This window comes from Niveispirillum irakense DSM 11586 (assembly GCF_000429645.1).
Lineage (GTDB): Bacteria > Pseudomonadota > Alphaproteobacteria > Azospirillales > Azospirillaceae > Niveispirillum > Niveispirillum irakense.
In genome coordinates this window covers 902,733-960,403 of record NZ_KE386933.1, presented here as the reverse complement: position 1 = coordinate 960,403, position 57,671 = coordinate 902,733, and the positions used below count along the sequence as shown (strand labels likewise).

General features: G+C 61.1%; 48 protein-coding genes and 1 other RNA gene (2 of these 49 cut by a window edge). 20 read left to right on the top strand and 29 right to left on the bottom strand.

Features of this window, described 5'->3' with window-relative positions:
• From lipA to tpiA, 12 genes are all read right to left on the bottom strand, one after another.
• Positions 1 to 645, bottom strand: the 5' portion of a protein-coding gene (lipA, locus tag G473_RS27740; protein WP_035707702.1) for a lipoyl synthase. 351 nt of this gene lie to the left of the window's left edge; the window shows 645 of its 996 coding nt (coding positions 1-645); the start codon lies at positions 643 to 645; its stop codon lies beyond the left edge, outside the window.
• Positions 646 to 684: 39 nt separating this feature from the next.
• On the bottom strand, positions 685 to 1,692 hold the full coding sequence (locus G473_RS0118510) for an endonuclease/exonuclease/phosphatase family protein (protein WP_029014328.1): 1,008 nt from the start codon (positions 1,690 to 1,692) through the stop codon (positions 685 to 687).
• A 381-nt stretch (positions 1,693 to 2,073) separates the two neighbouring features.
• On the bottom strand, positions 2,074 to 3,474 hold the full coding sequence (gene lpdA, locus G473_RS0118505; protein WP_029014327.1) for a dihydrolipoyl dehydrogenase: 1,401 nt from the start codon (positions 3,472 to 3,474) through the stop codon (positions 2,074 to 2,076).
• A 239-nt stretch (positions 3,475 to 3,713) separates the two neighbouring features.
• Complete coding sequence (locus tag G473_RS0118500) at positions 3,714 to 5,021, bottom strand: pyruvate dehydrogenase complex dihydrolipoamide acetyltransferase (RefSeq protein WP_029014326.1); 1,308 nt, start codon at positions 5,019 to 5,021, stop codon at positions 3,714 to 3,716.
• Positions 5,022 to 5,039: 18 nt separating this feature from the next.
• Positions 5,040 to 6,413, bottom strand: a complete 1,374-nt coding sequence (locus G473_RS0118495; protein ID WP_029014325.1) for a pyruvate dehydrogenase complex E1 component subunit beta — start codon at positions 6,411 to 6,413, stop codon at positions 5,040 to 5,042.
• A 26-nt stretch (positions 6,414 to 6,439) separates the two neighbouring features.
• Positions 6,440 to 7,456, bottom strand: coding sequence for a pyruvate dehydrogenase (acetyl-transferring) E1 component subunit alpha (gene pdhA, locus G473_RS0118490; RefSeq protein WP_029014324.1), 1,017 nt, complete (start codon positions 7,454 to 7,456; stop codon positions 6,440 to 6,442).
• 202 nt (positions 7,457 to 7,658) lie between these two features.
• A complete protein-coding gene (locus G473_RS30000; protein ID WP_210163346.1) occupies positions 7,659 to 8,000 on the bottom strand; it encodes an FtsB family cell division protein in 342 nt (113 codons plus the stop codon).
• 163 nt (positions 8,001 to 8,163) lie between these two features.
• Positions 8,164 to 9,444 carry a phosphopyruvate hydratase gene (gene eno / locus G473_RS0118480; protein WP_029014322.1) on the bottom strand — a complete coding sequence of 427 codons (1,281 nt, stop codon included), beginning with the start codon at positions 9,442 to 9,444 and terminating at the stop codon, positions 8,164 to 8,166.
• Between the two features lie 260 nt (positions 9,445 to 9,704).
• Positions 9,705 to 10,541 (bottom strand): 3-deoxy-8-phosphooctulonate synthase, encoded by an 837-nt coding sequence (kdsA, locus tag G473_RS0118475; RefSeq protein ID WP_029014321.1) that lies wholly within the window; start codon positions 10,539 to 10,541, stop codon positions 9,705 to 9,707.
• A gap of 105 nt (positions 10,542 to 10,646) precedes the next feature.
• Positions 10,647 to 12,275: a CTP synthase gene (locus G473_RS0118470; protein ID WP_029014320.1), complete on the bottom strand. Its 1,629-nt coding sequence runs from the start codon at positions 12,273 to 12,275 to the stop codon at positions 10,647 to 10,649.
• Between the two features lie 225 nt (positions 12,276 to 12,500).
• On the bottom strand, positions 12,501 to 12,833 hold the full coding sequence (gene secG / locus G473_RS0118465; protein WP_029014319.1) for a preprotein translocase subunit SecG: 333 nt from the start codon (positions 12,831 to 12,833) through the stop codon (positions 12,501 to 12,503).
• 153 nt (positions 12,834 to 12,986) lie between these two features.
• A complete protein-coding gene (tpiA, locus tag G473_RS0118460) occupies positions 12,987 to 13,742 on the bottom strand; it encodes a triose-phosphate isomerase (RefSeq protein ID WP_029014318.1) in 756 nt (251 codons plus the stop codon).
• A gap of 240 nt (positions 13,743 to 13,982) precedes the next feature.
• Here tpiA and G473_RS0118455 point away from each other — a divergent pair, with 240 nt between their 5' ends.
• On the top strand, positions 13,983 to 15,869 hold the full coding sequence (locus G473_RS0118455) for a SurA N-terminal domain-containing protein (protein ID WP_029014317.1): 1,887 nt from the start codon (positions 13,983 to 13,985) through the stop codon (positions 15,867 to 15,869).
• 7 nt (positions 15,870 to 15,876) lie between these two features.
• The gene (gene trpE / locus G473_RS0118450; protein WP_029014316.1) at positions 15,877 to 17,388 is read left to right on the top strand and encodes an anthranilate synthase component I; all 1,512 of its coding nucleotides are present in this window, start codon (positions 15,877 to 15,879) and stop codon (positions 17,386 to 17,388) included.
• A gap of 69 nt (positions 17,389 to 17,457) precedes the next feature.
• Here trpE and G473_RS0118445 read toward each other — a convergent pair whose 3' ends face one another.
• The 5 genes from G473_RS0118445 to G473_RS0118430 all read right to left on the bottom strand — a co-directional run bounded on the left by G473_RS0118445 (position 17,458) and on the right by G473_RS0118430 (position 19,841).
• The gene (locus G473_RS0118445) at positions 17,458 to 18,303 is read right to left on the bottom strand and encodes a TIGR00282 family metallophosphoesterase (RefSeq protein ID WP_029014315.1); all 846 of its coding nucleotides are present in this window, start codon (positions 18,301 to 18,303) and stop codon (positions 17,458 to 17,460) included.
• Between the two features lie 19 nt (positions 18,304 to 18,322).
• On the bottom strand, positions 18,323 to 18,961 hold the full coding sequence (locus G473_RS0118440) for a 5-formyltetrahydrofolate cyclo-ligase (RefSeq protein WP_245580123.1): 639 nt from the start codon (positions 18,959 to 18,961) through the stop codon (positions 18,323 to 18,325).
• Between the two features lie 91 nt (positions 18,962 to 19,052).
• Positions 19,053 to 19,212: non-coding RNA, 6S RNA (gene ssrS, locus G473_RS29995), on the bottom strand.
• 13 nt (positions 19,213 to 19,225) lie between these two features.
• A complete protein-coding gene (locus tag G473_RS0118435; protein ID WP_029014313.1) occupies positions 19,226 to 19,558 on the bottom strand; it encodes a cell division protein ZapA in 333 nt (110 codons plus the stop codon).
• A gap of 1 nt (position 19,559) precedes the next feature.
• Positions 19,560 to 19,841 (bottom strand): DUF4164 family protein, encoded by a 282-nt coding sequence (locus G473_RS0118430; RefSeq protein WP_029014312.1) that lies wholly within the window; start codon positions 19,839 to 19,841, stop codon positions 19,560 to 19,562.
• A 338-nt stretch (positions 19,842 to 20,179) separates the two neighbouring features.
• Here G473_RS0118430 and tkt point away from each other — a divergent pair, with 338 nt between their 5' ends.
• The 5 genes from tkt (at position 20,180) to G473_RS0118405 (ending at position 24,743) form a co-directional block, all read left to right on the top strand.
• Positions 20,180 to 22,168 (top strand): transketolase, encoded by a 1,989-nt coding sequence (gene tkt / locus G473_RS0118425; RefSeq protein ID WP_154667461.1) that lies wholly within the window; start codon positions 20,180 to 20,182, stop codon positions 22,166 to 22,168.
• Between the two features lie 500 nt (positions 22,169 to 22,668).
• Entirely contained in the window at positions 22,669 to 22,791 is a 123-nt protein-coding gene (locus G473_RS31110; RefSeq protein WP_281169936.1) for a hypothetical protein, read from the top strand.
• A complete protein-coding gene (locus G473_RS0118415; protein WP_029014310.1) occupies positions 22,788 to 23,087 on the top strand; it encodes a type II toxin-antitoxin system RelE/ParE family toxin in 300 nt (99 codons plus the stop codon). The genes G473_RS31110 and G473_RS0118415 overlap by 4 nt, the downstream gene beginning before the upstream one ends.
• 300 nt (positions 23,088 to 23,387) lie before the next feature.
• Positions 23,388 to 24,395 (top strand): type I glyceraldehyde-3-phosphate dehydrogenase, encoded by a 1,008-nt coding sequence (gene gap, locus G473_RS0118410; RefSeq protein WP_029014309.1) that lies wholly within the window; start codon positions 23,388 to 23,390, stop codon positions 24,393 to 24,395.
• 117 nt (positions 24,396 to 24,512) lie between these two features.
• On the top strand, positions 24,513 to 24,743 hold the full coding sequence (locus G473_RS0118405) for a DUF3126 family protein (protein WP_029014308.1): 231 nt from the start codon (positions 24,513 to 24,515) through the stop codon (positions 24,741 to 24,743).
• A 74-nt stretch (positions 24,744 to 24,817) separates the two neighbouring features.
• On the opposite strand, the gene G473_RS0118400 is transcribed toward G473_RS0118405, so the two are convergent.
• Both G473_RS0118400 and G473_RS29530 read right to left on the bottom strand, forming a co-directional pair.
• On the bottom strand, positions 24,818 to 26,191 hold the full coding sequence (locus G473_RS0118400) for an aspartate aminotransferase family protein (protein WP_029014307.1): 1,374 nt from the start codon (positions 26,189 to 26,191) through the stop codon (positions 24,818 to 24,820).
• A 165-nt stretch (positions 26,192 to 26,356) separates the two neighbouring features.
• Complete coding sequence (locus tag G473_RS29530) at positions 26,357 to 26,989, bottom strand: lysozyme family protein (RefSeq protein ID WP_051330427.1); 633 nt, start codon at positions 26,987 to 26,989, stop codon at positions 26,357 to 26,359.
• A gap of 115 nt (positions 26,990 to 27,104) precedes the next feature.
• On the opposite strand from G473_RS29530, the gene dprA reads away from it, so the two are divergent.
• From dprA to G473_RS0118380, 3 genes are all read left to right on the top strand, one after another.
• A complete protein-coding gene (dprA, locus tag G473_RS0118390) occupies positions 27,105 to 28,220 on the top strand; it encodes a DNA-processing protein DprA (RefSeq protein WP_035707690.1) in 1,116 nt (371 codons plus the stop codon).
• A 45-nt stretch (positions 28,221 to 28,265) separates the two neighbouring features.
• Positions 28,266 to 30,992, top strand: coding sequence for a type I DNA topoisomerase (gene topA / locus G473_RS0118385; RefSeq protein ID WP_029014305.1), 2,727 nt, complete (start codon positions 28,266 to 28,268; stop codon positions 30,990 to 30,992).
• A gap of 225 nt (positions 30,993 to 31,217) precedes the next feature.
• On the top strand, positions 31,218 to 31,814 hold the full coding sequence (locus G473_RS0118380) for a hypothetical protein (protein ID WP_029014304.1): 597 nt from the start codon (positions 31,218 to 31,220) through the stop codon (positions 31,812 to 31,814).
• Between the two features lie 15 nt (positions 31,815 to 31,829).
• On the opposite strand, the gene G473_RS0118375 is transcribed toward G473_RS0118380, so the two are convergent.
• Positions 31,830 to 33,398: a response regulator gene (locus G473_RS0118375; RefSeq protein WP_029014303.1), complete on the bottom strand. Its 1,569-nt coding sequence runs from the start codon at positions 33,396 to 33,398 to the stop codon at positions 31,830 to 31,832.
• Positions 33,399 to 33,627: 229 nt separating this feature from the next.
• Here G473_RS0118375 and G473_RS0118370 point away from each other — a divergent pair, with 229 nt between their 5' ends.
• The 4 genes from G473_RS0118370 to accC all read left to right on the top strand — a co-directional run bounded on the left by G473_RS0118370 (position 33,628) and on the right by accC (position 36,877).
• On the top strand, positions 33,628 to 34,401 hold the full coding sequence (locus tag G473_RS0118370; protein ID WP_084438297.1) for a DsbA family protein: 774 nt from the start codon (positions 33,628 to 33,630) through the stop codon (positions 34,399 to 34,401).
• Positions 34,402 to 34,537: 136 nt separating this feature from the next.
• Complete coding sequence (gene aroQ, locus G473_RS0118365) at positions 34,538 to 34,996, top strand: type II 3-dehydroquinate dehydratase (RefSeq protein ID WP_029014301.1); 459 nt, start codon at positions 34,538 to 34,540, stop codon at positions 34,994 to 34,996.
• 38 nt (positions 34,997 to 35,034) lie between these two features.
• On the top strand, positions 35,035 to 35,496 hold the full coding sequence (gene accB / locus G473_RS0118360) for an acetyl-CoA carboxylase biotin carboxyl carrier protein (RefSeq protein WP_029014300.1): 462 nt from the start codon (positions 35,035 to 35,037) through the stop codon (positions 35,494 to 35,496).
• Between the two features lie 31 nt (positions 35,497 to 35,527).
• Positions 35,528 to 36,877, top strand: coding sequence for an acetyl-CoA carboxylase biotin carboxylase subunit (accC, locus tag G473_RS0118355; RefSeq protein ID WP_029014299.1), 1,350 nt, complete (start codon positions 35,528 to 35,530; stop codon positions 36,875 to 36,877).
• Positions 36,878 to 36,915: 38 nt separating this feature from the next.
• Here the strand turns inward: accC and G473_RS0118350 are convergent, their stop codons facing one another.
• On the bottom strand, positions 36,916 to 38,778 hold the full coding sequence (locus G473_RS0118350; RefSeq protein WP_029014298.1) for a tetratricopeptide repeat protein: 1,863 nt from the start codon (positions 38,776 to 38,778) through the stop codon (positions 36,916 to 36,918).
• 400 nt (positions 38,779 to 39,178) lie between these two features.
• On the opposite strand from G473_RS0118350, the gene G473_RS0118345 reads away from it, so the two are divergent.
• Positions 39,179 to 42,079 carry a TonB-dependent receptor domain-containing protein gene (locus tag G473_RS0118345; protein WP_029014297.1) on the top strand — a complete coding sequence of 967 codons (2,901 nt, stop codon included), beginning with the start codon at positions 39,179 to 39,181 and terminating at the stop codon, positions 42,077 to 42,079.
• A gap of 231 nt (positions 42,080 to 42,310) precedes the next feature.
• On the top strand, positions 42,311 to 43,822 hold the full coding sequence (locus G473_RS0118340) for an AMP nucleosidase (RefSeq protein WP_029014296.1): 1,512 nt from the start codon (positions 42,311 to 42,313) through the stop codon (positions 43,820 to 43,822).
• A 104-nt stretch (positions 43,823 to 43,926) separates the two neighbouring features.
• On the opposite strand, the gene rpoD is transcribed toward G473_RS0118340, so the two are convergent.
• The 4 genes from rpoD to G473_RS0118320 form a co-directional block, all read right to left on the bottom strand.
• Positions 43,927 to 45,885, bottom strand: coding sequence for an RNA polymerase sigma factor RpoD (gene rpoD, locus G473_RS0118335; RefSeq protein WP_029014295.1), 1,959 nt, complete (start codon positions 45,883 to 45,885; stop codon positions 43,927 to 43,929).
• 189 nt (positions 45,886 to 46,074) lie between these two features.
• Positions 46,075 to 47,940 carry a DNA primase gene (gene dnaG, locus G473_RS0118330; RefSeq protein ID WP_029014294.1) on the bottom strand — a complete coding sequence of 622 codons (1,866 nt, stop codon included), beginning with the start codon at positions 47,938 to 47,940 and terminating at the stop codon, positions 46,075 to 46,077.
• 142 nt (positions 47,941 to 48,082) lie between these two features.
• The gene (locus G473_RS29525; protein ID WP_051330423.1) at positions 48,083 to 48,940 is read right to left on the bottom strand and encodes a GNAT family N-acetyltransferase; all 858 of its coding nucleotides are present in this window, start codon (positions 48,938 to 48,940) and stop codon (positions 48,083 to 48,085) included.
• A gap of 42 nt (positions 48,941 to 48,982) precedes the next feature.
• Positions 48,983 to 49,441 (bottom strand): GatB/YqeY domain-containing protein, encoded by a 459-nt coding sequence (locus G473_RS0118320; RefSeq protein ID WP_029014293.1) that lies wholly within the window; start codon positions 49,439 to 49,441, stop codon positions 48,983 to 48,985.
• 428 nt (positions 49,442 to 49,869) lie between these two features.
• Here G473_RS0118320 and carA point away from each other — a divergent pair, with 428 nt between their 5' ends.
• Complete coding sequence (gene carA / locus G473_RS0118310; protein ID WP_084438295.1) at positions 49,870 to 51,054, top strand: glutamine-hydrolyzing carbamoyl-phosphate synthase small subunit; 1,185 nt, start codon at positions 49,870 to 49,872, stop codon at positions 51,052 to 51,054.
• Positions 51,055 to 52,068 (top strand): hypothetical protein, encoded by a 1,014-nt coding sequence (locus G473_RS0118305; RefSeq protein ID WP_029014290.1) that lies wholly within the window; start codon positions 51,055 to 51,057, stop codon positions 52,066 to 52,068.
• Here the strand turns inward: G473_RS0118305 and G473_RS0118300 are convergent.
• Both G473_RS0118300 and G473_RS30440 read right to left on the bottom strand, forming a co-directional pair.
• The gene (locus G473_RS0118300; RefSeq protein ID WP_210163345.1) at positions 52,037 to 53,032 is read right to left on the bottom strand and encodes a glycerophosphodiester phosphodiesterase; all 996 of its coding nucleotides are present in this window, start codon (positions 53,030 to 53,032) and stop codon (positions 52,037 to 52,039) included. The genes G473_RS0118305 and G473_RS0118300 overlap by 32 nt on opposite strands.
• A gap of 57 nt (positions 53,033 to 53,089) precedes the next feature.
• A complete protein-coding gene (locus G473_RS30440) occupies positions 53,090 to 53,476 on the bottom strand; it encodes a PDC sensor domain-containing protein (RefSeq protein WP_154667460.1) in 387 nt (128 codons plus the stop codon).
• Positions 53,477 to 53,497: 21 nt separating this feature from the next.
• On the opposite strand from G473_RS30440, the gene G473_RS30435 reads away from it, so the two are divergent.
• Positions 53,498 to 53,740, top strand: a complete 243-nt coding sequence (locus G473_RS30435) for a hypothetical protein (protein WP_154667459.1) — start codon at positions 53,498 to 53,500, stop codon at positions 53,738 to 53,740.
• A gap of 111 nt (positions 53,741 to 53,851) precedes the next feature.
• Here the strand turns inward: G473_RS30435 and G473_RS0118290 are convergent, their stop codons facing one another.
• Positions 53,852 to 55,564, bottom strand: a complete 1,713-nt coding sequence (locus G473_RS0118290) for a methyl-accepting chemotaxis protein (RefSeq protein WP_029014288.1) — start codon at positions 55,562 to 55,564, stop codon at positions 53,852 to 53,854.
• Between the two features lie 422 nt (positions 55,565 to 55,986).
• Here G473_RS0118290 and G473_RS27715 point away from each other — a divergent pair, with 422 nt between their 5' ends.
• Entirely contained in the window at positions 55,987 to 56,301 is a 315-nt protein-coding gene (locus tag G473_RS27715; protein ID WP_035707682.1) for a hypothetical protein, read from the top strand.
• Positions 56,302 to 56,403: 102 nt separating this feature from the next.
• Here G473_RS27715 and G473_RS0118280 read toward each other — a convergent pair whose 3' ends face one another.
• Positions 56,404 to 57,671, bottom strand: the 3' portion of a protein-coding gene (locus G473_RS0118280; protein WP_084438293.1) for a serine hydrolase domain-containing protein. The gene runs 67 nt beyond the window's last position; only the last 1,268 of its 1,335 coding nucleotides appear in the window; its start codon lies beyond the right edge, outside the window — the gene reads right to left on this strand; its stop codon occupies positions 56,404 to 56,406.

Here is a 57,671-nt window from a genome sequence, read left to right as displayed (position 1 = left end):
GGTGAAGATCGACGGATCAACGTCTTTCACCCGCTGCAACAGGGCCAGCGACGTGAAATAGCGGGCACCCGGCCGGATGGACGGGTAAAGGCGCGGCACGGTTTCCAGATTGTGGTTGAACACGTCCGGACGGGCTTCTGCCACCGTCTCCACGGCACCGGGCTTGCGCATGAAGTCCGGCGTCAGGATTTCGATCGTGGTGTTGGGGGCCGTCTTGCGGATGGCGCGGATGGTACGGGCGAAATGGTCGGCCCCACCATCATCCAGATCGTCACGGTCCACCGAGGTGATGACGACATGTTCCAGATCCAGGCCGCCCACGGCCTCTGCCACCTTCTCCGGCTCATGCGGATCAAGGGCCAGCGGCTTGCCGGTGGCAACATTGCAGAAGGCGCAGGCGCGGGTGCAGATCGCGCCCAGAATCATGAAGGTCGCGTGCTTCTTTTTCCAGCACTCCCCGATATTCGGGCAGGCGGCCTCCTCGCACACGGTATGCAGCTTCAACCCGCGCATCAAATCGCGGGTTTCGGCATATTCGCGGCTGGTGGGCGCCTTGACGCGCAACCATTCCGGCTTGCGCTGGATCGGGTTGTCCGGGCGCTTGGCCTTTTCCGGATGGCGGATACGGGGCTCTTCAATAGACATCACGCACGACCTTGAATTGGTTACGTGAAAGATAAGGCCTCAGGGCGTGGGAACCAAGCGCGGCGTGTCGCCACCCTCCCCCGCAAGGGGCGCAGGGCCAGCCGGGGCTGGGCTCAGTTCAATCTCCGCTTTCAGTGCCAGATGATCAGAACCGAAGGGAGCCAGACGGCGAACTGAAGACGCCGCCACCCCCGGTCCGCCGAATATATGGTCAATCGGGATGCCCACGTAAGTGAGCGGGCCCGACGGCCAGGTTGGGCCGGTATGGGCGATGCGGCTGATACCGGCATCCCGCTCCAGCTCGCGGATGAGAGGAGACCAAGGTGCTGAATTAAAATCCCCTGTTAGCACAATTGGTTGTGGAAGATTTTTAAGATACTGCGCCAACCACTTGGCTTCCTCCATCTGAAGCACCGGGGCGAAAGGCTGCTTCAGATGGGCGGCCACAAGAGTAAAATCGCCTTGCGGATGATGGACCCGCACGGCCAACATGGCCGGAAAGGACACACCGTCCCGCCAGGGGCTCCTCTCCCCAATCAGGGTGATCGGCCAACGGGACAGGATCATATTGGCGCAGGCACTATCACCGCACAGGGCACGATAAGGCCAATTCCCCTTCACACTGGGCAGCCAACCACCCTGAAAATATTCGAAAGTTTCGAGCAGCACCGCGATATCCGGTGCTTCCCGATTAATCATGTCCGCTGTCTGGCTGGGAGTCGCATTGTCGTACCAGATATTGGCATGCAGCAGGCTGAAATGGACCGGCCCGCCCGCGCTGCGCGATCCACCGCTAAGGGTGGGAACCACAAACCAAAGATTAAGCGCCGTAATAATCCCAACAAAGACGCCCAGCGACAATGAGCGTACAACAAGGCATAGGGTCAGCAATACAGCGGCCACAAAAAGATAGCCGATACGCAAATGCTCCAGCGGTGCCAGAAGGGAGATTGAGGACTCCCCCCACAGGGGCAGACTGGTGAAGAAAAGGGCCGCCGCTATAAACCATGCAACCGTAAGCAAAAGGGAACGTAAAGAGAATTTCATGGCAGCCCGATCACAATAAGGCACAAACAAGTGGAAACCTCATAGCAGATCCCAAAGCGCCCCTCATCCCGGTCGGCACAGCTCGTAAGCCAGTGCGTGGGAAGTGATAGGGCGAACCAAGTGAAGCGCGTAAGGCACAAGAAAGGTGGAGAAAAATGCGGCTATTCTACGTACTTGCTCTTGCTGGATTAATGGTATTGCCATTATCCGCCTGTAGCGTTGTCGGCACAGCCGCCTCTGTGGTGGGAACGACCGTCGATGTGGCCGCCACGGCGGTCAGCACAACGGCCGATGTCGTAACCAGCCCAATCCGGGATTAAGCCAGGAAACAAAAAGGGCGGCCATGTGGCCGCCCTTTCAGCACTGCTAATAACGCGCTGATCAGTAATGGATGGCGCGACCGTAAGCGGCCAGCACCGCCTCGTGCATCATTTCCGAGAGCGTCGGGTGCGGGAACACGGTGTGCATGAACTCCGCTTCCGTCAGTTCCGCCGTCTTGCCGATGGTGTAGCCCTGGATCAACTCGGTCACTTCGGCGCCGATCATGTGGGCCCCCAGCAGCTCGCCGGTCTTGGCGTCGAACACGGTCTTGACCAGACCTTCCGGCTCGCCCAGCGCGATGGCCTTGCCATTGCCGATGAACGGGAACCGACCGACCTTCACCTCATGCCCGGCGGCCTTGGCCTTGGCTTCCGTCAGGCCAACGGACGCCACCTGCGGGAAGGAATAGGTGCAGCCGGGGATGTTGGTCTTGTCCATCGTGTGGACATGCGGCAGGCCGGCAATCTTCTCCACGCAGATGATGCCTTCATGGCTGGCCTTGTGCGCCAGCCAGGGGGCGCCAGCCACGTCACCGATGGCATAAACACCCGGCTCATCCGTGCGACCATAGCCGTCATTGACGATGTGGCCACGGTCCAGCTTGACCTTGGTATTTTCCAGGCCCAGCCCTTCGGTATTGGCGACGATGCCAACGGCGGAGATGATGCGGTCAACCGTGACCGTTTCCACCTTACCGGCGACATCGATATGGGCCGTCACGCTGTCGGCGTGGCGGTCCAGCTTCACCACCTTGGCGCCGGTCTTGATCTTCAGGCCCTGCTTGGTGAAGGCCTTGGCGGCGAAGGCGCTGATTTCCTCGTCTTCCACCGGCAGGATGCGGTCAAGCACCTCAACCAGGGTCACGTCAACGCCCATCGCCTTGTAGAAGCAGGCAAATTCCACACCGATGGCACCGGTGCCGATAACCAGCATGCTCTTCGGCGTGGCCGTCGGCACCATGGCTTCCTTATAGGTCCAGACCAGCTTGCCGTCGGGCTCCAGGCCCGGCAGCACGCGGGCGCGGGCACCGGTGGCGATGATGATGTGCTTGGCCTCGGCCTCCGTCACCTTGCCATCCTTGGCCGTGACGGCGATCTTGCCCTTGCCCAGCAGCTTGGCCGAGCCGTCCAGGACGGCGACCTTGTTCTTCTTCAGCAGGCCCTTGACGCCGGCGGAAAGCTGGTTGGCCACGCCGCGGGAGCGCTTGACGATGGCGTCCACATCCAGCGTCACCTTGCCTTCGACCTTGATGCCGTAGGCCTGGGAATGCTGGATGTAATGCGCGATCTCCGCGGAGCGCAGCAGCGCCTTGGTCGGGATGCAGCCCCAGTTCAGGCAGATGCCGCCCAGATGCTCACGCTCCACCACGGCGGTCTTCATGCCCAACTGGGCGGCGCGGATGGCGGCGACATAGCCGCCGGGGCCGGCACCGATGACGATGAGGTCGAAATTCTCGGCCATGATCTTGGTCCTTCGTGTCAGGGCACAGGAGATCGGCAATGGGAGGCCATTTGCCTCAACCAACACCCACCCCACCTCCGTCATCCCGGCGATAAGCCGGGATCCAGGGGCCACAAGCCCAACGTTTCAGCAGCTTTGATCGGAAAACCCTACCGTAGTGCCTTTGGCCCCTGGATCCCGGCTTGTCGCCGGGATGACGGTAGGAACGGTGGGAGCCCAACAGGGGCTCCCACTCCACATCACAGCATCAGGGTGATCGGGTCTTCGATCAGGCCCTTCAGCAGCTTCAGGAACTCCGCACCCACGGCACCATCGACTGAACGGTGGTCAACGGTGAGCGTCAGGGACATGACGGTGGCAATGGCCAGCGCGTCGCCCTTGACCACCGGGCGCTTCTCACCCGCACCGACCGACAGAATGCAGCTCTGCGGCGGGTTGATGATGGAGGTGAAGCTCTTGATGCCGAACATGCCCAGGTTGGACACGGAGAACGTGCCGCCCTGGAATTCCTCCGGCTTCAGCTTGCCTTCCTTGGCCTTCTTCGCCAGTTCCTTGACCTCGGCGGAGATGGTGGCCAGGCCCTTGCGGTCGGCGTTCTTCACGATGGGGGTGATCAGACCGCCATCGGTGGAAACGGCGACGGAGACGTCCACATTCTCGTACTGGAGAATGCCATCCTCGTGCCAGGATACGTTGGCCGCCGGGAAGCGGGCCAGCGCAATGGCCACCGCCTTGACCACGAAATCGTTGACGGAGATCTTCTCCCCCGACTTCGCGTTCAGTTCGGCGCGCAGCTTCAGCAGGTTGTCGATCTCGCAATCGACGGCCAGACCAAAGTGCGGGATGGTCTGCCAGGCTTCGGTCAGGCGCTTGGCGATGGTCTTGCGCATGCCGCTGTTGGGCAGAACCTTGTACTTCATGCCCAGCTTGTCAGCCAACGCCTTGGCATCAATGCCCTTGGGTGCCGCTGCGGCGGCGACAGGGGCCGGGGCGGCTGCCTGCGGGGCAGCGGCGGCGGGTGCCGCGGCGGCCTTGGGCGCACCACCCTTCAGGGCCGCTTCCACATCGGCCTTGACGATACGGCCATTCGGGCCGGTACCGGCAACAGCCTTCAGGTCCAGACCACCCTGGGAGGCCAAGCGGCGGGCCAGCGGGCTGGCGAACACGCGGTCACCCGTGGCCGCAGAAGCCGGCTTGGCTGCCGGGGCCGGGGCGGCGGTGGGTGCCGCAGCCTCTGCCTTCGGGGCGGGGGCTGCTTCAGCCTTGGGGGCCGCCTTGGGCGCACCGATGGCAGAGGCGTCCTCGCCCTCCTCCAGGATGACGGCGATGGGGGTATTCACCGCCACACCCTCAGTCCCTTCGGCAACCAGGATCTTGCCCAGCGTGCCTTCGTCCACGGCTTCCACTTCCATGGTCGCCTTATCGGTTTCGATCTCAGCGAGAACATCGCCGGACTTCACCGCGTCGCCTTCCTTCTTCACCCACTTGGCCAGCTTGCCTTCCGTCATGGTCGGCGACAGGGCCGGCATCAGGATTTCGATCGGCATATCTTGATCCCCTCTGCCTTATTTCTTGTAGGTGACGGACTTGACCGCATCCACAATGTCATGCGGCTGCGGCAGGGCCAGCTTTTCCAGGTTGGCCGCGTAGGGCAGCGGCACATCCTTGGCGGTGACGCGGACGACCGGCGCATCCAGATAATCGAACGCATGTTCCATCGCCAGCGCGGCCAGTTCGGAACCGATGCCGGCAAAGGCCCAGCCTTCTTCCACCGCGACCAGACGGTTGGTCTTCTTCACGCTGGCCATCACGGTTTCCACATCCAGCGGGCGGATGGTGCGCAGGTCGATCACCTCGGCGCTGATGCCCTGTTCGGCCAGCGTCTCGGCGGCGGCCAGTGCATGGGCCACGCAGATGGAATAGGTGACGATGGTGACATCCGTACCGGCGCGCACCACCTTGGCCTTGCCGATCGGAACAATGAAGTCCGGATCAGTCGGGACCGGGAAGCTGTGGCCGTAAACGATCTCGTTCTCCAGGAACACCACCGGGTTCGGATCACGGATCGCCGCCTTCATCAGGCCCTTGGCATCGGCGGCGCTGTAGGGGGCGACCACCTTCAAGCCCGGCACATGGCCGTACCAGGAAGCGTAATCCTGGCTGTGCTGCGCGCCCACGCGGGCGGCGGCACCGTTGGGGCCGCGGAACACGATGGGGCAGCCCATCTGACCGCCGGACATGTACAGCGTCTTGGCAGCGGAATTGATGATGTGGTCGATGGCCTGCATCGAGAAGTTCATGGTCATGAACTCCACGATCGGGCGCAGACCGCCGAAAGCCGCACCCACAGCCAGACCGGCAAAACCATGCTCGGTGATCGGCGTATCGATCACACGATCGGCACCGAATTCCTGCAGCATGCCCTGGGAAATCTTATAGGCGCCCTGATATTCGGCCACTTCCTCGCCCATCAGGAAGACGGTCGGATCGCGGCGCATTTCCTCGGCCATGGCGTCGCGCAGGGCTTCACGCACGGTCTGGGTCTTGACGTCCTTGAAGTACTTATCCTCGTCGCTCTCCGGTGCCTTGGCCTGGGGCGGAACCGGGGCCGGGGTGGAAGGCGTGGAAACCGTGGCTTCCTGCTTCACCTCGGTCGGCTTGGCCGCGGCCGCGGCGGGAGCCGTCTCCGCGCTTTCACCCTCTTCGCCAATGCTGGCGATGGGGGTGTTCACGGCGACATTCTCGGTACCTTCCGGCACCAGGATCTTCAGCAGCGTGCCTTCATCGACGGCTTCCACTTCCATGGTCGCCTTGTCGGTTTCGATCTCGGCCAGGACGTCACCGCTCTTCACGGTGTCGCCTTCCTTCTTCAACCACTTGGCCAGCTTGCCTTCCGTCATGGTCGGCGACAGGGCCGGCATCAGGACCTGTACGGGCATATTCTATCCTCCGGTGACGGCAGACTTCAGGCTTCCACGAGAACATCCGTCCACAGTTCGGACGGATCGGGCTCGGGGCTGGTGGTGGCGAAATCGGCCGCCTCGGTGACGATATCCTTCACCTCGCGATCGACGACCTTCAGGCTTTCCTCGTCAGCATAACCCTGTTCAAGCAGCAGCTTCTTGAGGTTGTCGATCGGGTCGCTTTCCGACCGCATCTTGTTGACCTCTTCCTTCGTCCGATACTTTGCCGGATCGGACATGGAATGGCCGCGATAGCGGTAGGTCTGCATTTCCAGGATCACCGGGCCGTTGCCGGCGCGGATATATTCAATCGCCTCATGGGCGGCGGCGCGGACTTCCAAAACGTCCATGCCGTTGACCTGTTTGCCGGGAATGCCATAGGCGCTGCCGCGCTGGAACAACTCACCGGCCGAGGCGCGGGCCTGGGCGGTGCCCATGGCGTACTTGTTGTTCTCGATCACGAACAGGGTCGGCAGCTTCCACAGGGCGGCCATGTTGAAGGTCTCATAGACCTGGCCCTGGTTGATGGCGCCGTCGCCCATATAGCAGGCGTTGAAGCCGCCATCCTTGTTGTACTTGTGGGCAAAGCCCAGGCCGGCGCCGATCGGCACCTGTGCGGCAACGATGCCATGGCCGCCGTAGAATTTCTTCTCACGGCTGAACATGTGCATGGAGCCACCCTTGCCCTTGGAGTAGCCACCGGCACGGCCGGTCAGCTCCGCCATCACGCCCTTGCTCTCCATGCCACAGGCCAGCATATGGCCATGGTCACGGTAGCTGGTGATGACGCTGTCGGCTTCTGTCATGCAGGACTGGATGCCGACGACAACAGCTTCCTGGCCGATATAGAGATGGCAAAAACCACCGATCAGACCCATGCCGTAGAGCTGGCCCGCCTTCTCTTCGAAACGGCGGATGAGCAGCATCTCACGGTAATACCGGATCAGCTCTTCTTTGCTCGGCAGGGTCGGGGCGGCGGGGGCCGCGGACCGAGTGGTGCGGCGCTTCGTGACTGCCACTGGCTCCTCCCAGATAAACGGGTGTGCAATGCGCCATTGCATCGCATCTGCGAAGCCTAGACCTAACCCCACCTGCACCCAATGGCAAGGGTGAGTGCAGTGCAATATACTGTTTTATATGAGAAAATTCCGGTTATCCAAATTCAGGTTAATCGCTACTATTTCATGGACTTACCCGACCTTGGTCGGGGGTGAACTGCACTCAGTGCGTAGCAGGCCGGCGTGGAAGCAAAATAATTAATTCATCAGGATGCGAATAGTTCAGTACAGCACGCGCCCGTTCTTCCAAAAGATCGGGGTCCAGATGGTCTGGGCGCAGCAGGTTGGCACGACGCTCCAGCTCTTCCCGCTCCCCCCGAACCTGGGTGAGCGTCGCCTGGGCCTCGGCCACTTCGTTCTGCAGGTGGGTCAGCGCCACAAGGCCCCGATCACCATGAACTGTGTGATAGGCGAAATACCCCACGACGCAGACACCGATCAGGGGACCGACTGTCTGACGCAGGGCACGGAGAAGGGCGGAGCGGAGATGACGTATCGTAGACATGACCGAATGGAATCATGGGGCAGGTAGAATGGTCAACGGGATTTTTAATCCGGTTGCATGACCTTATCTTGTCATCATCAAACAAGGGCAAAATAAAACGGGCGGCCCATTTGGGCCGCCCGAATGACATAGCAAGACCACCCCGAAAGGAGTGGAAATCGCCTTACCCGCGCTTCAGCGCCGCGCGACCGGGATAAGCAGCCGCGCCGCCCAGACCTTCCTCAATGCGAATCAGCTGGTTGTACTTGGCAATCCGGTCAGAACGCGACAGGGAACCGGTCTTGATCTGACCGCAATTGGTCGCCACCGCCAGATCGGCGATGGTCGCATCTTCCGTCTCACCCGAACGGTGCGACAGAACGGCGGTGTAACCGGCATTCTGGGCAATACGGACGGCTTCCAGCGTTTCCGTCAGGGTGCCGATCTGGTTGACCTTCACCAGGATGGAGTTGCCAACGCCCTTGGCAATGCCGTCAGACAGACGGGCCGGGTTGGTGACGAAAAGATCGTCGCCCACCAACTGCACCTTGGAACCGATGGTGTCGGTCAGCAGCTTCCAGCCTTCCCAGTCATCTTCGGCCATACCGTCTTCGATGGAGACGATCGGGTACTTGGAAACCAGATCGGCCCAATAAGCGACCATCTCGGCCGGGGTCAGGCTCTTGCCCTCACCTTCCAGCTCGTACTTGCCGCCCTTGAAGAACTCGGTGGAAGCGGCATCCAGCGCCAGCAGCACATCCTCACCAGCCTTGTAACCAGCATCGCCGATGGCAGCGATGATGAAGTCCAGCGCCTCGGTAGCAGAGGACAGGTTCGGGGCGAAGCCACCTTCATCACCCACGGCCGTGTTGTGGCCGGCGGCCTTCAGCTTCTTCTTCAGGGCATGGAAGATTTCAGCGCCAACGCGGATGGCATCGGCACAGGTCTCCGCGCCCACCGGCATGACCATGAATTCCTGGATGTCGATCGGGTTGTCGGCATGGGCGCCGCCATTGATGATATTCATCATCGGCACGGGCAGGATGCGGGCATTCGCGCCACCGACATAGCGGTAAAGCGGCAGGTCCAGCTCATCGGCAGATGCCTTGGCAATGGCCAGGGACACACCCAGGATGGCATTGGCACCCAGGCGGGCCTTGTTCGGCGTGCCGTCCAGATCGATCATGGCCTGGTCGATGGCGACCTGATCGGTGGATTCCAGACCGGCCAGCGTGTCGAAAATCTCACCATTGACGGCCTCAACCGCCTTCAGCACGCCCTTGCCCAGGTAACGGGACGTGTCGCCATCGCGCAGCTCAACGGCTTCATGCGCGCCGGTGGACGCGCCCGACGGAACGGCAGCGCGGCCGAAAGCACCGGATTCAAGCCGAACCTCAACCTCAACGGTCGGATTGCCGCGGCTATCCAGGATCTCACGCGCGTGAATGTCGATAATGGCGGACATGGGAGGCCCTCTTCCTTTTCGGATCGCATCAACCATTTCTGGTGCGTGGGAAGGGGATAACGTCCAGCGTCGTTCAGGGCAAGGGGGCGGTTGGGGGATAGCCATCGCCATTCGCCCTCGTCCTTGCGCAACAGCCATGAAAGCAACAGGCTTGCGCCGGCAATAAAGAATTGAATGCCGGGCAGTCCACGACATGGACAATACCCGCCATTATTAAATCCCAAATTGCGAGATTTTGTTTCGATTATTGGGATTAAAAATCAGAGAACAACAGGATTGGCTTTTGCGATCCGATCCAGAGCCACCAGCGTGGAAAGGACGCCTTCCATCTGGTCCAGCGGCACCATGTTGGGGCCGTCGCTGGGGGCGCAATCCGGGTTCTCGTGCGTTTCCATGAACACGGCTGCAACACCGATGGCAATGGCGGCACGGGCCAGAACCGGCACGAATTCCCGCTGGCCACCGCTGCTGGTGCCCTGCCCGCCCGGCTGCTGCACGGAATGGGTGGCATCATACACAACGGGATATCCCGTCTGCGCCATGATGGGCAGGGAGCGCATGTCGCTGACCAGGGTGTTATAGCCGAAGCTGGCCCCGCGCTCGCACAGCAGCACATTATGGTTGCCGGTCGACGCGATCTTGGCGGCGACATTCTTCATGTCCCACGGCGCCAGGAATTGGCCTTTCTTCACATTGATCGGCTTGCCCGTTTCACCGGCGGCCAGCAGCAGGTCGGTCTGGCGGCAGAGGAAGGCCGGGATCTGCAGCACATCCACCGCTTCCGCCACCGGCGCGCACTGATCGGCGCTGTGAATATCGGTCAGCACCGGGCAGCCGAATTTCTCCCGGATTTCCACCAGGATCGGCAGGGACTTATCCATGCCCAGACCGCGCTGCGCAGAAACGGAGGTGCGGTTGGCCTTGTCGAAGCTGGTCTTATAGATCAACCCGATCCCCAGCTTGGCCGTCAACTCCGCCAGGGCCGCTGCCATGGTCATGGCATGGTCACGCGATTCAAGCTGGCAGGGGCCGGCGATCAGCGTGAACGGCTTGTCATTGGCGATGGAAAGCGGGCCGACTTTAACGGTGCGGTTCATGGAAACTCTCTCCTTTGAACCCGGATATGGGAAAGCGAAGGGCTGAAAACCAGACGGCCGGAGAAAGGTTTCCCCCTCCCCGGCCGTGATCTGAATATTCTGGCTTTATACCAGCCGGCTCTGCGCGATGGCCGCGGCGATGAAGCTGGTGAACAGCGGATGCGGATCAAACGGCTTGGACTTCAGTTCGGGGTGGAACTGCACGCCGATATACCAGGGGTGGTTCGGCAACTCCACGATCTCCGGCAGGATGCCATCCGGCGAAAGGCCGGAGAAATTCAGCCCCGACTTTTCAAGCTGTTCGCGGAAATTGATGTTCACTTCATAGCGGTGACGGTGGCGTTCAACGATATCGTCAGCACCATAGATTTCCCGCACCTTGGACCCAGCGGTCAGGTGGCAGTTATAGCTGCCCAGGCGCATGGTGCCGCCCAGATCGCCACCTTCCTGGCGCTTGACCAGTTGGTTGCCCTGCACCCATTCCGTCATCAGGCCGACAACGGCCGGGTCCGGCTTGCCGAATTCGGTGGAACCGGCATGGGGCAGACCGGCCATATGGCGTGCAGCCTCAATCACAGCCATCTGCATGCCGAAGCAGATGCCGAAATAGGGAATATTGTGCTCACGGGCGAACTGGGCCGCACGGATCTTACCTTCCGTGCCACGCTCCCCGAAGCCGCCCGGCACCAGGATGCCATGCACGCCTTCCAGGCGCTGGATCGCTTCACCGCTCTCGAAGATTTCGGCATCGATCCAGTCCAGCTTGACCTTCACATGATTGGCGATGCCGCCATGGGTCAGCGCCTCGCCCAAGGACTTATAGGCATCCAGCAGGCTGGTATATTTGCCCACCACGGCGATGGTCACGGTGCCTTCCGGATTGCGCACCCGGCGGACGATCTCTTCCCAGCGCGACAGGTCCGGCGCGCCCTCGGCGGGCATGCCGAAATATTTCAGCACTTCATTATCGAAGCCCTGCTCGTGATAGGAGATCGGCACCTGATAGATATTGTCCACATCCAGGGCGGCAATGACGCGTTCCTTCTGGATGTTGCAGAACTGGGCGATCTTGCGCCGCTCATTCTCCGGAATGTCGCGGTCGGCACGGCACAGCAGCATCTGCGGCTGGATACCCACAGAAAGCAGTTCCTTCACGGAGTGCTGGGTCGGCTTGGTCTTCAGCTCACCCGCCGCCGGGATGTAGGGAACCAGGGTGACGTGGCAGAACAGCACCTTGTCCTGGCCGTAATCATTGCCAAACTGGCGGATGGCTTCCAGGAAGGGCAGTGATTCGATATCGCCAACGGTACCGCCCACCTCACACAGCACGAAATCCTCACCATCCAGATCGGCGGCGATGAATTCCTTGATGGCGTCGGTAATGTGCGGGATCACCTGCACGGTGGCGCCCAGATAGTCGCCCCGGCGTTCCTTGGCCAGCACGTTGGAATAGATACGGCCCGTGGTGATGTTGTCGGACTTGGTGGCGTGAACGCCGGTGAAACGCTCGTAATGGCCCAGATCCAGGTCGGTTTCCGCCCCATCATCGGTCACGAACACTTCGCCGTGCTGATAGGGGCTCATCGTGCCCGGATCGACATTCAGATACGGGTCCAGCTTGCGTAGGCGGACCTTGTAGCCGCGCGCCTGCAGCAACGCCCCCAGGGCTGCGGAGGCCAAGCCCTTGCCGAGGGACGAAACCACACCGCCGGTGATGAAGATGAAGCGCGTCATGGAACCCTAACCTTGCGTCCGTGCCAATGGTCTTGGGCCGTTGGCCCAATCTCTACTCGCGGCGAGCCGGGATGATCACAACCCCGCCCCACCTGTTCTCCGGGATAAGGGGCCAAGCCCCCAGTCCATCATATCCATGCCCTAACGGAAAGAGGCGGCATGTCTGCCGCCTCTTTTGCCTGCCGCACCGGTGCCAGGGCACCGACCGGAACGGGGCCCGCGGCGTTACTGGCCGACCGGAACCGACGGCTGCGCCGGGGTAGCCGGCTGCTCAGCAGGCTGTTCAACAGCGGCCGGTGCCGGCACGCGGTCGAAAATGCTGTCCCCACCACCCTTGGTTCCGGCCATGATGGCCAGAATCATGCTGGTGCAGAAGAAGATGGCCGCCAGGATGGCGGTCACGCGGGTCAGGAGGTTGGCGCTGCCGCGTGCGGTCATGAAACCGCCCATCGTGCCACCACCGATGCCCAGGCCGCCGCCTTCCGACTTCTGCACCAGCACCACGCCGATCAGCGCCAGCGTGATCAGCAGGTGCACAACCAGGACTACCTCTTGCATCCCAACACTTCCTTGAATACCGATGCGGAACGGCAGGCGATGTTCACACATGAACATACCAGCCGCTCCCTGGCGGGAGCAGCCGGCCACCTGCTCGTCATAAGCTCGGCGGTCTGTTTACAAGCTAAGCGCCGACGATGCCATAGCGAAGTGCTAACGGCAGGCTTGCGCAATGGCCCAGAATGACCCTGCATCCAGGCTGGCACCGCCGACCAGGGCACCATCGACATCGTCAATTGCCAGGATTTCAGCCGCATTTGAGGCTTTAACAGAACCGCCATAAAGGATTCGTACCGCCTCGGGCGAAGCCACCAGCCCCCGCAGCTTTTCCCGGATCATGCTGTGCATGGCTGCAATGTCGGCAATGGTCGGTGTCAACCCGGTGCCGATTGCCCAAACCGGCTCATAGGCCAGCACACAATTATCGGCAGTGGCACCTTCCGGCACCGACCCCGCCACTTGCGCTGCCACAATCTCCGCCGCCTGTCCGGCGTCACGCTGCTCACGGGTTTCACCGACACAGACAATGGCTTTCAGCCCAGCCCGCAGGGCGGCGGCGGCCTTACCCTTCACCTGCGCGCTGGTTTCCGCGTGATTCTGCCGCCGCTCAGAATGGCCAACAATCACATAGCCGGCCCCGGCGTCGGCCAGCATTTCCGCCGCAATATCGCCTGTATGCGCCCCTTGCGGGGCGGCATGACAATCCTGTCCGCCCGTCAGCAGCGCGGTTTTCTCCCCAACCGCGCTCACGGCGGATAGAATCGTGGCGGGCGGGCAGACCAGTATCTCGAATCGCGGGTCACCATTTGGGCCCAGCTTTTCAGCCAGCGCCTGGGCAAGCGCCGTCCCATCCTGCAACCGGCCATGCATCTTCCAGTTGCCGGCGATCAGATAACGTCTTCCGGTCATTTTCAATATCCTCATTATATTGTTCTGGCCGTTTATCGGCCTTGCGGCTTTTCACCGGGTTGTAAGGCTGGTGTAACAGCCAATGTTCCAAATTGAAATCTGACGCCGGGACAAGCCCCCCGCCCGCCCCCCGGACTTGCCCCACCCCGATGCCTTCCCTATGATGCCCCGCCTTTCAGCATCGGCTGTGAGGCCAAGCGCGCTCCCGCGCCCCGCAATACGGAACCTTAGCGTCACCCCATGCTTCAGATCATCCGCAGCACTGCTGGCTCCTGGGTCGTCAAGATCCTGTTCGTCGCCCTGATCATCAGCTTCGCTGTCTGGGGTATTGGTGATATCACGCGCGGGGTTCAAGGCGGCGTCGCCAAGGTGGGCGATACCAGCATCAGCCCGCAGGAGCTGGACCGCGAATTCCGCGCCCAGTTCAACAATATGCGCCAGGTGCTGGGGCCGGACTTCAACGAAACCCAGGCCCGTCAGTTCGGTCTGGTCGACCGGGCCCTGGAACAGTTGATCCAGCGCGCGCTGCTGGACAAGGCAGCCGACGATGCCGGCATCCGGGTCGCCGATGAGACGGTGGCCGAGATGGTTCGCAAGGTGCCGGCCTTCCAGGGCGGCCTGGGCCAGTTCGATGTGAACCTGATGCGCGCCCTGCTGCAGCAGAACGGTTACACCGAACAGCAGTTCGTCGAGCAGGTGCGCGCCGATATCGCCCAGGGCGACATGGCCGGCGCCATCACTGCCGGTGCCACGGTGCCGCGCACGCTGGCCGAAGCGCTTTTCCGGCACCGGGAAGAACAGCGCCGTTTCGATCTGGTGACCATCCCCAATACCGCGATGCCCGATGCCCCGGCACCGGATGAGGCTGTGCTGACGCAGTTCCATCAGGAAAAGGCGGCCCGCTACACCGCGCCGGAATATCGCACCTTGAATATCGCCCTGCTGGAAGCGGCGGCGCTGGCCAAGGATATCGAGGTGAGCGATGAAGAGGCGCAGGAATATTACGATACCCACGCCAATGAATATATTACCCAGGAACGCCGCTCCCTGACCCAGGTCGTGGTGGCCGACAAGGCCGCCGCCGACAGCGTTCTGGCGGCCGTGAATGGTGGCAAGACCATCCAGCAGGCCGCTGCCGCTGCCAAGACCGAAGCTGTCGATCTGGCCGATGTGCAGAAGGCCGATCTGCCGCCCGAACTGGCCGATCCGGTCTTCGCCGCAGAAAAGGGCAAGGCCGGTGGCCCGGTTGAAAGCGCCTTCGGTCTCCATGTCTTCGTGGTGTCCGACATCAAGGGCGGCGGCACCCGCGCGCTGGCAGATGTGCGCACTGAGGTGGAAGCCAAGGTCCGCCAGGAAAAGTCGATCGACCGTCTGTATGAATTGTCCACCAAGCTGGAGGACGAACTGGCAGGCGGCACGCCTTTGGCCGAAGCGGTAAAGGCCGTGGGTGGCCGGATTGTGACCCTGTCCAGTATCGACAATCAGGGCCGTGATATGGATGGCAATGTGCAAGGTGCCGACCTGCCGGCCGTCGAGACCATCCTGACTAATGCCTTTTCGCTTCCCGCCGGGCAGACCGGCAGTGTGGCGGAAGCCGGCAGCAATGCCTTCTTCGCCGTACAGGTAGAAAATGTGATCCCGTCCGCCCTGCGTCCACTGGCTGATGTCCGTGGCCGCGTGCTGGCCGATTGGCAGGCCGAGCAGAAGGCCGCCACCGCCGCCAAGCGGGCTGAAGAAGTGGCCGAGAAGCTGCGCAACGGCGCAACGGCGCAGGAAGCCGCCGCCGGCATCACCGGTGCCCTGGTTCAACGTACCGAGCCGACGCGCCGTGCCGGTGGCACGACCGCCATCCCGGCTTCGGTGCTGGAAACCCTGTTCGCCGCCAAGCCGGATACGGTTGCTACCGGCGCCAGCCAGACCGGCCAGGTTGTTGCCAAACTGGTTGAAGTGATCCCGGCTGATCCGGCCACGGCCCAGGCCGCGACCGCCATTGCCATGCTGTCCAGCAACCAGAATCAGGCTCTGGCCTCCGATCTGCTGGCCGAGTATATGGCGGGCCTGCGCGCCAAATACGGTGTGGTGATCAACCGCAGCCTCGTCGATTCCCTATATCGCCCGCAGGAGTAAGGCGTCCGTGCGCACCTTCCCGACTGAAAGCGCCTTTACCAGCCTTTACGAAGCCGGCACCCCACAAGTCGTCTGGACACGGCTGGTCAGCGATCTCGATACGCCCGTCTCCGCCATGCTGAAGCTGGTGCGCGGGCGTCCCAACTCTTTCCTGCTGGAATCGGTCACGGGCGGTTCCGTGCGGGGCCGCTACTCCCTGATCGGGTTGAAGCCGGACCTGATCTGGCATTGCCGGGGCACGCATTCCGCCATCAACCGGGATGCGGCCAACCCGGATAGCAGCTTCACCCCCTGCGATGGTGATCCGCTCAAGGTTCTGGCCGACCTGCTGGAGGAATCGCGGATCGACCTGCCAGCGGAACTGCCGCCGATGTCGGCCGGGCTGTTCGGCTATCTGGGTTACGACATGGTCCGGCTGATGGAAAAGCTGCCGGACACCAACCCGGATGAGCTGGATATTGATGACAGCATCATGATCCGGCCAACCGTGATGGCCATTTTCGACGGGATCGAAAATGTCGTCACGGTGGTTACCCCGGTGCGGCCCCTGCCCGGCCGCAGCGCTGCCGATGCCTATCAGGCAGCCCTGACGCTGCTGGCGGAAACCGTGGCCGATCTGGAAGGCCCGGTGCCGATGGCGCATGAAACGGTGATGGAGGTGGAGGAACTGCCGCCGCCCAGCTCCAACACCGCGCTTCAGGAATATTATAGCATCGTGGAGAAGGCGAAGGAGTATATCCGCGCCGGCGACATCTTCCAGGTCGTGCCCAGCCAGCGTTTCTCCGTTCCCTTCGCCCTGCCCCCCTTCGCGCTCTATCGCGCGCTGCGGCGGCTGAACCCTTCCCCTTTCATGTTCTTCCTGGATTTCGGCAAACTGTCCGTTGTCGGCTCCAGCCCGGAAATCCTGGTGCGGCTGCGTGACGATACCGTCACCATCCGCCCCATCGCCGGCACGCGCAAGCGCGGCCGGAACGCGGCGGAAGATAAGGAACTGGCGGCAGACCTGCTGTCCGACCCCAAGGAACTGGCAGAACATCTGATGCTGCTGGACCTGGGCCGCAACGATGTGGGCCGTGTCTCGCAGACCGGCACGGTGACGGTGACCGAGAAGTTCACCATCGAATATTACTCACACGTCATGCACATCGTTTCTAACGTCGAAGGCAAGCTGAACCCGAAATTCACGCCGATTGAGGCGCTGGTGGCGGGCTTCCCGGCGGGCACGGTTTCTGGCGCGCCGAAAGTGCGGGCAATGGAGATCATCGACGAATTGGAGAAGACGCGGCGCGGCATCTATGGCGGCTGCATCGGCTATTTCGCCGCCAATGGCACCATGGATACCTGTATCGCGCTGCGCACCGCCGTACTGAAGGACGGGGTGATGCATGTGCAGGCTGGCGGCGGCGTTGTTGCCGACAGCGACCCGGAAGCCGAGTATCAGGAGACGGTGAACAAGGCCAAGGCCCTGTTCAAAGCGGCTGAAGAAGCCGTGCGTTTCGCCCAGGAACGGCAGGGCTAACCAGCGCCCCATAGCCGTTTAAAGATAACCGGGAGGTCCAAAGCCTCCCGGTTTTTTTGTGTCGATGGCTCAGGCCAGCGTGGGGATAGACTGGCCCAACCGGCCACCGATACGGATCGGTTCTGCCCGCTTGGCATGGCCGGTCCGGTCATCCGTCTCTACAAACACACCGCAAACCGTGACGGTCGCGTCATTCTCACCCGGTGAATAGCGTTCGCCCGGAATCTTGCGCAGCATCTTATGGATGGCTGCTTCCTTCTTCATGCCAATCACGGTGTCATAATCACCGCACATGCCAGCATCGGTCTGGTAGGCCGTGCCGCCGTTCAGGATCTGCAGATCCGCCGTCGGTACATGGCAATGGGTGCCCACCACCAAGCTGGCGCGGCCATCCAGAATATGGCCCATGATCATCTTTTCTGAGCTGGCCTCACCATGGAAATCCATGATCACGGCGTCCACCCCCGCCGGCCCCATGCGGGCACCGCCAAGCTGATGGATACGCAATACCTTCTCCACCGGCGGGAACGGATCATCCAGCGGGTCCATGAAGACACGGCCCATGGCATTGATGACCAGAACTTTGTGCCGGCCGTTCTTGGCCGGCAGCACGGTATATCCCCGCCCCGGCGTGCCGTCGGGGAAGTTGATCGGTCGCACCAGTTGGGGCATGCGGTCGATCTGCGACAGCAATTCCTTCTGGTCCCAGGCGTGATTGCCCAGGGTGACGCAATCCACCCCGGCAGCAAACAGTTCCTGCGCGATCTTCTCGGTAATGCCGAAGCCGCCAGCCGCGTTCTCACCATTGACCACGATGAAGTCCGGCTTCAGCCGGTCGCGCAACATGGGCAAGTGGCGAAGCACACCTTCCCGCCCGCTCCGACCAACGATGTCTCCAAGAAAAATCAAACGCATAAAAACATTCCTTAATTTTTTATCTCAAGAACTGGGTGACACCCTGCTCCGTCACAAGCCAGTCGAGCTTCTGGTCATAAACATCGCGCGGCACGCTGGGCACAGCCTGCCCGGCATAGGCGACGCCGACCGCGATGACCGGCGCCTCTTCCCGCAGCACAGTCAGTGTTCGGTCGTAAAAGCCACCGCCATACCCCAGGCGCCAGCCATCAGCATCAAAGGCCAGCAAGGGCACCAGCACGATGGAAGGCTGAGCCAGCGGGGCCTCGGCCATCGGCTCCATGATCCGGAATGCGCCGGGCACCAGCGGGTGTCCCGGCCGCCAGAGGCGAAAAAGCAGTGGCCACGCCACCCCGGACACAACCGGCAGACAGGTTTCGTACCCAGCCCCCGACAGGTCGGCCAGGGCCGGACGCAGGTCCAGTTCGTCGCCCTTCGGCCAGTAACCGCCAATGGTGGCTGTCCCAGCGTAAATCTGTGGCAACAAGGTCATAAGATGCGAGGCCACGGCCTTGCCCGCCGCTTCCCCCGCCATTTCATGACAAGCAGCGCGACGTGCGCGTGCTTCCCGCCGCGCCTCCCGTTTAAGGGCGGCTACTGCCTCCACCTCCTCTGCCAACAGGGCGGCGTCGGGGCTTGCGGCAGTTTCGGGCGTCATGGCGCGCGCTTCATCCTGCTTTGGGAAGGGCCGGTGCTCTAACCAGCCAAGAAAGACCAGCCAGATCAGGCTGGTCTGGAAAACTGAGCGGAAGAAGGCCGCCTTGGCCGTTGGCGTGTGCTATCCCTCGTGACCTGCACAAGCAGGTGGGAGCCATATGCCGGCACCACGGCGCCGGTAGGGACAGCCCCCTCGAGGAAATGATTATCGGCCCCGGGGATAAAGCGACCTGACGCACCAGGCAGCCTACTTCCTGATATCTATTTAGGCGCGTTCGAGCCGCGCTGCAATGTCTTCTATACGTTTTGCCAAACCATCGACGGCAGCAACCACGACTGTATCGTCGCGCGCTGTGTCCGCCGGAACAGCGCGGACCGGACCACGGCCAGCCAGTTCTGCCTTGGCTTCCATCAGCTCATCGGCCAGGACCATGCAGGTGACCAGCAGGTTCTGCACGTCGTTGCCGCCACCGCCACCGGTGATTTCGGTCAGCCGCCGGTCGATATAGGACGCCAGTTCGGCAACGCGCTTCTCCTGCCCCGGCTCGCAATTCAGTGAATGGCTGCGTCCATTAAGGGTGAAATCAACCCGCCGCATGTCAATTTTCCTCCAACACGCCTTGCAGGCGTGTGATTGCGGCGTCCAGTCGGGCCTTGACCGCACGGGTCTGGTCCTGGGCCTGCCGCTCGCCCATCCGGGCCTTTTCCAACTCCGCCGTCAGGCGGGCATTCTCCGTCTCCAGCCGTTCCCGCTCGGCCAGAAGGGCCGGATCGGCGGCAGGGCCGGCGCTGTCGAGTTTTTCCAACCGACTGGTCAGGGCCCGGTCCAGATGGCCGATGGCCGTATCCAGACGCTGCAAGGCTGTGGTCAGGCGGTCCACGTTCCAAACTTTCTTTGCGGGCAAGGGTACTGGTGGCCTCAGCCAACCGGACATCGACGCTGACAGTATGAGGGCGGTTGCGTGCCGTCAATAACGGCCAACGCCATACGGCCATGAGGGGTGGGGAACCCAGTTCTATCCGGCTCCCGGATGGGCACAGCCGCCATGCTTGCCTGTCCCTTGACCAGACGGGGCGCCTGACGCAATTTCCCGCCGTTGATAAGGGCGCTTGCATGCCGGACCGGGGCTGCGGGTGCCTGGTGTTGTGGTTGCGACTTCAAAAAATGGTGCCTGGCCCACGGATTAAGGCCCCGCACCCAGGAAAGGCCCCTCGCGCAATGTCGTCCGATCTGACCGCCGGCGTGTCCCACGCCGATCTCGCCAACGCCATCCGCGCCCTGTCCATGGACGCGGTGGAAGCCGCCAAGTCGGGGCATCCCGGCATGCCGATGGGTATGGCCGATGTGGCGACGGTGCTGTTCACCCAGTTCCTGAAGTTCGACCCCAAGCGGCCCGACTGGGCCGACCGCGACCGGTTCATCCTGTCTGCCGGTCATGGCTCCATGCTCCAGTACAGCCTGATGTACCTGACGGGCTATGACGACATCACGCTGGATGAGATCAAGCGCTTCCGTCAGATGGGCAGCAAGACCGCCGGCCACCCGGAATATGGTGTCGCCCGCGGGATTGAGATGACGACCGGCCCGCTGGGCCAGGGCATCTCCACCGCCGTCGGCTTTGCCATGGCAGAGCGCATCCTGAATGCCCGCTTCGGCGACGATCTGGTCGACCACAATACCTATGTCATCGCGTCCGACGGTGACCTGCAGGAAGGCATCAGCCACGAGGCCTGCTCGCTGGCCGGCCATCTGGGCCTGTCGAAGCTGATCGTTCTGTGGGACGACAACAAGATCAGCATCGATGGTTCCACCGACCTGTCCTTCACCGAAGATGTCCAGGCCCGCTTCCGCGCCTATAATTGGGATGTGTCGGCCGTTGACGGTCATGACCCGGTTGCCATCGCCAAGGCCATCGAGGCGGCCAAGACGACCGACAAGCCGTCGCTGATCGCCTGCCGCACCACCATCGGCTATGGCGCGCCGACCAAGGCGAACACCGCCGGCAGCCATGGCAGCCCGCTGGGCGCTGCCGAGATCGAAGGCGCCCGCAAGGCGCTGAACTGGCCGCATGCGCCTTTCGTGATCCCCGACGCCATCCTGGCCGCCTGGCGCGCCGCTGGTGAGCGTGGCCATCCGACGGTCGATGCCTGGGTGAAGCGCCTCGCCCGCTCCGAAAACCGTCTGGCTTTCAAGGCCGCCATCGCCGGCGACATCCCGGCGGAGGCGCGTGCCGCCCTGCACGCCCATAAGAAGGCCGTGTCGGAAACCAAGCCGAAGATTGCCACCCGCCAGTCTTCCGGCAATGCGCTGGACGTCATCGTCCCGCTGGTGCCGGAAATGATGGGCGGCTCCGCCGACCTGACCGGGTCCAACAATACCCGCGTCAAGGCGCTGGCGAAGGCCGTGCAGAAAAATGACTGGAACGGTCGTTACGTCCATTACGGCGTGCGCGAGCACGGCATGGCCGCCATCATGAACGGCATGGCCCTGCATGGCGGCGTCATCCCCTATTCCGGCACCTTCCTGGCCTTCTCTGACTATAACCGTCCGGCCATCCGCCTGGGCGCGCTGATGAAGCAGCGGGTCATCCATGTCATGACCCATGACAGCATCGGCCTGGGCGAAGACGGCCCGACCCATCAGCCGGTGGAACATGTCCCGGCCCTGCGTGCCATCCCCAACCTGCTGGTGCTGCGCCCGGCCGATGCGGTGGAAGCGGCTGAAGCCTGGGAAGTGGCCCTGGATGCCAAGACCCGCCCCTCGGTGATGGCGCTGACCCGCCAGAACCTGATCACCATGCGTGTCGACCATACGGACGAGAACCTGACCGCCAAGGGCGCCTATGTCCTGCGGGAAGCCAGCGGCCCCCGCAAGGTGACCCTGCTTGCCACCGGCTCGGAAGTGGAAATCGCCTATCACGCCCGGGAAAAGCTGGAAGCTGAAGGCATCCCGACGGCCCTGGTGTCCATGCCGTCCTGGGAACTGTTCGCCGAACAGTCCGAGGCCTATCAGAAGGCCGTGCTGGGCGATGGCCTGCGCATCGGTGTGGAAGCGATGGTGCGGTTCGGTTGGGATCGCTGGATCGGCGAGAAGGGCGTGTTCATCGGCATGCCCGGCTTCGGTGAATCGGCCCCCTATCAGGAACTGTACGAGCATTTCGGCATCACCGCCGACGCCATCGTGAAGGCGGCGAAGGAACGGCTGTAAGAAGCACATCCCCTATCGGGGGTGACGGAAACGGCGCCATGGGCAACCATGGCGCCGTTTCGCGTTTTCAGTCGCGATCAAGCATGCAAGAGGGAGCAGCGGCTGATAATACGAAGTGCCTATAGGGTGATCTTCGGGCGGTTTGGAGGCCGGCGACTGCCGGCCCGGCGTTCATGCGCCGTGTGCCAAGGGCGCGGATGCGCCCACCCGGCGAGTGAGGGAACGCGAAACCTTTCTCTATCGGTCACGATCAAGAGAGGTTGGTACAAGCCATTATCCTCAAGCCGGATCCTGGCGGACACCGGAGGCGACACGGTGTATGATAGGGCCATGTAGGATTTTGACGGTGGAATAGCCAGATGGGTGCCACGCGCAGAGTGATCCTGGAATTGCCTGAAGAGGACGCGGCCCTCCTGGATAAGTTGGTGACATCTGGGGCCTACCCATCACAGGCCCGCGCTGTAAGCGAGGCCCTGCGCCTTTATCAGGATGGGGATTTTATGCTGGAAACATGGCTGCGTGACCGGGTCGGCCCCATTGTCGATGCAGCAAGGGCCAATCCAACTGCCGCCCTGTCGGGTGAACAGGTTTTGGACCATCTCAAGGCCCTGCATAGCAGATGAATCACACCGTCCGCTTCATGCCCCAAGCTTTGGACGCATTGGCGCGGATTTACCTTTATATCGAAGAACGCTCCGGTCGAGATCGTGCAATGGATTTTACAATGGCGATCCATGCCCATTGCATGAGGCTGCAAATCTTCCCCCTGCGTGGCGTTCGGCGCGACGATATCCGCCCGAACCTGCGGATTTCAATATTTCGACGGAAGGTCACCATCGCCTATCACCTTGATGACGAAGTGGTCTTTATCGACGATGTGCTGTATGGCGGTCGGGATATTAACCTTTTATCGGATTAGATGGGGGGATAGGCGATATTCGTCATGAAACTGAGGAAATATCGGCCAACCCAACCAGCACCCGTCACCCCGCACAAAGCCTGCTCCGAAAGAGTCATTCATGTAACGCTGTTACCTGAATTGCGGCGGGTTCATAAAAAAACTAAGCTATAACCAGTGCACTTCACGCATGGCGGAAGGGACGGTTGCGCCCTTGTACCCGTGCGGATCAAAGGTTAATTCGGCTTTGGAGCATGGGCCATCTGCGCTCATCGGCGTTCCGTCATAGCCGGCGGTCACGCTGTTCAATCGGAGGAAAACATGGCTGTTAAAGTTGCGATCAACGGGTTCGGGCGTATCGGCCGCCTGGTGCTGCGCGCCCTGTATGAAAGCGGCCGGACCGATATCGAGGTCGTCGCCATCAATGATCTGGCCGATGCCAAGTCCAATGCCCACCTGTTGAAGTATGACAGCGTCCATGGCCGTTTCCCCGGCACGGTGGAAGTGGTTGACGGCAATCTGGTCGTCAATGGCCACACCATCCGTTCCGTGCAGCAGCGCGACCCGGCCCAGCTTCCCTGGGGTGAACTGGGCGTCGATATCGCCCTGGAATGCTCCGGCATCTTCACCTCGCGCGAGGCTGCTTCCAAGCACCTGACCGCTGGCGCCAAGAAGGTGCTGATCTCCGCCCCCGCCACCGACGAAGACCTGACGGTTGTCTATGGCGTGAACCATGACAAGCTGACGGCCGAACACAAGATCGTGTCGAACGCGTCCTGCACCACCAACTGCCTGGCCCCGGTGGCCCATGTGCTGAACCAGGGTGTCGGTATCGCCCATGGTTTCATGACCACCATCCACAGCTATACCGGTGACCAGAACACCGTGGACACGTTCCACAAGGATCTGCACCGCGCCCGCGCCGCGGCGCTGAACATCATCCCGACCAGCACCGGTGCCGCCAAGGCCGTGGGCAAGGTGCTGCCGGAACTGAAGGGCAAGCTGGACGGCACCTCTCTGCGCGTGCCGACCCCGAACGTCTCCGTGGTCGATTTCAAGTTCGTCGCCAAGCGCAACACCAGCGTGGAAGAGATCAACAAGCTGATCGTCGACGCCTCCAATGGCCCGCTGAAGGGCATTCTGGGCGCCTACGCCGAGCCGCTGGTTTCCACCGACTTCAACCATGACAGCCACAGCTCGATCTTCGCGCTGAATGAAACCAAGGTCATGGAAGGTAACTTCGTGCGTATCCTGACCTGGTACGACAATGAATGGGGCTTCTCCAACCGCATGGGCGATACCGTCATCGCCATGGCCAAGGCTGGCTGAAAAAACCTTTGACCCGGATGGTGCAAGGCACCATCCCGCCAATATGGGGGCGCCGTCCGTTGACCGGACGGCGCCCTTGGTGTTTCAAGAGAACACGCAAAACCGAAAGGCAAAAAGATGACCCCCAACGAGATCGCCCGCCTGCAGGCCTATCTGCGCCGCAATTTCAGCAATGACCGTATCACCGTCGCGCCGCCGGCCAAGAAGGGCCAGCCGGTTGAGGTGATGATCGGCGAAGAGTTCATCGGCACGCTGTATCGTGACGAAGATGATGGCGATGTGTCCTACGCCTTCAACATGACCATCCTGTCGGAAGACCTGCCGAATATCGCGCCGGCGAAGAAGTAATCAGGCAGGCGGGTTATCCGCCCGCCCTTCCCTGTCTGCCCCTTGCAGAAGGGGCCATACAGGCCGGGCGCCTTTTACAAGGCGCCCAAATCCCGCGCCGTCAGGTCAAGCGCCTGCTTGGCCCGGCGCGCCAGTTCGTCCGCTTCATCGTGCGTCAGGGTGAAAGCCGGGGCGAAAACCAGGCTCTCCCGCACTCCGCGCATGATCAGATCATTCTGGAAGCAATGGTCCCGGGCGATCAGCGCCGCCTTGCCGTTGCCGGAGAATCGTTCCCGCGTGCGCCGATCCTTCACGATCTCGATAGCACCGATCATGCCCTCCCCCCGGATTTCTCCCACAATGGGGTGATCAGCCAGCAGGGTGCGTAGGCGGGACAAGAGATAGGGGCCGATATCATCCCGCACGCGGGCGACCAGCCCTTCCCGCTCGATCAATTCCAGATTGGCCAGCGCCACGGCACAGGCCACCGGATGGCCGGAATAGGTGAAGCCGTGATAGAATTCCCCGCCTTCTTCGATCAGGGTTTCCGCCACCCGGTCGCCGACCATCACCGCTGATAGCGGCACGTAACCCGACGTGATGCCCTTGGCCAGGGTCATGAAATCCGGCGTGATGCCGTATCGGTGGCTGCCGAACCAGTGACCCAGCCGGCCAAAACCGCAAATCACCTCATCTGCGATCAGCAGAATGTCATGCTCGCGGCAGATACGGTTGATCTCCGGCCAATAGCTTTCTGGCGGGATAATCACCCCGCCCGCCCCCTGGATCGGTTCCCCGATAAAGGCAGCGACATTTTCCGGACCCAGTTCCAGGATTTTTTCTTCCACCGCGCGGGCCGCCAGCCGGCCGAACGCTTCGGCACTCATCTCGCCCTGGCCCTCGAACGGATAAGGGGTCATGACATGGGCGAATCCAGGCAGCGGCAGGCCGCCCTGCTCATGCATCACCTTCATTCCGTTCAGGGAAATGGCGGCCATGGTGCTGCCATGATAGCCATGCTCCCGCCCGATGATGAAACGTTTGCCGGGCTTGCCTTTCAGCGCCCAGTAATGGCGGGCCATGCGGATGATGGTGTCATTCGCCTCTGACCCGGAATTGGCGAAAAAGGCGCGGGACAGGCCTGGCGGTGTCAGTTCCGCCAGCTTGGACGCCAGCCGCACCGTCGGCTCCGTCGTGGTCTTGAAGAAGCCGTGATAGAAGCTGAGATCGTTCAACTGGCTGAAAGCCGCCTCCGCCAGTTCCCGTCTTCCATAGCCGACATTGACGCACCAGAGGCCGGACATGGCATCCAAGATGCGGTGGCCGGCACTGTCGGTCAGCCACACACCCTCGGCATGGGTGATGATGCGGGGGCCACCCAGGGCCGCCAGTTCCTTATGATCGGTGAACGGGTGCCAGTGATGGGCGCCGGACAGGCGTTTCAGTTCAGCGGTATCGGGGCCGGACATGAGAAAGGCTCCAGAGAAAGTGAGATGTGCAAGCGCGGCAACGGCGGCAACAGCCAGGGATCACGCCGGCGGGTTGAACCCAATCCGGGCGCAGCGCAACAACATCTCTTCCTTCCGGGTGAGGCCTTGAGAAATCATGGGAACATCATAACGCGCACGGTGTCGTCAGGCGATACCCATCGCGTCCAGCCCCTGCTGGAACATGTCGGCTTCCGCCTGTCGGCGCTTCTGCAGATCGGGCACAGTGGGCCAGAGCCTGGTCATGGCGCGGAACTGATCTGGCACACCGGCGGGGGTCCCAGCCTGGATCAAATTATGGATGGTCGCCATTTCCGTCCGCGAGGGACCGGCCAGCGACGTGCCCCGGTTATAAACCAAGCTGACCATGGCCCCGATGCAGAGCCCGTTTAGCCCCGACAGGCCGGGAAATGTGGCAAGCGTCATCGCCTCATAATGCGGCAGAGTGCTGACCGCGAAAATATCGTTGGCAGCGGCCCAGGGAATGCTGATTCCAGAAAGCTGGTGGACAAGCTGCTGAAGCTGCGTATCCGCCGCCGCAGAGCCACCCTTGATACCGATGGCTGGTGTCAAGGCCGTGATATCAGCGGCTGGCAGCGCTCCGCCCCAAGCCTGCTGAAAAGCCTGCAGGCTATTTTCGCCAAGATCATAGCCCACGCCAATGGTGATGCCAGAGATACCACCCGGCCAGACGGGATGACAGGCAACGGCATTGTAATAGCCCTCCCCGCCCGTCTCCTCATTGATGATGAAGTCGATGCTCTGCTGCGGGATCGCCATGGCGGGCCATATGTCTGATGCTTCACTTTATCTTGTAGCACAAATAGCAAGTCATCATCAACCGAAGCGGGCATTACCATTGACACCAGCCACGGGATTGCAGAACCATACCAACATGCAATCAAAAAACCTCTCCTCCGCCGAACGTCTGGACAGGTTGCGCCTGATCCGTTCCGACAATGTCGGCCCCATCACCTTCGCCCGTCTGATCGAGCGGTTCGGCAATGCCACCGCCGCCCTGGCAGCCCTGCCGGACCTGGCCCGACGTGGCGGCCGCCAGCAGCCCCTGCGTATTCCCGGCAAGGCGGAGGCGGAACGGGAACTGGCCGCCCTTGATCGGGCGGGCGGGCGCCTGATCTGCCGGGGCGAGGCGGATTATCCCTTAGCCCTGGCTGCCATCGATGATGCGCCCCCCGTTCTGTCTGTGCTGGGCTTTCCTGCCCTGCTGTCGCGCCCCTGTGTCGGTATGGTCGGCGCGCGCAACGCCTCCATCGCCGGACGCAAGATGGCGGAACGGCTGGCCCATGATCTGGCCGATGCCGGTTTCACCGTCGTGTCGGGCCTGGCGCGTGGAATCGACACGGCGGCGCATCAGGGCGCCATCGCCAAGGCCACAGCCGCCGTGGTGGCCGGCGGGATCGACATTATCTATCCACCGGAAAATGCCGGCCTGTACCATGATCTGGCCCAGCGGGGCGTTATCCTGGCCGAATCACCATTCGGCACAGAACCGCAGGCCCGTCACTTCCCCCGGCGCAATCGGTTGATTTCCGGCCTCTCCCTTGGGGTTGTGGTGGTGGAAGCGGCGCTGAAGTCGGGATCGCTGATCACGGCACGCTTCGCGCTGGAGCAGGGCCGCGATGTTTTCGCTGTTCCCGGCTCCCCCGCCGACCCCAGGGCCCAGGGCTGCAACCGGCTGATCAAGGAAGGGGCGGCCCTGGTGGAGGGGGCAGATGACATCATCCAGGCCCTGCGGGCCGCAGCCCATACACCCCTGGCGGAACCTGGTGGGGGACCGTTCCACACACCACCTTCAATTGCAGAAGATGATGCAGAGCTGCGCCGGGCACGCCTTGTGATATCGGAAGGCCTGTCGCCAACCCCGGTTCTCATTGACGAAGTGGTCCGTGGCTGCCAATTGTCTGCCGGGGTGGTGATGACCGTGCTGCTGGAAATGGAACTGGCAGGCCGGCTGCAGCGTCATCCTGGCGGTCGGATCAGCCTGATCTGACCGGCTCTCTCTTCGTCAAGCGTCGCGTGAAAGGCGGGTCCTTCAGTGGCTGGCAGTGTCGTCATCGTCGAATCCCCGGCCAAGGCCAAAACGATCAACAAATATCTGGGACAGGACTACACCGTCCTGGCCAGCTTCGGCCATGTCCGCGATCTGCCGCCGAAAGACGGTTCCGTCCGGCCGGACGAGGATTTCGAGATGGATTGGGAACTGGGTGACCGGTCCAAGCGCCATGTCGATGAGATTGCCCGTGCCGTCAAGGGTGCCACCCGCGTCTTCCTCGCAACCGACCCTGACAGAGAGGGTGAGGCCATCGCCTGGCATGTCCAGGAACTGCTGAAGGAAAAGCGGCTGGCGGGCCGGGAAATCCGCCGCATCACCTTTAACGAGATCACCAAAAGCGCGGTGCTGGATGCCATTTCCAAGCCGCGCGACGTGGACCAGGAACTGGTTCAGGCCTATCTGGCCCGTCGCGCGCTGGATTATCTGGTGGGCTTCACCCTGTCGCCAGTGCTGTGGCGCAAGCTGCCAGGCAGCCGGTCCGCCGGGCGCGTGCAATCGGTGGCGCTCCGCCTGATCTGCGAGCGGGAAGCCGAGATCGAGGCGTTCAAACCGCAAGAATATTGGACGATTGAGGCGGAGTTCAAAACCCACGACGGTTCCACCTTCACCGCCCGCCTGACCCAGCTGGATGGCAAGCGGCTGGAGAAATTCAGCCTGACCAACAAGGAACAGGCAGAGGCCGCCCTGGCCCGCATCCGCCCGATGCTGTTCAAGGTCGGCCGGGTGGAGCGGCGGGAAGTGAAGCGCAATCCCTATGCGCCCTTCACCACCTCTACCTTGCAGCAGGAAGCCAGCCGCAAGCTGGGCTTCGGCGCCGTCAAGACCATGCGCACGGCCCAAAAGCTGTATGAGGGCGTGGATATTGGCGGTGAGACGGTTGGCCTGATCACCTATATGCGAACCGATGGCGTGTCCTTGAGCCAGGAAGCCATCGACGGGTCGCGCCGGCTGATCGACCAGACCTGGGGTGATGCCTACGTCCCGGAAAAGCCCCGCATTTATAAGACCGCGGCCAAGAACGCCCAGGAGGCGCACGAGGCCATCCGCCCGACCGACCTGTTTCGCCGTCCAGACCAGATGAGCCGTTATCTCGATAAGGACGAGTTGCGGCTTTATGAGTTGATCTGGAAGCGTACCGTCGCCAGCCAGATGGCCAGCGCTATCATGGATCAGGTGACCGTAGACATCATGTCCAAGGGCGCCGAAGCCGTTTTCCGCGCCACCGGCTCCATTGTCCGGTTCGATGGCTTTCTGAAGGTCTATCAGGAAGACAAGGATGATGAAGGGGACGAGGAGGATAACCGTCGCCTGCCGCCGATGAAAGATGGCGACGACCTGACCCGCGGTACCCTGAAATCCGACCAGCACTTCACCCAGCCCCCGCCCCGCTATACGGAGGCGAGCCTGGTGAAGAAGATGGAAGAGCTGGGCATCGGCCGGCCTTCCACCTATGCCTCCATCCTGCAAGTGCTGCAGGAGCGCAATTATGTGCGGCTGGAGAAGCGGCGGTTTGAGCCGGAAGATCGCGGCCGGCTGGTCACCACCTTCCTGGAAAGCTTCTTTAACCGCTATGTCCAGTATGATTTCACGGCGGCGCTGGAAGAGAAGCTGGACGATATTTCCGGTGGCCGCATTTACTGGAAAGAGGTGCTGCGTGATTTCTGGCAGCATTTCCGCGCCGCCATTGATGGCACCAAGGATCTGACCATCACCCAGGTGCTGGATGCCCTGGATGAGGCGCTGGGCCCCCACTTCTTCCCCAGCCGCATCGGCGCCGATGGCCAGCCCATTGATGTGCGCGCCTGCCCGACCTGCGGCAGCGGCCGGCTGTCCTTGAAGCTGGGCAAGACCGGTGCCTTCATCGGTTGCTCCAACTATCCGGAATGCCGCTATACCCGCCCGCTCGCCGTCGCCGGGGAAGAGGGTGAGGCTGATGCCGACCGCGACCTGGGCATTGATCCGGAAAGTGGCTTGGCCGTGCTGATGAAACGCGGCCCCTATGGCATCTATGTCCAGTTGGGGGCAGAAGCGACGAAGGAAGCCAAGCCCAAACGGGTTTCCCTGCCTAAGGGAATGGACCCGCAGGACGTGGATTTGCAAAAGGCCCTGGCCTTGCTGTCCCTGCCCCGCAGCGTCGGCATGCACCCGACGACCGGGGTGGAAATCCAGGCCGGTATTGGCCGTTACGGCCCTTATCTGAAGCATGGCGATGCTTACAAGAACGTGCCAGCCGACGATGATGTGCTGACCATCGGGCTGAACCGGGCCGTGATGCTGCTGGGCGATAACCTCGCCAAGAAGGCGGTCGCTGGCCGTGAATTGGGCAACCACCCGAAGGATGGCAAGCCGATCAGCATCGGCTCCGGCCGCTTCGGGCCCTATGTGAAGCATAATAAGCTGTTCGCCAGTATCCCCAAGGCGCAGTCACCAGATACGCTGACCCTGGAACAGGCTGTCGAATTGCTGGCTGCAAAGGCTGCAAAGGACAGCGCCAAGAAGGGGGCCGCCGCCGCTGACACGGGCGAGACTGCCGAGAAGCCGAAGAAGGCCCCCGCTCGCAAGGCCGCCGCAAAGACGGAAACGGCAGATAAGCCTGCTGCCAAGAAGGCGGCACCAAAGACGGCCGCCGCAAAGGCGACGACCAAGACAGCCACCAAGGCTGTGGCCAAAAGCCCGGCGCGCAGCCGCACAACCAAAGCTGCGTCCTGATCCTTCGCTCCGCAGCAACGCGGGCCCGTCCTTGAACCATGCTTCTCTCATGAAGCACGGTTCAAGGACGCTTGACCCTGTCTGGACGGCGCAACTGGTTTCACGCCCGCTGAAACACCCGATACGGCGGGAGGTGTAACCTTTCCGGAACTACACGATCAGGCGCAAGGACAAGCGGCCTGTTTGCGTGTAAGTTTCAAGCCAGCCTTTTATCCTGGAGTTGCCATGCGCTTCCTGCCCCTCAATACCGGCCTGCTGCTACTGACTATTGTGTCCCCGATAGTGCCGGCCGTATGGGCACAGGAAACAGTGGCAGGGGCCGGCAACAACACCAGTGCTGCCCCGCCCGCCAGCGCCAGCACGCCCGGCACCGTCAACGGATGGGTCCGTCTCGATAATCCAGCCACTGCCAGCACCACCCCCGGCGCCAGGGCGGCGGAAACACAGCCCCTGCCGGTGATGCCCATGGCTGGAGATCCCGCGGCGCAGGCCGCTGATCCCGCTTGTCGTGTTCGCAAAACGGTGGAAGCCGGCGTCGCCATGGGCGGTGTCAGCGGCAAATATGTCGGGGCGGAACTGGCTTATGGCCGGGATGACCGGGCGCTTGCCGCCGGTTATCCACCCAATCCCTGCCCCACAACCGGGTTCGGCATGTCCGTATCCGTGTCACAGAGCGACATGGAATATAAGAGCCGCCGTCGCTATCGCGGTGATTCATATGATTCAGGCCGTGGCGGTGCGGTGCTGGACCCTTATGGCCGACCGATGGGGGAAGTTGACCCCATGTTTCCCTCGCCGCCAGAACATCTTGGCGGCGGGTAACCGGACACCTGCATTTTAACGCATTCGGCCGCGCAACTTCATCACCTGGAAGAAAGCCTCCACCACAGCGGGGTCGAACTGGGTGCCCGCCCCATCGGTGATCATGCGTAAAGCCTCGGCCAGAGGCACCGCAGGACGCCAGGTGCGACGGTGGGTCAAAGCATCATAGACATCGGCTACAGCGACAATACGCGCTGCCAGCGGGATATCGGCCCCTTTCACGCCGCGCGGGTAACCGGATCCGTCCCATCGCTCCTGATGGAACCGGGCGATGCTGGCGCCAAAGGAGAGGTAATTGCTGCCCTCCACCATGCGGGAAGCCTTTTCCAGAATGGTCGCACCGCGTTCACAGTGCATTTCCATCTGGCGCCGCTCTTCCTCGTCCAGCACGCTCTGCTTCATGATCACGCGATCCGGAACACCGACCATGCCGATATCATACAGCATGGAACCCATGGCAATCAGGTCCAGGAACTCGTCATCAATCAGCGCCGCCCCTTCCGGCTGCGACCGCATGGCGAAGGCGATTTCCGTCACAAGGCGCGACAGCCTTAAGACATGGTCTCCACCACCATCCGGGTCCTTATATTCTGCCATCCCGGCAAGGGCGATGACCGTTGCCTTGTGGGCACGCTTAATCTGTTCGTAAAGCTGGATATTATCAAACCCAACCGCAATCTTACCGGCCATCACCTCTGCCAATCGGCGTTCCAGCCGGTCCAGCCGGCGGCCGGTATGCAGGCAGGCGGCGGCATGCCGACCATCCGCGGTAGGGAACCAGATGATCAGATTCTGTTCGTCGTAATAATGGGCGCCATTATTCAGCACAGCCATGATTCGGGCAGCCAGCCCCGCATCGACGCTATGGGCCAGCGGCAGGCCGGCCATCCCCTCATGGCGCCCGGACGCCGCCAATATCTGCGCGTCGGTACGGGCATTGCCACGGGGTACACAAACCAATCCATCCAACGGCAGGTCCAGAACCCGCGCCAGTTCCCGCAGCAGGGCCTCGGCAAAATAGTCCAGGGCCCGCAAGGTAAACAGATTCCCAGACGCCTCAATGATCCGCTCCATGCCCCGGCGGGATCGGATCAGTTCCGTAATATGTTCATAGGATCGTAAGGCCGCGACCGTGGCGGTTCCCAGCTTCTGGGCCGTCAGTTCCGTTTTGGCCTTGTAATCATTGATATCATAGCTGCGAATGACATCATCTTCCGGAGCCTGGCCTGGCTGTCCGGTGCGCAGGATGATACGAACCTGTTCGTTCTTCAGTTCATCGCGGATGCGCGGCACCAACCTCAGGCCAGCATCATCTGTCTCCATCACCACATCCAGCAGAATCATGGCGATGCCAGGATCACTGCGGAGAATTTGCAGGGCCTCTTCCGCTGAGTAAGCGGACAGGAACTGTACTGGTCGGTCCCGGTAGGTGAATTTCTTCATCACAAGCCGGGTCATGGTGTGAACTTCAGGATCGTCATCGACGATCAGGATCAACCATGGCTGAATGGGAATGGCAGACGCCCCCGCAGGATGCTCCGGCGTTTCTTCCCTGAACAGGAAGTCATCGTCGTTCATACCCATGGGCGCCCAATCCATCCCGGCTTTGCGAATGCTGCGGTGATTATGCCCTCATCAGGGGTGAAAACTGAACAGCCCGATATCATCTAACTGCCAGTTTATCGTGAAAATTGTCGACAAAGGCTGAAATCGCACCCAGCCCCCATGAAATGGCGCGGCCCATCCAGTCGGATGTTGCAGTTCCAGGCGCCCGGACGCATCGTGCGCGCAACCATTATACGGAATCTGACTCATGCGTTCTCTCTCTCCCCCCCTGCGACGCCTCGCTGCTGGCAGTGCCCTAGGCGCCATTGCCCTCATGATGGGGGCCCTGCCCGCAACGGCCGCCGATGCACCGCTGGACAAGGCTGCCGTTGAGAAAATCGTCCGTGACTATCTGGTCAACAATCCGGAAGTGATCCTGGAGGCGATCCACGCGCTTGAAAAGAAAGAGCAAGCGGCGACGGAGGCAAGCCAGGTCGCAGCCCTGGCAGCGAATCGGGATGCGCTGGAGAAAACGGGGCCTGTCGGGGGGAACCCCAAAGGAGACATCACCCTGGTGGAATTTTTCGATTATAATTGCGGCTATTGTAAACGCAGCCACCCGGAGCGGAAGGAAGCCGTGAAGAAGGATGGCAAGGTCAAGGTCATCTATAAAGAGTTCCCCATCCTGGCAGCTTCCTCCAGCGAAGCCGCACGCGCCGCCCTGGCAGCCAACCGTCAAGGTAAGTATGAGGCGTTCCATAGCGCGCTCATGACCCATGAAGGTCGCCTGGACACCAATGCAATTCGCAATGTTGCCAAGGATGTAGGGCTTAATATTAAGAAGTTGGAAGAGGATATGGGGGATCCTGCGATCCAGAAGGAAATTGATGATAATATCGCGCTGGCGCGGGAATTGGGCATCCGCGGCACCCCCGGCTTCGTGATTGGGGATACCCTGATCCCCGGCGCCATCGATGCCAGCCAGTTCGCTGACTATTTCGCCAGCGCCCGCGCTGCGAAGAAAGCGGACAAGGCCGGCTGATCCCGGTGGCTGAACAGCGACATCACCGATCATCGGGGGGCGCGGTGCGGCCTGCTGTTTGCGGGCCATTGCCCCTTTCTGTAGCCGTGATATAACCGGCCCGCTTTTACCGACGACCAGAATGGGGCTTTCCTCCTTGGCCAACCCGCCTTCCATCCTCCTGCTTAACGGGCCGAACCTGAATATGCTCGGCACCCGTGAACCGCAGATCTATGGATCGGAGACATTGGCCGATGTGGAAACGATCTGCCGGGCCGAGGCTGACCGCCTTGGCCTTGCCCTGGATTTCCGCCAGTCCAACCATGAGGGGGAACTGGTGACATGGATCCAGCAGGCACGCGACCGGCAGGACGCCATCATTCTGAACGCGGGGGCCTATACCCACACCTCGGTGGCCATCATGGATGCGCTCTCGGCGGTTGACCTGCCGGTCATCGAGGTTCATCTGAGTAATATCTTCCGTCGCGAACCCTTCCGGCACCATTCCTATGTGTCGATGGTCGCGCGGGGGGTCATATGCGGTCTTGGCTCGCACGGCTATATCCTGGCCCTTCAGGCGGCATCTCGCCTGATCGGAACCATGCCGCGGCCGTGATGAACAAAGACAAGCCATTGGATAAGGTTAAGAAGACCATGTCGAGCTTCGATCTGGATGCCGAGTTCGTGCGTACCATGGCCAAACTCCTTGAGGAGTCGGGCCTGACGGAAATGGAATATTCGGAAGGCGAACGCCGCATCCGGCTCAGCCGCGCCGCCCCGGTCGCTGCCCCTGCGGCTTATGCCATGCCGGCGGCGCCCGTTGCCGTGGCGGCAGCCCCGGTCGCTGCCGCAGCCGCCCCTGCTGCGTCGCCGGCGCAGCATCCCGGCGCGCTGAAATCCCCGATGGTCGGCACCGCCTATGCCGCCTCCGAACCGGGTGGCACCCCGTTCGTGAAGGTGGGCGATACGGTGAAGGCCGGCCAGACCGTGCTGATCATCGAAGCCATGAAGGTCATGAACCCGATCAAGGCTGCCAAGGGCGGCACCGTGACGGAAATCCTGATTTCCGATGCCCAGCCGGTCGAGTTCGGCCAGCCCCTGCTGATCATTGAGTGATCCGGCGATGACCGCGCACTTGCAGGGTGGCCTGTTCGACAAGGTCCTGATCGCCAATCGTGGTGAGATCGCGTTACGCATCCACCGCGCCTGCCGCGAAATGGGCATCAAGACGGTGGCCGTGCATTCCACGGCTGACGCCGATGCGATGCATGTCCGTCTGGCTGACGAGAGCGTGTGCATCGGCCCGCCCTCGGCCAAGGAAAGCTATCTCAACATCCCGGCAATCCTGTCGGCGGCGGCCATCACGGGCGCCGATGCCATCCATCCCGGCATCGGCTTCATGGCGGAGAATGCCCAGTTTGCCGATATGGTGATTGAGCATGGTTTCGCCTGGATCGGGCCGACACCAGACCATATCCGGGTGATGGGCGACAAGGTGACCGCCAAGAAGACGGTTATCGCCCTGGGCCTGCCCTGCGTTCCCGGTTCCGACGGACCGGTCGACAGCTTTGAAACGGCTGCCAGCGTCGCTGACCAGATCGGTTATCCGGTTCTGATCAAGGCGGCCGCCGGTGGTGGTGGCAAGGGCATGAAGGTGGCCTACAGCAAGGACGAGTTGCGGGAGGCCTACCAGCTTGCCCGTGGCGAGGCCCGCGCCGCCTTCGGCAATGACGAAGTCTATCTGGAAAAGTACCTCGCCAACCCGCGCCACATCGAAATCCAGTTGATGGGCGATCACCATGGCAATGTGGTTCATTTCGGTGAGCGTGACTGCTCCATCCAGCGGCGCCACCAGAAAGTGGTGGAAGAGGCCCCCTCCCCGGCCCTGAACGCAGAGGAACGGGAAAAAGTCGGCAGCCTCGCCGCACGCACCGCCAAGCTCCTGGGCTATCGCGGCGTCGGTACGATGGAATTCCTGTACGAAAACGGGCAGTTCTATTTCATCGAGATGAATACCCGCCTGCAGATCGAACATACGATCACGGAAATGATCACGGGTGTCGATCTGGTGCGCGAGCAGATCCGTGTCGCCACCGGTGCCCCGCTGGGTTACACGCAGCAGGATATCCGCTTCCACGGCCATTCGATTGAATGCCGTATCAATGCGGAAAACGCTGTGACCTTCATGCCCTCACCAGGGCAGATCACCCAGTATCATGCACCGGGTGGCCTTGGTGTGCGCGTAGACAGCGCGCTGTATGACGGTTATCGCGTGCCGCCGCATTATGACAGCATGATCGCCAAGCTGATCGTTCACGGCAATACCCGTAACGAGTGCTTGATGCGCTTGCGTCGGGCGCTGGAGGAGTTTGTGATCACCGGTGTGGACACGTCCATCCCGCTGCATCAGCGCATCATCGCCGAACCCGATTTCATCAATGGCGATTATGACATCAAGTGGATGGAAGGCTGGATGAAGCAGCAGTCTGAAAGCTGATCTGCCTTATACAGACGACACCGACAAACAGCCCGGCTTCACGCCGGGCTGTTTTGTTTCGGTCCGGTCATATCGGGAACAGCGTCAAAAGCAATAGTCGTACGGGTCTGCTGCGATCTGAACGGGATCGTTCCGTGCCAGAAATATGATGGAAAAAGAACCAGGCGTCCCGGAACGGGCTGCACGGCCCGCCGGAATGGTTGCTGCATCGCCTCCCCAAGGACGGGAGAGCCAAATTTAATCCATCCCTGCCTCGCCGTCTTATCCCGACAGCAGTCCGGTACATCTACGTAATAGCATCCGCTAATCCACCCTTCCGGGTGAATATGGTCAGTATGGTACCCTTCATCCCGCAACCTGGAAGACCAGGAGCCTGAAAAGGCAACTGAGGGCGATTTCCGCCGTAAGAAGGGGTGCGTGTGATCATCAGGAAGAGACGATATAAAGTCGCGTACGGCTGCCCTTATCATCTCCTCCAGCAGGAGGATCGGGACGGACGGCTCGTTCAGCCGCCCGAACAAGGCGTCTGAACTCTGCGTACCGTTTCGCAGGGTCTGGTCAACGGGCTCGTGCTGCGTTTCGTGAACACGCGCCAGATCGCGGAGCAACGCCTCATTGAATGTATGAATATCAGGAAAGTCGGCGGGTGACGCCAGATCAATAACGCCAATCAAATGATCATAGTCGTTGATCCAAAGCTCCTTCTGACTGTCCATTTGTCGCCATGCAGGCCCCAACAGTGACAAAGCCTTCTGGTCATCCGGTACGATATCAATCACCTTCTGAAGGTATGTCAGGGCAACGCTCGATTGTCCCAACTGCAAAGCTGTCTCAGCCGCCCCGCGCAGAAGCGGGATCTCGCTGGCATTTTCCTTCAAACCGGCTTCAAAATGCCCGAGTGCTTCCGCTGGGCGACCCAGCCGAAGAAGCACATAGCCCAGAGTCCTGATGATATTCGCATCCGTCGGCGCGAGGCGTATCGCAGTTTCCAGTTCTTCAAGCGCCTCCTGAAGGCGGCCGTAAGTCGCCTTTGCTTCCGCAATCATCTCCAGCACTGCTGGGTTATCGGCCGCCACCTGGCGGGCCGCTTCATAAGAATGAAGCAACTCTCCATGCGCGCCGGTGCGCCATAACAATCCGTTGAGATTGGCATGGGCATCACGGTCGAATGGATCCAACCGCAAGGTCTCACGATAGGCGCTGATGGCTTCTTCATACTCATCAATGCCGCTCAGGGCATTACCGAGATTAAGCCAAATTTCTTTGGCAGATGAATTGAGCGTTAACGCCCGTCGGTAACAGGCGATGGCCTCCGTGTAGTTTCCCTTCAGCTTCAGCACCAATCCCAAATTATGCAACGGGTGGACGGTCGCACCCGCATTCTCCAGAATGGAACGGTAAACAGCTTCCGCCTCATCCAAGCGATGTGCCCGGGTTAAAAGGATTCCCAGTTCCACGGCAGCGCCCCGGTCCTGGGGATTGTCCTGCAGTAAATCGCGCAGCCCCTGCTCGGCCTCCTGCATATGGCCCGTCTGGCATAATGCGCGGCACAGGTTGAGCTTTGCTTCCGAATAATCAGGCCGCAGGCGAATAGCCGTTCCATAATGGCTCAGCGCTTCCTCAGCACGCCCCAGATCGACCAGGACATTACCCAGATTATTCTGAACATGTGGTTGCCGCGGATTAATGGAGAGAGAGCGTTGCATCAAGTCAGCGGCAACCTCCAGCTTACCTACCGCCTTAGCGATAAGTCCCAGCAACTGAAATGCGTCGGTGTTACGCGGATCCTGCTGCAAAACGGCTTTATACAGCCGCTCTGCTTTCGGTAGGTCACCAGCCCTCTGTGCCGTGAAGGCTTCCGCAAGAAGGTCGGGCACAGTGCGGGATCGGATGCCGGTCATGGTCTCACATCAGGAAAATCGGAAAAGCATGTCCCCGGATCGAAATGACATGCGCCAAGCCCCGTCCTAACACGGAATCACTCCTTCAACACCTCGACCATAGACTCTTATTTCCACGTTTCCCTAACCCCCAAGCCAAAGAACCATCTGGAGATCACTTTCCCCTAAGAAGAATCGTTTTTTGATTTCTTGAGGAAGAGTTATTTCGAAATTTTGTTCCATAAATATCTTAATAGCGAGGCAAATGTGCAACAGTGACTGATTGATGACAAATTTTGGGGGATTGTTGATTGATCCCACCGCACCCGAGCCTCTTAACTACCCCCTGATGCAGGGCAAGGAACAAGCTGGATAACCAGCAAACCCCTCCGTATCGGACGAAATAAATGGGGATTACACAATGAATATGAAGTCTAGCGGCTTGAAGGCAGCTTTGCTGTGCGGTGGTGCACTGGCAGTTGCCGTTGGTGGTGTGCATGCGCAGGAGACAACCACACTTGACGAAATCGTAGTGACTGGTTCGCGCATCGCGCGCACTAATGTTTCGTCTCCGACTCCTGTGACCGTTGTCGACAGCGCTGCGCTGGCTCTTTCTGGCCAGGACAACGTCTCCGATGTTCTGCGTGAGTTACCCTCTTCTGGCGTTTCGACCTTCTCTTCGACCACCGGTAACTTTGACGTTAACAATTCTGGCGTCAACACCATCGATCTGCGTAACCTTGGCGAAGCGCGTACGCTGGTTCTGGTTAACGGTCGTCGGATGGTTGCTGGCGTTCCCGGCAACTCTGCGGTGGATTTCAACTCCATCCCGACCGCTTTCATCGACCGCGTTGAAGTCATCACCGGTGGCGCTTCCGCAGTCTATGGTGCCGACGCCGTGGCCGGCGTGGTCAACATTATCCTGAAGGACAACTTCCAGGGTATGCAGGTTGAGGGTAAGGCCGGTATCAGCGATCGCGGTGATTCCGAGCAGTACCGCGTGTCATCCACCATTGGCGGTGATTTTGACGACGGTCGTGGTAATGCCGTCCTTTCTCTGACCTATGACAAGGAAGAGGAAGTCTTCTCCCGCGACCGTAAGCTGTCTGCCGTTGATATTCAGCGTAGCCCGGCAACGGGTGCTGTGACCAATCCAGCCTACAGCTCCTTCGGTCCTGGTGGTTTCTTTAGCGGCATCCGGAATAATTCCTCCGGCACTTATGTCGGCAATACTGCCAACCGCGTCGTCCTGCCCGATGGTACCGTCACCACTTTGAATACCGTTCGTGACGGCTACAATCGTAACGGCGCCCGCTACATCCAGACCCCGACCGAACGTTATCTGCTCGGCCTGAATACCAATTACGAAATCACACCTTCGATCAACTATTTCCTCGAAGGTACGTACGCCTCCGTCAAAACGGAATCCCAGTTGGAAGCCTTCGCGCTGGCCAATACGGATATCTATGCCAGCGGCCAGGGCATGCCGTTGACCAACCCCTACATTCCTGCTGCCCTGCTGCAGCAGATCCAGTCCTTGGCTCCCGCCGGCCAGACGGTGACGGGCTTGAATTTCAGCCGCCGTCTGCTGGAAGTTGCTGATCGCGGCTCTGACAACACACGTCAGACCTTCCGCTTCTCAACCGGTTTCAAGGGCGACATACCTGTAGCCGAAGGCTGGACGTATGAAACGTCTTACACCTATGGCCGCACCACCCAGTCACAGAACTCAACTGGTCAGATCAATGAGCAGAGCTTCCGCGAAGCTCTTGACGCCCTGGTTGACGTGAATGATCTGAACGGCAACGGTAATCGCACCGAAATCATCTGCCGCGATGCAACTGCGCGCGCCAATGGCTGCGTCCCGATCAATATTTTCGGCGCAGGTTCCATCACCAAGGCTGCGGCTGACTACGTTCGTGCCGACAGCATGCGCAAGGCTGAAGTTGACCAGCATGTCGCATCCGCGATCGTTACCGGTCCTCTGTTCGAGCTTCCGGCAGGTGATCTGGGTGTTGCCGTGGGCGGTGAATGGCGTCAGGAGAGCAGCGAAGCCCGTTCCGATCCGCTGACGCGCGCCGGTCTGAACGCCGGCAATGCCGTGCCGGATGTCATCGGCAAGTTCGACGTCTGGGAAGCCTTCGGCGAAGTTGACATCCCCCTGATCAAGGATGTTCCGTTCGCTGAATATGTTGGTGTACAGGCTGCCGTCCGTTACTCTGACTACAGCACCGTCGGTAAGACCACGAGTTGGAACGCCGGCGCAGAGTGGCAGGTCATTGAAGACATTCGTCTGCGGGGCAAGTATGCGCGTGCGGTCCGTGCGCCCAACATCTCCGAACTGTACAATCCGGGTGGTCAGACCTTCCCGACCGGTATCGTCGATATCTGCGCTGGCACGACTGCTACCTCTAGCCGGGCACAAGACAGCCGGTGCCGTGCGGAGTCGGGCATTGCATCACGTATCGCTTCGGAGGGTGTCTACACGCCGACCCAGCTTGAAATCCAGCAGATCACTGGTTTCAACCGCGGCAACCCGGACCTACAGGAAGAAAAGGCTGACACCCTCACCCTTGGTGCGGTGTTGACGCCGAGCTTCATCGATAATTTGTCCTTTACGGTCGATTATTTCGATATCGACATAAAGGATGCGATTTCCGGCGTTCCGCGCAACTACGCCATCGAGCAGTGCTACGTGTCGGGCAATTTCTGTAACCTGATGGCACGCGATCCGATCTCCGGCCGGATCACCCGCACCGATCTGGTGCAAGGCAATATCGCTACCCAGACCACCAGCGGTATCGACTTTGCCGTGGATTATCGCTTTGACCTGGCTGATGTCGGCCTGGACTTCAATGCGTTCGGTTCCGGCGAGCCGGGTACCATTAGCTTCAGCGCCATCATGACCTATCTCGACAAGCTCGAACTCGAGCCGCTGCCGGGTGCGGATCTTGATATCGATGACGGCGAGGTTGGTGCTTCCAAGTATCGCGTCTCCGGGTCGCTCACCTATCACGGTGGTCCGATGACCTTGTCCTGGCAAACCCGTTATGTCGGACCGGCTAACATCGATAACGACCTTGACGTCGTTGGTCCGGGCGACTTCCGTCGTATCGGTAGCGTCACATATCATGACGTGCAGGCCCGTTACACCTTCGCTCAAAACTACACGTTGTACGTGGGCGTAGAGAACCTCTTCGACCGTGGCGCGCCGCTGATCGGTTCCGGCATGCCCGGGAACACGACGGGCACGGAGACCGCAGCAGGTACCTACGATCCGATTGGCCGTTACTTCTATACCGGCTTTACAATGCGCTTCTAAAAAAGACTGTGGGTACCGCAACCGATGTCCTGAAGGTTGCGGCCTCTCAAAATTTGACCCTGTCTCTTCACGAGGCAGGGTTTTTTTTGAGGGGACTCAAATGAGAGGCGGTGGCACAATCGCCACAAAGCTTTCTTTCTCACATGCGGTCCAAAAACGGATGCACAATCCGCTTCCCAAACAGGGGGTGGATGTTGCATAAGAAAGTGCAAACTCGTAGGAGCTTGCACAGTGAATTCATCCGAAAATCTTAATCAAACGTCGTTGGTGGAAAGCTTCACCGACGCTGAAGCTGCTTATGCCCGCGTCCGGGCCCTTTATGATCAGGCTGTTGAATTTTTGCGCGGTCGTTTTTCCGCTTTCGCCCGTGGCGAGGAAATGGGTGGGCGGGTCCGCGCCTGCTATCCCTTCCTGCAAGTCCGGATCGATACAGAACCGCGGATCGATAGCCGTCTTTCCTATGGCTTCCTCCATGGCATCGGCACCTTCCGCACCACGGTCACCCGCCCCGATCTGTTTGACCATTATCTGAAGCATCAGCTTTCCCTGTTGCTGAAGAACCATGGCGCCCCATTGGAAGTCGGGGTCAGCGACACCCCGATCCCCATCCAGTTCGCCTACCCTGAAGGCATGCATGTCGAGGGCGATCTGACGCCGGAGCGGCTGTACCAGTTGCGGGATTATTTTGATCTGCCCGATCTGGTCTATATGGATGACAGCATCGTCAACGGTACCCATATCGCCCCGCCCGGTGCGCCCCGTCCCCTCGCCCTGTTCACCGCACCGCGTGTGGATTACAGCCTGCACCGTCTGAAGCATTACACCGCGACCAAGCCGGACCATTTTCAGAACTACGTCCTGTTCACGAACTACCAGTTCTATATCGACGAGTTCGTGAGGCGTGGGTTGGAGATCATGGAACCGTCGGACGATCCGGCGACCCAGCATTACCGCAGCCAGTATGAGGCCTTTGTGGAGCCCGGTGATCATGTCACCTGGAACCAGCATCTGTACCCTGGCAAGGAGTGCGATGGCACCAAGGTGGCTCGCCTGCCGCAGATGCCGGCATATCACCTGAAGCGTAAGGACGGGAATGGCATCACCATCGTCAATATCGGCGTCGGCCCGTCCAACGCCAAGACGATCAGCGACCATATTGCCGTACTGCGTCCCCATGTCTGGCTGATGCTGGGCCATTGCGCGGGCCTGCGCGATACCCAGCGTCTGGGCGACTACGCCCTGGCCCATGGCTATGTGCGCGAAGACAAGGTTCTGGATGCCGATCTGCCGACCTGGGTGCCCATCCCGGCACTGGCAGAAGTCCAGGTGGCCTTGGAAGGCGCTGTGGAAGAAGTCACGGGCCTGAAAGGCTGGGAGCTGAAATCCATCATGCGCACCGGCACGGTCGCTACAATCGATAACCGCAACTGGGAACTTCGGGATCACAGCGAACCGGTACAGCGGTTCAGCCAGTCCCGCGCCATTGCCCTGGACATGGAATCCGCGACAGTGGCCGCCAATGGCTTCCGCTTCCGCGTTCCCTACGGCACCTTGCTGTGCGTGTCAGACAAGCCCCTGCATGGCGAGATCAAGCTGCCGGGCATGGCCAATCATTTCTACCGCGCCCGTGTCGACCAGCATCTGGCCATCGGCATGCGGGCGATGGAGATCATGCGCGATTATGGCCTGGAGCGGCTGCATAGCCGCAAGCTGCGCAGTTTCGCTGAAGCCGCATTCCAATAATATAGACGGTGATGGGCCGATGGTATTTCCATCGGCCCCTTATCATCGGCAAAATAAAAGGCCGCCGGATCGCTCCGGCGGCCTTTTATGTGGTCATTCCCAGATTACGTATCCAGGAAGCTGCGCAGCTTACGCGACCGCGAGGGGTGCTTCAGCTTGCGAAGCGCCTTGGCTTCGATCTGGCGGATACGCTCGCGGGTCACGCTGAACTGCTGGCCCACTTCTTCCAGCGTATGGTCGGTGTTCATGCCGATGCCGAAGCGCATACGCAGAACACGTTCCTCACGCGCAGTCAGGGTGGCCAGGATACGCGTCGTCGTCTCACGCAGGTTCGCCTGGATGGCGGCATCGAGGGGCAGAACAGCGTTCTTATCCTCGATGAAATCACCCAGATGCGAATCTTCCTCGTCGCCAATCGGCGTTTCAAGGGAGATCGGCTCCTTGGCGATCTTCAGCACCTTGCGGACCTTCTCCAGCGGCATCATCAGCCGTTCGGCCAATTCCTCCGGGGTCGGCTCACGCCCGATCTCGTGCAGCATCTGGCGCGAGGTCCGCACCAGCTTGTTGATCGTCTCGATCATATGCACAGGGATACGGATGGTGCGGGCCTGGTCAGCGATCGAGCGGGTGATCGCCTGCCGGATCCACCAGGTGGCATAGGTGGAGAACTTGTAACCGCGCCGATACTCGAACTTATCCACCGCCTTCATCAAACCGATATTGCCTTCCTGGATCAGATCCAGGAACTGAAGGCCACGGTTGGTGTATTTCTTGGCGATGGAGATCACGAGACGGAGATTGGCTTCCACCATCTCCTTCTTGGCGCGGCTGGCTTCCTTCTCGCCCTTCTGCACCGTGGAGACGATGCGGCGGAACTCACTGATCGGCAGACGCGCCTGGGCAGACACGTCACCAATGTTTTCCCGAACGCGACCGACTTCCTGATAGGAGCGCTCGGCAAAGCGGCCCCACGCCTTAGACAGGTTCTTACAGCGATCCAGCCAGTTCGGGTCCAGTTCCGAACCGTAATAATGCTGAAGGAAATCCTCGCGCTTCACCCGGCAATCGGTGGCCAGACGTAGCAGGCGCCCTTCAAAGCCCAGCAGCTTGCGGTTAAGGGCATAAAGCTGCTCAACAAGCTGTTCAATCCGGCCATTGTTCAAACGGACGGAATTCACCAACTCGGTCAGCTCAGCCTTGACCTTGTCGTACTTCTTGTCAGCACCACGGGCCAGTTCCTCACCGCGCTGCAAGGAGGCCAGACGCAGCTCCTGCATCTTGTGCAGGCGCTCGTAGGTTTCCTCGATCTTGCCGAAGGTCTCCAGCACCTTGGGCTTCAGCTCGGCTTCCATGGCGGAGAGGGAGATATTGCCCTCTTCCTCGCTGTCCCCAGCGGGGCCAGCCCCCTCACCTTCACCTTCGCCCTCGGGGCGCTCGGCTTCTTCCTCTTCACGCTCAGCGGCAGGGCCGTCCAGCGCTTCCGGCGGCATTTCACCCGACTCGGGATCCATCCCGTAAGAGGCATCCAGGTCGATGATGTCGCGCAGCAGCATCTTGCCGTCTTGCAACGACTGATGCCATTCGATGATGGCCTGAATGGTCAGCGGCGATTCACAGATCGCGCCGATCATCATCTCCCGGCCAGCTTCGATGCGCTTGGCGATGGCGATTTCGCCTTCGCGGGACAGCAGCTCCACCGACCCCATTTCCCGCAGATACATGCGGACCGGATCATCGGTACGGCCGATATCGTCATCGTCCAGATTGCCGGACTGGCGGCCTTCGCCTTCCCCGGCCTCAGCGCCCCCTTCTTCCTGCTCTTCAGCCTCAACGACATTGATGCCCATTTCGGACAAGGATGCCATTGTGTCTTCGATCTGCTCCGACGAAGAACTATCGGGCGGCAGGGCTGCATTCAGCTCGTCATAGGTGACGTAGCCCCGCTCCTTCCCCCGCGCGATCATCTTCTTGACCGCAATGGCCATACCGTCCATCAGCGGGCCATTCGCTTCCTCTTCACGCTGATCCGACACTTCCGTCGTCTGCGCCGCTTTCGTCGCCATTCGCTCGCTGCCCCCGCACTTTCAAGGCTGCCATCGGTAAACGCAAATGGACGACTCGGGCAAGGCCCGGTCATCCACACACACTCGTCTTGGCTATAACTTTGGCAAGTGGCGGCTGACCGTGTCCAAACAGACACAGTTTTCCGAGAGAACCGGCAGACCGGATGCCGCCAATGCACATCCGTCTAATCAATTCTCACCCAAGGCCGGATCGTGGTCATGACCGCGGAGAGTCAGCACTTCCTGTTGAAGCATACGTAAGCGCTCCAGATCGGCTTCACTGAATGTTTCAGCAAACCGCCGCTGGGCGTCACGCAACTCCTGTTGAAGCAGTCTCTCCTCGGAACTGAGCCAAACCTCCTGCCAGCCACTCAATGCCGCTTCGATGGACGCTCCTGGTTGCGCAAATCTAGGCGCGTCTGCACTCAGCAGACTATCCAGCGTCTCTTGAAAGCCGCGAGAAGACAGGTGGCGTCTTAATGCATCCGCGTCAAGGGCTGATTCTGCCGTCAGGCATTCCACCAGCGCTTGGCGGAGCATTTCCAACTCGGGATCGGCGAAATCCGCCTCCGCCAACCGCTCCCCGACTGATTGAAAAAGCTCCGGATGGTGCAGCACTGTGACCAGCAGGTAACGCTCCCGCCGCTGCGGATCGGTCAGGATGGCACCACTGCGATGATTTCTGTTCCAGAGCGGACTGACAGGAATATCCCCCGGCCGCGGCCGGCGCGGACCGGCAGCACCGGCAAAGGTACGCGCGCCACCATCGGCGAAGCCGCCCCGGATAACCGCACGCAGCTTGTCGCGCAGGGCCGCGCGATAGCTATATTGGACGGATTTGTCAGCGATGGTCTCTGTCAGCTGGTTGATCGTGTTTTCGATCGTCAGCCGACCTTCCGCCGTGCGCGGCTCATTGCCCTGGCGCGCATATTCCCAAATAAAATCCTCCAGCGACAGGGCCCGGTCCAGCACGCCCTGAAAGGCCTCCTTGCCGTTCCGACGGATCAGGCTGTCCGGATCCTCCTTCTCGGGCATGAAGGCGATCCGGGCCGACACATCCGGCGTCAGCACGGGCAGGATGCGTTCCACCGCCCGCTGGGCAGCACGCCGGCCGGCATTATCACCATCGAAGCAGAGGATAGGCCGGCGCTGACCTTCCGGGGCCAGTTTCCAGAGTTCCTGGATCTGGGTTTCCGTCATGGCGGTCCCCAGGGGCGCCACCGCCCCTTCATAGCCCGCCCGCACACAGGCTATAACGTCCATATAGCCTTCGGTGACGATCAGCGCTTGGCCATCGGCCGCCGCCTGCCGTGCCCGGGACATGCCGTAGAGAATATTGCCCTTATGGAACAGGGGGTTTTCAGCCGAGTTGATATATTTCGGCCCGTCCCCTTCCAGCAATCGCCCGCCAAAGGCCACCACCCGCCCCCGCCGATCCGTGACCGGGAACATCACCCGGTTCCAGAAGAAATTGCGGATGGAGCGTCCGGCCTCAGGTCGTTTGAAGAGGCCGACCTCCACCATATCAGCCTCACTATAGCCTGCCTCGGTCAACGCACCGTGCAGACCAGCGCCATCCTGCGGGGCGAACCCCAGACGGAAACGGGCGATCCCTTCCTCATCCAGCCCACGGCGGCGCAGATAATCCAGCGCGGCGCGGCCAGCGGCAGTGAAAAGCTGCTGCTCATAAAATTTGGCGGCCCGCTCCACCAGATCATAAAGCGATTTTTGTCGTTCAAACCGTTCCCGCTCCTGCGGGGTGGCCTTGGGCACGACCATGCCCACTTCGCCCGCCAGACTTTCCACCGCCTCCATGAAGGACAGATTGTCGTAGCGCATGACGAAACCGATCTGGTCGCCATGGGCCCCACAGCCGAAGCAATGGAAGAAATTCTTCTGGTCGTTGACGTAGAAGCTGGGTGTCTTCTCATTATGAAAGGGGCAAGGCGCTTTGAATTCACGCCCCGCACGGGTCAGACGCATCCGCTTCATCACCACTTCCGAAACGGAAAGGCGGGAACGGAGTTCTTCCAAAAACTGCGGCGGCAAAGCCATGGGGGTGAACAGCCTTCAGGCGACGAAAAATGGACGACCAGCCAACGATCCCGGCCGGCAATGATAGCTCAACATAAGGGGCGTCACCACGCGACGGGCACCTTATCTGCGGGCGTCGCCCTTATCCACAAGAATGACAGGATCACCGGAACAGGAGGATGCCATAATCCCCGATGGACCGGAACCCGAGCGCCAGATAGGCGCGCCGCGCCTGTTCATTTTGTTTGCCTGTGAACAGGACACCGACAAGGGCGCCATCATTGCGGGCGGCCAGCAGGGCCACCGCGACCGCCGCCCGGGCATATCCCCGTCCCCGCAAAGCGGGCGGAGTCCAGACCCCGCCAATCTGCACTGTATCAGGGATACGGGCATTATGGACCGCCATGGCGATCGGCTCCCCCGCCGGATCCACAAGCAGGAAAATCTCACCCGCTTCCCCCCAGGTGGCAATTTCTGTCGCTGACCGCGTGGCGAGGGCCGCATCGTCAGGAATATTGAGGAGCTCCACCCCATAAGCACGCCGCCACGCCGTCAGCAGCGGGAAATCCGCCGCACCCGCGCGGCGCCACGCAAAGCCGCGCTCCCCCAGGATATGGGGGATACGCAGTTCCGCCAGCGGAAGATCAAAAAGATCCTGGGTCCCATCGCTCGCCAGTTCCCTATGGGGAAAGAGCGAACGCACCGCCTGGGCCGCCGGCAAGGGACCGATAATACCCGCAACGGGCCGATCCCCGTCTTCTGCAAGCGATGCAGCCAACGGGATTGCCTGATCCGGTACGGCCTGGACCAGCAGGTTACCATTCCAGGCATGGGCGACCACGCCGCTGATGCTGCCATCAGCACCAATCATGGCGGCATAGCGGGCCTGGAAAGCCTTTCCCTCATCCTGAAAACCGGCCCGGCGCAGGTTGGACCGCAGGAAAAGCGACGTGGAAGGGTGCCGGGCCAGATAAGCGTCCAGACGCTCTTCATCACCCGGCATCAATCTGATGATCGGCATCAAAATCTTCCGACCAGAACCTCAACCAAATGCCTTAAGTGATCAGCTTGCCAGCTTCTCGCGGACAATGGCGCTGGCCTTGGTGAAATCCATCTGGCCGGCATAACGGCCGCGCAGTTCCGCCATCACCTTGCCCATATCCTTGACGCCGGTAGCGCCCAGTTCGCTGATCAAAGCGGCTACCGTCTCGCGGGTCTCATCTTCCCCGAACTGCTGCGGCAGGAACCGCTCGATCACAGTGATCTCTTCAGCTTCCTGCTGGGCCAGCTCGGCCCGGCCGCCCTGCTGGTACATGGTGATGCTCTCTTTGCGCTGCTTCACCATTGTCTGGAGCATCGCCAGAATCTCGGCATCATCCACCCCGTCCATAACGCCGCGGCTGCGCGCCGCGATATCGCGGTCCTTCAGAGCCGCAAGAATCAGACGCACGGTGGCAACGGCCCGCTGATCCTTGGCGCGCATGGCATCCTTCAGGGCCTCGTTCAGCGTCTGACGCAACATCACATACCTCGGTGTTTCTGGGGTAAAGACAAGCTGGCAACATTAACGGACAAGCCCCGCCAGTACCAGTACCCAACGGAAGATGGCCGTGAATGACATGGGATCAAGGGGTGGGCAAGCCCTTCCGACGCCATCTTCTTTTGCTGGAAAGCCGGGTTGGGCCGGGCCTTCATTTCACGCGCGGCTGGGGCGCGCCGGGTTCGGGTTGACCGCCAGCGCGCCATTGTCTATCTCAACGGCCGAACCGTACCGGCCCTGGCCGGCGCGCGGTATCGGCGCGACCGGTCGCAGCCCCTGCTTCATCAGCCGGTGGCGCGATCGCGGCGCGGCGCCCGCGGGCAGGCCGCCCCGCTTTCAGGCGGGTGGCTGGCCTATTTTGACCGGCATCCGCCCCCGGATGCCGCCCCTGGATACAAGGTGCCCTGCCGATGACTGACACCCCGCCGATGGGTTCCCCCGCCCACGCGCCCGCCCCGACCGGAGCCACCGGCGTTCTGGTCCTTGCCGACGGTTCGGTCTTCTGGGGGCGCGGCATCGGCGCCGCCGGCCATCGCGTCGGTGAGGTCTGCTTCAACACCTCCATGACCGGGTATCAGGAAATCCTGACCGATCCGTCCTATGCCGGCCAGATCATCACCTTCACCTTTCCCCATATCGGCAATGTGGGCGCCAATGCCGAGGATATCGAGACGCTGACGCCGGTGGCGCGCGGTCTGATCCTGAAGGCCGATGTGACGGAACCGTCCAACTGGCGCGCCACGCGCCACCTGAATGACTGGTTGCTGTCGCATGATGTGGTCGGACTGTCTGGCATTGATACCCGTCGCCTGACCCGTCGCATCCGTGATGTCGGCGCGCCGAATGGCGTCATCGCCCATGCCCCGGATGGCAAGTTCGACATCGATGCCCTGATCGCCATCGCCAAATCCTGGCCCGGCCTGGAAGGCATGGATCTGGCCAAGGAAGTGACTACCCGCCAGACCTATAGCTGGGATGAGACGATCTGGTCACTGAAAGACGGCTACGGCAAACAGGGTGAGCCGAAGCATCATGTGGTGGCGTTGGATTTCGGCGCCAAGCGTAACATCCTGCGCTGTCTGGCTGCCGCCGGTTGCAAGGTCACCGTCGTTCCCGGCGACACCTCGGCGGAAGATGTGCTGGCGCTGAACCCCGATGGCATCTTCCTGTCCAACGGCCCGGGCGACCCGGCGGCCACCGGCACCTATGCGGTGCCCACGATTGCCAAGATCGTCGAAAGCGGCAAGCCCGTCTTCGGTATCTGCCTTGGTCACCAGATGCTGGCGCTGGCCCTGGGTGGACGGACGGAAAAGATGGAAAAAGGCCATCGCGGCGCCAACCATCCTGTGAAGGATATCGCCTCCGGCGTGGTGGAAATCACCAGCCAGAATCACGGCTTCGTCGTAAAGCCGGAGAGCCTGCCCGCCGAGGTCGAGGTGACCCATGTCTCCCTGTTCGATGGCACCAATGAAGGTATCCGGCTGAAGAATCGGCCGGTCTTCTCGGTCCAGTACCATCCGGAAGCCAGCCCGGGTCCGGAGGACAGCCACTATCTGTTCAACCGTTTTATCGATGCTATCGAAGGGCGCTATTAAGTGACGCATTTTGACGGGCTGCTTCGCCTGGGTGAATGGAACCGCCCCTCCGCCCTGCCGGAAGGGTTGGCCGCACAGGTCGCGGGGTGGCCCGTCATTGTCCGCTCACCGGGAGGGGATGGTTTCCTGGATGAACGCGGGTTGATCCGGGTTTCCAATCGCTGGAACCTGCCGGATGGCGCCTTTACGACCGATCAGCCGATCCAGCACCATCAGGGCTGGGCGCTGGGCCGGCTGGCCGGTGATGTCTGGCATCTGCTGGATCAGGAACCCGCCCTCTCGCGTGACACGGGTCGCGCCCTGCTGCGCGAGCGGGCTGAACGCCTGCTGGCCGGCCGCCGCTGGACCGGCGCCGATCTGGAGGCACTGGACAGCCTGCTCAAGCAGGCCCCCATCACCCGCGCTGACTGGCTGGCCGCCGTGGATGGGCGGGAGCGGTCCCTGAATTCCCTGCTGAAGCTGCAATTACTGATGCAGGCAGAAGGCCCGCACCCGACCCTTCCGCCTGCCGTGACCGCGTTGCTGGACGCCGGCCCTGTATTATGGCTGGACGATGATGCGGCCACCGTGGCGCAGGATATCCTGGCCCACTCCGCCCGCCGGATGGAAGTGGCTGCCAAGCGTGTCGCACGCGATGACCGCAAGCGTGGCCAGGACCTTCGCGGCGGGTTGGCCGATGCGGCGCGGGCGGTGTTTCCCGGCATCCCTGAGGATGTCGCTGCGGCCGTTGCCGCCCGGCTGGCCCCGGCGGCAATCAAGCTGGGCCGGCGTCCCGCCACCCAGGCCATCGTGGATTGCGTCGCCGAACTGCGGCTGGAACGGTGGCGCCAGGTCGTCATCGGCGACCCCCGCGTTGCCAAACGGCTGGAGGATATGCAGGCACGAGGAGAAAATAACCGCGCCCGCAAACGCTATCGTGACCAGCGCGCCCTGGAACGGGTCGCGGCAGAGGTTGCCCACTGGCGGGGCGACCTGCCCCCGGTCACTTCCCGCTGGCTGGGCTCGGCAGGCTGAGCCCCTTTTCCGCCATGACCTGACGCAGCAGAACGGGATCGTCGGTGATGATCCCGTCAACCTTCCAGTCAATCAGGCTGGCCATGGTGGCGGCGTCATTCACCGTCCAGGGCAGCACCTTAAGGCCGAGCCTCTGCGCCTCCCGCACCGTTTCTGCCGTCAGGTTGCGATAATAGGGTGACCAGATGGCGCCCCCCGCCGCCTTCACAGCCGCTGGCACGCTGTTGCCATGGTCAGCCGGGGAAAAGCCGGCGGTCCAGGCCCGGGCCTGCGGACCGCTGACATTGCTTTCCTCCGGATCGTCGATGGTCAGATAGGCGGTGCTGATGCCAGGGGCCAGACGCTGGGCCACCTGCAGGGTCCGCCAGTCAAAGCTCTGGATCGTGACGCGCTTTTCCAGCCCCGCCTTGGCGATGGCATCCACAAGCAGGCTGGCGAACCTTTCAGGGTCCACCGTATCACCGGGCGCCGTGGGGTCGATCTTGGTTTCGATATTGAAGCGGACCTGATCCGCCCCCTTCGCCTTCACCAGATCAAAAAGGGCGGCCAAGGTCGGCACGCCGGTGCCATCCAGCGGCTGCTGCCGATTAAAGCGCTTGGCATAGTCGCTGTCGGGTCGGATACGACCGATATCGTAAGACGCAATTTCCGTCAGGGTCAGGCTGTGCCATGTCGGCGTCGGCGCGGTCACCCATTGTCCATCCGCACCACGGGCAATATTGGCATCAACATGCCGGTCGTGGGAAATGATCAGCACGCCATCGTTGCTGACACCCACATCCAGTTCCAGCGTCGTCACCCCCAATGCGATGGCATTGGCGAAGGCCGGCAGGCTGTTCTCCGGCCAGAGCGCGCGTCCGCCACGGTGGGCCTGAAGGTCAAAAGCGGATACGGGGGCGGCCATCAACATGCTCATGGTCAGCAACAGGATCGGCAGGCGCATAGCATCAAACTTTCCATCCATTCCAGCAACGCCTGCACCATAGGGATCAGGGCCGGAAACGGGGATGAAGTTTGCGTGTCACGGTTTCAGCATTTCCAGGTTGATGGTGACGGTCAAGACGCCAAGAGGACGACTGTCCGCCGGGTCACCAAGGACAATGCTAGCCATGACCACATAATCTTGAACCGATTCATCATAGTGCGGGGCTTCGATATGGATCGTCCCTGTCCCACGGGGAAAGGTTTCCAGATATTTCGTCTCATCCCCCTGGATGTAATCGCTGGTGAGACGGGTTGCCGCGGCAAGCAGACCCTGGCTGTCGATCAGCATCATATCCGCCAGAAGGGCACCATGGCGCAGACGCACCTTCCCCAGCCGGCGTGAGGGAGGGCTGGTCAACATCCCGTCAATAAGCGGGCCCTTTCCTGGCCCCGCTTCCTCCCGCCATTGCCGGTCCAGAGCCATGAGCTCCGCCGGATCACGCCTTTGTCCCTTCGCCTTCCGCAGGACGGAGAGAAGCAATGGATCGGAAATCACGATTTCAGCCTGCTCGCGGATAATCGCTGTGATCTGCGGCGTCACACGGTGCAGATAATCAGCATCGGCGTGCGCAGGCCCGCTGCCTGCCCCGCCAATCAGGAAAAAGGCGGCAGATGCAAAAAGAAAGGAAAAGGTCCTGATGAAGAATCGTCGCTGCATCGCGCAATCGGCTCGCCATCAAGCCGTTGATACGGCTGCTTGTTCTCTCATAAAAAGAAAAGCCCCCACATCAATGATGTGAGGGCCTTTTGCTAGGATATAGGCCGGGACGGGACAGTCATCCCCGCCCATACAGATGGATCAGGCGCCGCGAACCTGCGCCAGGAACCGGTCAACGGTACGACCCAACTCGCCGGACTGGCGGGCCATATTGCGTGCTGCACCCAGCATATCCGTGGCGGACGAGCCGGTCTGGTGAGCGACCTGCTCCAGGCTTTCCGTATTGCGGGTCACTTCCATCGTGCCCATGGAGGCCTGCTGGACATTGCGGGCGATTTCCTTCGTCGCCGCATCCTGCTCTTCCACAGCACCAGCCACCATTTCAGAGATATCATTGATCTCAGCAATGGTGCGGCTGATGGTGACGATGGCGTCCACGGCTTCCTTGGTCGCATCCTGCATCGTCGTGATCTGGCTGGAGATTTCCTCCGTCGCCTTGGCCGTCTGGTTGGCCAGGCTCTTCACTTCCGATGCCACGACAGCAAAGCCCTTGCCGGCTTCCCCGGCGCGCGCCGCCTCGATGGTCGCATTCAGCGCCAGCAGGTTGGTCTGGCTGGCAATGTCAGAGATCAGCTTGACGACATCGCCAATCGACTGGGCACGCTGGGCCAGTGATTGGACGGTGCCATTGGTCTTCTCGGCAGTCTTGGCCGCATCGCGGGCGATACGGGCCGAGGTGTTGACCTGATTGCTGATTTCAGCCAGCGAACCGGCCAGTTCTTCCGTCGCGCTTGCCACCGACTGCACATTTGCGCTGGCCTGCTGGGTGGCAGCCGCCACGGCGCTGGTCTGCGCACGGCTTTCCTCAGCAGAGGCAGAGAGACCTTCAGCAGTGGACTGGACCTGGCTGGACGCGCCGGACAATTCAGCAACCACACCCTTGACGGAGCTTTCGAAGTCCGAGGCCAGCTTCTGCATGGCCGCCTTCTTCTCTTCCGCGGCAGCCCGCTCAGCTTCTTCCTGACGACGGCGCAGGTTATCCACCTCCAGGGCGTTGTCCTTGAAGACCTGAACCGACTGGGCCATGGCGCCGATCTCGTCGCCACGTTCCGTCCCGGTGATCTGAACCGACAGATCGCCAGCAGCCAGCTTGGACATGGCGTTCTGCATGTTCTTCAGCGGGGAGCCGACGATCTTGTGCAGCAGCACGACCAGAATACCGATCAGCACCGCCAGAACGACCAGGGCGATCAGCACATTGCCCAGAACCGCTTCGGAAATGGAGGCCTGCACATTCGCACGGCTCCAGGCAACGGTGAGCGTGCCCACCTGCTCCCGGTTGACGCCGGCGCGGACAGGAGCCTGAACAACCAGGAAATTCCCGAGATCCAAGACCTTCACGTCGGTGACGGTCTTGGCAAGGTTGGCGCTGGCAAAATCAAATGCCGGCATGCCAGCAGGCAGCGGCTTATCCTTTGAAGGATAGTCGATCAGAGGTTCCGCATCACCATCCACAACGCGAACACCGGCCAGGCTGGTGCCCTTGGCATTGGCCAGATCGGCATAGCTGTCACCGATGGCATCTGCGTTCTTGAAGCGGACAGCGGCAGACATCTGAGCTGCCATCATCTCCGTAACCTGCGTTTCGGAGCGCTTGGACAGTTCCAGCATGGACGTGCGCATAGCCGAAGCGCTGAGTGCGATCACGGCACCAAGGCCGATCACGATCGGCACGGCAATAGCAAAGGCGATCTTCCGACTGATGGACCAGTTACTGAACAGGCCACCCGACGAGGCGGGTTTCGCCTGAACGGGAGTACCGCTCGGCCGCATTGTCCGATTGATAGTGCTCATCTTGAAAAACCTCTCCTGTCCTTCTCCGCGACGCAACTGACAGCAATATCAAATAACTGCACAGAACAGAGTAAATCGGCACTAACCCGCCCAGCATCCTCTGTTAGAGCTCCGGGAGGAGGATTACGGAACAAGTGGTCGGCTTCGATTTATATAAATTTTTATCTACCTTCCGCCTGGACCGTGCAAAGGCATTCACCCTTGCCCACCACCCATGCTTTCGAATAGGTATAGCTGAGCTTGTCACGAAAATGTAGACGTATCTACTCCATCTGGTGCGGATTACCTTTACGATCCGAGGTACGTACATATAGTTAAATTTCTCAAGATCATCGGTGGTGCCGCGATGCTCCCGATAGGGGAGCAGTGGTCCCAGGGAATGGGATAGTCCTACCATTGCGAGAGAAGGGGACGAGAGAGAGATGAAAAAGCGGACGGCATTGGCATTGGCGCTATTCACCATTGGCGCCGCAGGCGCCGCCCAGGCGGAATGCACGCTGAAAGACCCGCCGGCCATCCCCGATGGCGCAAGCGCAAACCAGGATGAAATGCTCACCGCCCAGCAGGCCGTAAAGGCCTATGTGGCGGAGACGCAGGAGTTCCTGTCCTGCCTTGAGTTTGAAGGTAAGGGGCGCAGCGGCGGTGACTGGACACGCCGCTACAATGACGCATCCACGCGCATGGAAAAGCTGGCGGCCGATTTCAACAAGCAGCTTCGGGCTTTCAAGTCCAAATAAGGTTAACGGCCAGCTTGGAGGGAAATGCGGGGCGGGGCCCCCGTCCGCATTTCCCATTTGTTTATGTGCGCAAGGCGCGCATGATTGATCTGGATTCGCTTTTTAAGGAGAAGGCGGCGCGCTTTCCGGTGGCTTGGCAATTGACGGGACAGTGGTCTCGCCTGGGGTGCCGGAAGCAGAGGGCACATCATCCAAAGGTTCCACCGTGACCGACGGCACCGGCGGCGGCTTTTTGATCGGTGGCATTTCCACTTTGCCATTAAGGTCGCGGGCGCGCTGAACCTTCATGCCATTTTCGGAACGGAATGAGGCGGGCGCGGTGGTGATCGACTTTGCCGCCAGATTGGGTAGCTCTGCCTCATCCCAATTCTTTGCAGGCGGTCCGAGGCGCAGGACCACGAGATCCCGACCCTTGGAAACATAAAGCCGGGCCCCCTGCCCTTCGGCTCCCAGAAAGATCGTATCGCCTTCGCTGAACGGATTGTTCGCACGAATCGGCCCCTGCCGATCAAAGGGCCAACCGAGCCGGACGCGCCAACCATCGTTCCGGGAGAAGGACGTTGGCCGTTCCATAAGATCCAGCCATGGCACGGGCACCAGCGATTGCTGGCCGACCATACCATTATCAAGCAGCAGCAGACCGACACGCAGCCAGTCGCGGGCCGTCGCCTTCATCCCCGCATGCAGATAGGGCATGTTCGTTCCAGCGCCTGTATCCAGAACCGCTGCGCGCGCCCCCATCGGCTTCCAGAGAACGTCGGAAAGATAGGGTATCAACGCCTGGCCACGCGCCCGGGCCAGGACAAGGCCGAGAACCTGCGGCTCAAACAAGTTAGGTGCGAACCGTGTGCCCGGCTCTGCCGACAGGCCGGCGGAAAGGGTCCAGGCTACTGCATCACGGCCGGGGGCATTGGTCGGGGCGTCCAGCCCGCTGCTCCCTTCCAGCAGATGGCGGACCGTAACCCTGCCCCGAGGATCGCCACCATCCCATTCCGGCAGGTAGCGGGAAATGGGATCATCAATGCCCTGAAGGGTGCCATCCTTGACGGCAACCCCGGTCAGGAGCGCCATCAGGCCGGGGACCAGCCCCTCCCCATCCAGCCGGTCGCCAGCCTGAACGGAGGGGGCGTAATGCTCAAGCTGGAGAGCACCAGCATGCCATACAAGCAGGGCCGCGCTGCCGCTTTTATCCGCATAGGCACGCAAACCCGCGACACCCGTATCGGACAGGATGCCCGCATCGGGGTCAGCCACGGGCATCAACGCACCTGAACTGCCGGGCACATCCACCACCACCACCGGCGGACCCGGCGGTGGTGGTGGTGGCACGGCGATCACTGGGGATACCGCTGCGTCCCTTTCTGTCATCA

What these genes read in the sequence shown, in the direction of transcription:
- G473_RS0118440 (WP_245580123.1), bottom strand. Translation starts at nt 18,961, where the DNA reads ATGACGCCCGAAACTGCCGCAAGCCCCGACGCCGCCCTGTTGGCAGAG.
- G473_RS0118435 (WP_029014313.1), bottom strand. Translation starts at nt 19,558, where the DNA reads ATGCGGCGGGTTGATTTCACCCTTAATGGACGCAGCCATTCACTGAAT.
- dprA (WP_035707690.1), top strand. Translation starts at nt 27,105, where the DNA reads ATGCAATCAAAAAACCTCTCCTCCGCCGAACGTCTGGACAGGTTGCGC.
- G473_RS0118405 (WP_029014308.1), top strand. Translation starts at nt 24,513, where the DNA reads ATGACCCCCAACGAGATCGCCCGCCTGCAGGCCTATCTGCGCCGCAAT.
- G473_RS0118375 (WP_029014303.1), bottom strand. Translation starts at nt 33,398, where the DNA reads ATGGGTATGAACGACGATGACTTCCTGTTCAGGGAAGAAACGCCGGAG.
- eno (WP_029014322.1), bottom strand. Translation starts at nt 9,444, where the DNA reads ATGTCCGCCATTATCGACATTCACGCGCGTGAGATCCTGGATAGCCGC.
- G473_RS0118470 (WP_029014320.1), bottom strand. Translation starts at nt 12,275, where the DNA reads ATGACGCGCTTCATCTTCATCACCGGCGGTGTGGTTTCGTCCCTCGGC.
- carA (WP_084438295.1), top strand. Translation starts at nt 49,870, where the DNA reads ATGACTGACACCCCGCCGATGGGTTCCCCCGCCCACGCGCCCGCCCCG.
- G473_RS0118500 (WP_029014326.1), bottom strand. Translation starts at nt 5,021, where the DNA reads ATGCCGATCGAAATCCTGATGCCGGCCCTGTCGCCGACCATGACGGAA.
- accB (WP_029014300.1), top strand. Translation starts at nt 35,035, where the DNA reads ATGTCGAGCTTCGATCTGGATGCCGAGTTCGTGCGTACCATGGCCAAA.
- G473_RS0118300 (WP_210163345.1), bottom strand. Translation starts at nt 53,032, where the DNA reads ATGGATGGAAAGTTTGATGCTATGCGCCTGCCGATCCTGTTGCTGACC.
- G473_RS31110 (WP_281169936.1), top strand. Translation starts at nt 22,669, where the DNA reads ATGCTGGAAACATGGCTGCGTGACCGGGTCGGCCCCATTGTCGATGCA.
- G473_RS0118290 (WP_029014288.1), bottom strand. Translation starts at nt 55,564, where the DNA reads ATGAGCACTATCAATCGGACAATGCGGCCGAGCGGTACTCCCGTTCAG.
- G473_RS0118370 (WP_084438297.1), top strand. Translation starts at nt 33,628, where the DNA reads ATGCGTTCTCTCTCTCCCCCCCTGCGACGCCTCGCTGCTGGCAGTGCC.
- G473_RS0118380 (WP_029014304.1), top strand. Translation starts at nt 31,218, where the DNA reads ATGCGCTTCCTGCCCCTCAATACCGGCCTGCTGCTACTGACTATTGTG.
- tpiA (WP_029014318.1), bottom strand. Translation starts at nt 13,742, where the DNA reads ATGACCGGAAGACGTTATCTGATCGCCGGCAACTGGAAGATGCATGGC.
- G473_RS0118415 (WP_029014310.1), top strand. Translation starts at nt 22,788, where the DNA reads ATGAATCACACCGTCCGCTTCATGCCCCAAGCTTTGGACGCATTGGCG.
- G473_RS29530 (WP_051330427.1), bottom strand. Translation starts at nt 26,989, where the DNA reads ATGGCGATCCCGCAGCAGAGCATCGACTTCATCATCAATGAGGAGACG.
- G473_RS0118350 (WP_029014298.1), bottom strand. Translation starts at nt 38,778, where the DNA reads ATGACCGGCATCCGATCCCGCACTGTGCCCGACCTTCTTGCGGAAGCC.
- rpoD (WP_029014295.1), bottom strand. Translation starts at nt 45,885, where the DNA reads ATGGCGACGAAAGCGGCGCAGACGACGGAAGTGTCGGATCAGCGTGAA.
- kdsA (WP_029014321.1), bottom strand. Translation starts at nt 10,541, where the DNA reads ATGAACCGCACCGTTAAAGTCGGCCCGCTTTCCATCGCCAATGACAAG.
- gap (WP_029014309.1), top strand. Translation starts at nt 23,388, where the DNA reads ATGGCTGTTAAAGTTGCGATCAACGGGTTCGGGCGTATCGGCCGCCTG.
- G473_RS0118510 (WP_029014328.1), bottom strand. Translation starts at nt 1,692, where the DNA reads ATGAAATTCTCTTTACGTTCCCTTTTGCTTACGGTTGCATGGTTTATA.
- G473_RS30440 (WP_154667460.1), bottom strand. Translation starts at nt 53,476, where the DNA reads ATGGCTCTGGACCGGCAATGGCGGGAGGAAGCGGGGCCAGGAAAGGGC.
- G473_RS0118445 (WP_029014315.1), bottom strand. Translation starts at nt 18,303, where the DNA reads ATGCGTTTGATTTTTCTTGGAGACATCGTTGGTCGGAGCGGGCGGGAA.
- G473_RS0118400 (WP_029014307.1), bottom strand. Translation starts at nt 26,191, where the DNA reads ATGTCCGGCCCCGATACCGCTGAACTGAAACGCCTGTCCGGCGCCCAT.
- G473_RS0118455 (WP_029014317.1), top strand. Translation starts at nt 13,983, where the DNA reads ATGCTTCAGATCATCCGCAGCACTGCTGGCTCCTGGGTCGTCAAGATC.
- secG (WP_029014319.1), bottom strand. Translation starts at nt 12,833, where the DNA reads ATGCAAGAGGTAGTCCTGGTTGTGCACCTGCTGATCACGCTGGCGCTG.
- G473_RS30000 (WP_210163346.1), bottom strand. Translation starts at nt 8,000, where the DNA reads ATGTCTACGATACGTCATCTCCGCTCCGCCCTTCTCCGTGCCCTGCGT.
- G473_RS27715 (WP_035707682.1), top strand. Translation starts at nt 55,987, where the DNA reads ATGAAAAAGCGGACGGCATTGGCATTGGCGCTATTCACCATTGGCGCC.
- G473_RS0118345 (WP_029014297.1), top strand. Translation starts at nt 39,179, where the DNA reads ATGAATATGAAGTCTAGCGGCTTGAAGGCAGCTTTGCTGTGCGGTGGT.
- lpdA (WP_029014327.1), bottom strand. Translation starts at nt 3,474, where the DNA reads ATGGCCGAGAATTTCGACCTCATCGTCATCGGTGCCGGCCCCGGCGGC.
- dnaG (WP_029014294.1), bottom strand. Translation starts at nt 47,940, where the DNA reads ATGGCTTTGCCGCCGCAGTTTTTGGAAGAACTCCGTTCCCGCCTTTCC.
- G473_RS0118495 (WP_029014325.1), bottom strand. Translation starts at nt 6,413, where the DNA reads ATGCCCGTACAGGTCCTGATGCCGGCCCTGTCGCCGACCATGACGGAA.
- G473_RS0118320 (WP_029014293.1), bottom strand. Translation starts at nt 49,441, where the DNA reads ATGTTGCGTCAGACGCTGAACGAGGCCCTGAAGGATGCCATGCGCGCC.
- tkt (WP_154667461.1), top strand. Translation starts at nt 20,180, where the DNA reads ATGTCGTCCGATCTGACCGCCGGCGTGTCCCACGCCGATCTCGCCAAC.
- G473_RS29525 (WP_051330423.1), bottom strand. Translation starts at nt 48,940, where the DNA reads ATGCCGATCATCAGATTGATGCCGGGTGATGAAGAGCGTCTGGACGCT.